The 57671-nt window shown below is 45.4% G+C and carries 43 protein-coding genes and 1 tRNA gene (1 of these 44 running past the window's edge); 22 read left to right on the plus strand and 22 right to left on the minus strand.

Annotation, left to right across the window (positions count from 1 at the left end):
• The first annotated feature begins 115 nt into the window (after window positions 1-115).
• From MMG82_RS01180 to MMG82_RS01225, 10 genes are all read left to right on the plus strand, one after another.
• Window positions 116-331, plus strand: coding sequence for a DUF2835 domain-containing protein (locus tag MMG82_RS01180; protein ID WP_037419300.1), 216 nt, complete (start codon window positions 116-118; stop codon window positions 329-331).
• Window positions 332-669: 338 nt separating this feature from the next.
• Window positions 670-2712, plus strand: coding sequence for a DUF1302 domain-containing protein (locus MMG82_RS01185; protein ID WP_037419303.1), 2043 nt, complete (start codon window positions 670-672; stop codon window positions 2710-2712).
• 12 nt (window positions 2713-2724) lie between these two features.
• Window positions 2725-4089 carry a DUF1329 domain-containing protein gene (locus MMG82_RS01190; protein ID WP_037419306.1) on the plus strand — a complete coding sequence of 455 codons (1365 nt, stop codon included), beginning with the start codon at window positions 2725-2727 and terminating at the stop codon, window positions 4087-4089.
• Window positions 4090-4143: 54 nt separating this feature from the next.
• A complete protein-coding gene (locus MMG82_RS01195) occupies window positions 4144-5154 on the plus strand; it encodes a YCF48-related protein (RefSeq protein ID WP_055648419.1) in 1011 nt (336 codons plus the stop codon).
• Window positions 5155-5185: 31 nt separating this feature from the next.
• Window positions 5186-7504 (plus strand): MMPL family transporter, encoded by a 2319-nt coding sequence (locus MMG82_RS01200; protein ID WP_047533990.1) that lies wholly within the window; start codon window positions 5186-5188, stop codon window positions 7502-7504.
• Between the two features lie 265 nt (window positions 7505-7769).
• The gene (locus MMG82_RS01205; protein WP_037419313.1) at window positions 7770-12614 is read left to right on the plus strand and encodes an NAD-glutamate dehydrogenase; all 4845 of its coding nucleotides are present in this window, start codon (window positions 7770-7772) and stop codon (window positions 12612-12614) included.
• 62 nt (window positions 12615-12676) lie between these two features.
• A complete protein-coding gene (pyrD, locus tag MMG82_RS01210; protein ID WP_047533991.1) occupies window positions 12677-13696 on the plus strand; it encodes a quinone-dependent dihydroorotate dehydrogenase in 1020 nt (339 codons plus the stop codon).
• A gap of 200 nt (window positions 13697-13896) precedes the next feature.
• Window positions 13897-14430: a cell division protein ZapC gene (locus MMG82_RS01215; RefSeq protein ID WP_037419319.1), complete on the plus strand. Its 534-nt coding sequence runs from the start codon at window positions 13897-13899 to the stop codon at window positions 14428-14430.
• A gap of 214 nt (window positions 14431-14644) precedes the next feature.
• Window positions 14645-15493, plus strand: coding sequence for a rhombotarget lipoprotein (rhlP, locus tag MMG82_RS01220; RefSeq protein WP_047533992.1), 849 nt, complete (start codon window positions 14645-14647; stop codon window positions 15491-15493).
• A gap of 310 nt (window positions 15494-15803) precedes the next feature.
• Window positions 15804-17960, plus strand: a complete 2157-nt coding sequence (locus MMG82_RS01225) for an AAA family ATPase (RefSeq protein WP_047533994.1) — start codon at window positions 15804-15806, stop codon at window positions 17958-17960.
• A 369-nt stretch (window positions 17961-18329) separates the two neighbouring features.
• Here MMG82_RS01225 and MMG82_RS01230 read toward each other — a convergent pair whose 3' ends face one another.
• The 5 genes from MMG82_RS01230 to MMG82_RS01250 form a co-directional block, all read right to left on the minus strand.
• Window positions 18330-18539, minus strand: coding sequence for a hypothetical protein (locus MMG82_RS01230; RefSeq protein WP_047537660.1), 210 nt, complete (start codon window positions 18537-18539; stop codon window positions 18330-18332).
• Window positions 18540-18743: 204 nt separating this feature from the next.
• A complete protein-coding gene (locus tag MMG82_RS01235) occupies window positions 18744-19127 on the minus strand; it encodes a VOC family protein (RefSeq protein ID WP_144345533.1) in 384 nt (127 codons plus the stop codon).
• 119 nt (window positions 19128-19246) lie between these two features.
• Complete coding sequence (locus tag MMG82_RS01240) at window positions 19247-21376, minus strand: alpha-amylase family protein (protein WP_172591119.1); 2130 nt, start codon at window positions 21374-21376, stop codon at window positions 19247-19249.
• A gap of 77 nt (window positions 21377-21453) precedes the next feature.
• Window positions 21454-23436 carry a glycoside hydrolase family 13 protein gene (locus MMG82_RS01245; RefSeq protein WP_172591120.1) on the minus strand — a complete coding sequence of 661 codons (1983 nt, stop codon included), beginning with the start codon at window positions 23434-23436 and terminating at the stop codon, window positions 21454-21456.
• A 132-nt stretch (window positions 23437-23568) separates the two neighbouring features.
• Entirely contained in the window at window positions 23569-26391 is a 2823-nt protein-coding gene (locus MMG82_RS01250; protein ID WP_172591121.1) for a TonB-dependent receptor, read from the minus strand.
• A gap of 497 nt (window positions 26392-26888) precedes the next feature.
• Between MMG82_RS01250 and MMG82_RS01255 the strand changes: the two genes are divergently transcribed.
• From MMG82_RS01255 to MMG82_RS01270, 4 genes are all read left to right on the plus strand, one after another.
• The gene (locus MMG82_RS01255; RefSeq protein ID WP_241406295.1) at window positions 26889-28511 is read left to right on the plus strand and encodes an alpha-glucosidase; all 1623 of its coding nucleotides are present in this window, start codon (window positions 26889-26891) and stop codon (window positions 28509-28511) included.
• Window positions 28512-28650: 139 nt separating this feature from the next.
• Window positions 28651-29919, plus strand: coding sequence for a sugar MFS transporter (locus MMG82_RS01260; protein ID WP_037418202.1), 1269 nt, complete (start codon window positions 28651-28653; stop codon window positions 29917-29919).
• A gap of 152 nt (window positions 29920-30071) precedes the next feature.
• Complete coding sequence (locus tag MMG82_RS01265; protein WP_172591123.1) at window positions 30072-31286, plus strand: RsmB/NOP family class I SAM-dependent RNA methyltransferase; 1215 nt, start codon at window positions 30072-30074, stop codon at window positions 31284-31286.
• A 334-nt stretch (window positions 31287-31620) separates the two neighbouring features.
• Window positions 31621-33876 (plus strand): EAL domain-containing protein, encoded by a 2256-nt coding sequence (locus MMG82_RS01270; protein WP_241406413.1) that lies wholly within the window; start codon window positions 31621-31623, stop codon window positions 33874-33876.
• Window positions 33877-33932: 56 nt separating this feature from the next.
• On the opposite strand, the gene MMG82_RS01275 is transcribed toward MMG82_RS01270, so the two are convergent.
• Both MMG82_RS01275 and asnS read right to left on the minus strand, forming a co-directional pair.
• Complete coding sequence (locus tag MMG82_RS01275; protein ID WP_055647133.1) at window positions 33933-34943, minus strand: D-alanine--D-alanine ligase; 1011 nt, start codon at window positions 34941-34943, stop codon at window positions 33933-33935.
• A gap of 240 nt (window positions 34944-35183) precedes the next feature.
• On the minus strand, window positions 35184-36584 hold the full coding sequence (gene asnS / locus MMG82_RS01280) for an asparagine--tRNA ligase (protein ID WP_037418214.1): 1401 nt from the start codon (window positions 36582-36584) through the stop codon (window positions 35184-35186).
• Between the two features lie 195 nt (window positions 36585-36779).
• Between asnS and MMG82_RS01285 the strand changes: the two genes are divergently transcribed.
• Complete coding sequence (locus MMG82_RS01285) at window positions 36780-37115, plus strand: hypothetical protein (RefSeq protein ID WP_241406296.1); 336 nt, start codon at window positions 36780-36782, stop codon at window positions 37113-37115.
• A 24-nt stretch (window positions 37116-37139) separates the two neighbouring features.
• Here MMG82_RS01285 and MMG82_RS01290 read toward each other — a convergent pair whose 3' ends face one another.
• Window positions 37140-37727 (minus strand): CoA pyrophosphatase, encoded by a 588-nt coding sequence (locus tag MMG82_RS01290; RefSeq protein WP_203431839.1) that lies wholly within the window; start codon window positions 37725-37727, stop codon window positions 37140-37142.
• Window positions 37728-37750: 23 nt separating this feature from the next.
• Entirely contained in the window at window positions 37751-39154 is a 1404-nt protein-coding gene (gene pabB / locus MMG82_RS01295; RefSeq protein ID WP_241406297.1) for an aminodeoxychorismate synthase component I, read from the minus strand.
• Between the two features lie 121 nt (window positions 39155-39275).
• Between pabB and MMG82_RS01300 the strand changes: the two genes are divergently transcribed.
• The 4 genes from MMG82_RS01300 (at window position 39276) to MMG82_RS01315 (ending at window position 44770) form a co-directional block, all read left to right on the plus strand.
• Entirely contained in the window at window positions 39276-40826 is a 1551-nt protein-coding gene (locus MMG82_RS01300) for a fumarate hydratase (RefSeq protein ID WP_203431837.1), read from the plus strand.
• A gap of 274 nt (window positions 40827-41100) precedes the next feature.
• Window positions 41101-43152, plus strand: coding sequence for a S9 family peptidase (locus MMG82_RS01305; protein WP_203431836.1), 2052 nt, complete (start codon window positions 41101-41103; stop codon window positions 43150-43152).
• Window positions 43153-43320: 168 nt separating this feature from the next.
• Window positions 43321-43779: a GNAT family N-acetyltransferase gene (locus MMG82_RS01310; RefSeq protein WP_241406298.1), complete on the plus strand. Its 459-nt coding sequence runs from the start codon at window positions 43321-43323 to the stop codon at window positions 43777-43779.
• Between the two features lie 55 nt (window positions 43780-43834).
• Window positions 43835-44770, plus strand: coding sequence for a M14 family metallocarboxypeptidase (locus tag MMG82_RS01315; protein WP_241406299.1), 936 nt, complete (start codon window positions 43835-43837; stop codon window positions 44768-44770).
• Window positions 44771-44926: 156 nt separating this feature from the next.
• Here the strand turns inward: MMG82_RS01315 and adhE are convergent, their stop codons facing one another.
• A complete protein-coding gene (adhE, locus tag MMG82_RS01320; protein WP_241406300.1) occupies window positions 44927-47527 on the minus strand; it encodes a bifunctional acetaldehyde-CoA/alcohol dehydrogenase in 2601 nt (866 codons plus the stop codon).
• 316 nt (window positions 47528-47843) lie between these two features.
• Here adhE and MMG82_RS01325 point away from each other — a divergent pair, with 316 nt between their 5' ends.
• From MMG82_RS01325 to MMG82_RS01335, 3 genes are all read left to right on the plus strand, one after another.
• Complete coding sequence (locus MMG82_RS01325; RefSeq protein ID WP_011072194.1) at window positions 47844-48476, plus strand: YchE family NAAT transporter; 633 nt, start codon at window positions 47844-47846, stop codon at window positions 48474-48476.
• A gap of 256 nt (window positions 48477-48732) precedes the next feature.
• Window positions 48733-50727 carry a nitrate- and nitrite sensing domain-containing protein gene (locus tag MMG82_RS01330; protein ID WP_037418232.1) on the plus strand — a complete coding sequence of 665 codons (1995 nt, stop codon included), beginning with the start codon at window positions 48733-48735 and terminating at the stop codon, window positions 50725-50727.
• 203 nt (window positions 50728-50930) lie between these two features.
• Window positions 50931-51018: transfer RNA gene (locus MMG82_RS01335), tRNA-Ser, on the plus strand.
• Between the two features lie 25 nt (window positions 51019-51043).
• On the opposite strand, the gene MMG82_RS01340 is transcribed toward MMG82_RS01335, so the two are convergent.
• The 12 genes from MMG82_RS01340 to MMG82_RS01395 form a co-directional block, all read right to left on the minus strand.
• Window positions 51044-52336, minus strand: coding sequence for a tyrosine-type recombinase/integrase (locus tag MMG82_RS01340; protein ID WP_241406301.1), 1293 nt, complete (start codon window positions 52334-52336; stop codon window positions 51044-51046).
• Window positions 52336-52545 carry an excisionase family protein gene (gene xisR, locus MMG82_RS01345; protein WP_240131190.1) on the minus strand — a complete coding sequence of 70 codons (210 nt, stop codon included), beginning with the start codon at window positions 52543-52545 and terminating at the stop codon, window positions 52336-52338. The genes MMG82_RS01340 and xisR overlap by 1 nt, the downstream gene beginning before the upstream one ends.
• Window positions 52542-52790 carry a hypothetical protein gene (locus tag MMG82_RS01350; protein WP_241406302.1) on the minus strand — a complete coding sequence of 83 codons (249 nt, stop codon included), beginning with the start codon at window positions 52788-52790 and terminating at the stop codon, window positions 52542-52544. The genes xisR and MMG82_RS01350 overlap by 4 nt, the downstream gene beginning before the upstream one ends.
• Window positions 52787-54451: a DEAD/DEAH box helicase gene (locus MMG82_RS01355; protein ID WP_241406303.1), complete on the minus strand. Its 1665-nt coding sequence runs from the start codon at window positions 54449-54451 to the stop codon at window positions 52787-52789. Before MMG82_RS01355 ends, MMG82_RS01350 begins: the two co-directional genes overlap by 4 nt.
• Window positions 54448-54807: a hypothetical protein gene (locus tag MMG82_RS01360; protein WP_241406304.1), complete on the minus strand. Its 360-nt coding sequence runs from the start codon at window positions 54805-54807 to the stop codon at window positions 54448-54450. Before MMG82_RS01360 ends, MMG82_RS01355 begins: the two co-directional genes overlap by 4 nt.
• The gene (locus MMG82_RS01365; protein WP_241406305.1) at window positions 54804-55274 is read right to left on the minus strand and encodes a hypothetical protein; all 471 of its coding nucleotides are present in this window, start codon (window positions 55272-55274) and stop codon (window positions 54804-54806) included. The genes MMG82_RS01360 and MMG82_RS01365 overlap by 4 nt, the downstream gene beginning before the upstream one ends.
• 109 nt (window positions 55275-55383) lie before the next feature.
• Window positions 55384-56025 carry a phage N-6-adenine-methyltransferase gene (locus MMG82_RS01370; RefSeq protein ID WP_241406306.1) on the minus strand — a complete coding sequence of 214 codons (642 nt, stop codon included), beginning with the start codon at window positions 56023-56025 and terminating at the stop codon, window positions 55384-55386.
• A gap of 66 nt (window positions 56026-56091) precedes the next feature.
• Window positions 56092-56403, minus strand: coding sequence for a hypothetical protein (locus tag MMG82_RS01375; protein WP_241406307.1), 312 nt, complete (start codon window positions 56401-56403; stop codon window positions 56092-56094).
• Window positions 56400-56927 (minus strand): hypothetical protein, encoded by a 528-nt coding sequence (locus tag MMG82_RS01380; protein WP_241406308.1) that lies wholly within the window; start codon window positions 56925-56927, stop codon window positions 56400-56402. The genes MMG82_RS01375 and MMG82_RS01380 overlap by 4 nt, the downstream gene beginning before the upstream one ends.
• Window positions 56924-57124, minus strand: a complete 201-nt coding sequence (locus tag MMG82_RS01385; RefSeq protein WP_241406309.1) for a hypothetical protein — start codon at window positions 57122-57124, stop codon at window positions 56924-56926. The genes MMG82_RS01380 and MMG82_RS01385 overlap by 4 nt, the downstream gene beginning before the upstream one ends.
• Entirely contained in the window at window positions 57121-57510 is a 390-nt protein-coding gene (locus MMG82_RS01390) for a hypothetical protein (protein ID WP_241406310.1), read from the minus strand. Before MMG82_RS01390 ends, MMG82_RS01385 begins: the two co-directional genes overlap by 4 nt.
• On the minus strand, window positions 57507-57671 hold the end of the coding sequence (locus tag MMG82_RS01395) for a zinc-finger-containing protein (protein ID WP_241406311.1). 312 nt of this gene lie beyond the right edge of the window; only the last 165 of its 477 coding nucleotides appear in the window; its start codon lies off the right edge, out of view; its stop codon occupies window positions 57507-57509. Before MMG82_RS01395 ends, MMG82_RS01390 begins: the two co-directional genes overlap by 4 nt.

Raw genomic sequence — 57671 nt, forward strand, 5'->3', positions numbered from 1 at the left:
AAAATAATCATTTATAGCATTGATTTAGTTTATTAAATTTAGGTTTTTCGACACTCGTTACCCCGAGTTCAGGTTAATTAGAGGAGGAGGGCAGCATTTTGCTGCCCTTATCAATATGGAATTGTATTTTAAGTTAACCCTTAGCTATCAAGATTTTTTACCTTACTATCAAGGGCTGGCCGATAAAGTTGAAGTGCGTGAACGTCAAGGGCGGATCCTTTGGATTAGCGGGCGACATTTTAGGCGTTTTTTAACTGAAAATGGTATTCATGGGCAGTTTAAACTCGTGCTCGACGATAAAGGTCAATTTGTGTCATTGGAGCGGTTGTAGAAACAAATTGTTGATTTTGCCTTAGAGTAATTACTTTAAACGGTCGACTAATTACAATTAATAAAACATGACAATTTCTTTGTGATTATGTTAATGAAATTTATGATTTTTTATCTTGTTTTGCCTCAGTATTCCAATCTTCTGCTTTACTAATTTAAATCCCATCTTTGTACTCGATGACATAAATGTGTCTACGTGCTTAATTCTTTAGAAAATTTTCTCTAACTGTGCCTTGCTCATAGGGATTAATTGCTGTAACAATGATGTTACCTGTGAGCTAACAAGATGTTGGTTGTAATTCCTAAAACAAAGAATCCAGCAGGGTACGGAGAGCTAAAATGAAAATTGTTAAAAAAAGTTTTAACAAGTCGGCGCTTGCTTTGGGGGTGGCGTCGGCATTGAGTTTGTTGATGATATCGAATGTTAATGCGGTTGCGTTCGATTGGGGGGAGGTACAAGGCTCGTTTGACTCAACGTGGACGGCGGGTGCCAGTTGGCGTGTCGGTGAGCGCGATTGGGATGGACAAATTGGTAAAGTTAACCAGCCACAATTTGATTGGTCGAATTATACTGCGTTTGGCAATACTAAATACACATCTGCTGAGATTTGGGCACAGCCAGGCTCCTATTCAAGCAATAACGATTTAAGTAATTTGCTTTATTCTCAGGGTGATACTACTTCTGAGATCGTTAAAGGATTACATGAGCTGTCCCTGAAGTATGAGAACTATGGTCTGTTTGCTCGTGGCATGTATTTTTACGATCGTAAATTAAACGATGGTAACTATGACTTCAATGATCCGATAACAGGCAAAGAATTCGATCCTTGTGAGGATAATCGTGCTTCAGAAGTGCAATGTAAGGACATCCGTCTGTTAGATGCCTTTGTTTATGCGAATTTTGATTTAAATGACGGTGCCAACCCACTCTCTATCCGTTTAGGTAACCAAGTGGTTTCTTGGGGGGAAAGTACTCTTATCGCCCATGGTATTGGTGAGATTAACCCTGTTGATTTGAACATCCTTAATGCTCCCGGTGCAGAACTGAAAGAAGCCTTTAGACCTCAGGGGATGGTGTGGGCTTCTCTTGGGATCACAGAAAACTTATCGGTAGAAGCTTTCTATCAATATGATTGGGAACCTATTTGGGTGCCAACGCCCGGTTCAATTTTTGCGACTAACGATTTTGCTGGCTTTGGTGGCTACAATCAAAACGCACAGTTAGGTTTTAACGCCAACCCTGATATCAACTTAGACTTTGTGATGCAGGAATATCAACGTCTAGCAGGGATGATTGCCAGTGGTCAGACAATTCCAACGCAACAGCTCGTCGCGATGGCATTAGCTTATCCTACTAAAGTCACTTTAGTGCAAGATGAACAAGAGCCAAGTAATGATGGCCAATATGGTGTCAAATTGGGGTATTACGCGCCTGAATTGGGCGATACCGAGTTTGGTTTCTATTTTATGAACTACCATAGCCGCCGTCCGCTGATCAGCGGTACAGCCGCCGATTTTAGCACTGGTGCACTGCTATCTGACTTAGCGGTTCTGGGGCAAAATGCGGGTGATATCAACCGCGAATTACTGCTCAGCTTAAAGAGTTTCTCTAAAGCGCAAATTGTGTACCCTGAAGACATCAAGCTTTATGGCTTCAGTTTTAACACTTCACTAGGCGATACTTCAGTCGGTGCTGAAATTGCCCACCGCCAAGATGAACCACTGCAAATTGATGACGTAGAACTACTGTTCGCAGGTATGCCTCAGCAGTTAGCAAATGCCGGTATTCGCCCCGATTTCGACGGTATTTCACAAATTGATGGAGTAAAGCCTGGTGATACCGTTGACGGCTTTATCCGCTTAGATACGACTCAGGCGCAAGTCACTTTCACTCACCTATTTGGTCCTACATTGGGCCTAGATAACCTGACGATGTTAGCTGAAGTTGGCGGGGTGTGGATCCATGATATGCCTGGGTTTGATGAATTGCGCTTAAATGGTCCGGGAACGGCGCGTTCTGGCGGTAATCCTGATATGCCAGGCATTATTCAAGCGTTGCATAACGGCCCTGAAACAAACCCATTCCCAACCGATTTCGCATGGGGATATCGCCTTGTAGCTAAAGCTGAGTTCAACAACTTGTTTGCGGGTGTAAACATGTCTCCAAGGATGATTTTCTCGCACGATGTTGATGGTATTACACCAGATCCTATGTTCCTCTTCACTGAGGGACGCAAGTCAGTCGCTTTGGGTCTGAACTTTGAATACCAAAACCGTTGGGGGGCCGATCTGTCCTACAACAACTTCTTTGGTGGTGTAGGTACAACCAACGCGATGGCAGATCGTGATTATATTTCATTCAATATCAAGTATTCGATCTAAAGGACTATAACAATGAAGAAACTGTCGATATTGGCAAGTGCGGTCATTATGGCACTTGTAGCACCAGCAGCGATGGCTAAAGTATCCGAAGTCGAGGCCGCAAAACTGGGTAACGAATTAACCCCATTAGGTGCTGAAAAGGCTGGAAATGCTGATGGTTCTATCCCCGCATGGGATGGTGGTATTACTAAGCCAGTAGCGGGTTACACTAAGGGGATGCATCATCCTGATCCTTTTCCTGAAGATAAGATTGAATTTACCATTACCAATGCAAACAAAGCGCAATATAAAGATTTTTTGACCCCAGGTCAGATGAAATTATTTGAGCTTTATCCTGATACTTACAAGATGAATGTGTACAAGACTCGTCGTAGTGCTTCCGTACCGCAATTTGTTTACGATGCGACCAAAGCCAATGCGACCCGTGCCGAATTGGTGGCGCAAGGTAATGGTATTTCGGGTGCATCGATTGGTATTCCATTCCCTATTCCGGCTAACGGTTTAGAAGCGATTTGGAACCATATTCTACGCTTCCGTGGTGTGGATGTTGAAACCTCACGTAGCCAAGCGGCACCGACAGCTGATGGTAGTTTCACCTTAGTGGAAACTGCCGAGGAAATCCGTTTCGAATATTCTCGTCCTGAGATTACTTTAGATCAGTTAAAAGCGAGCAACACCTTGTTTTATTTTAAACAAGTAGTGACTCAACCTGCACGTTTAGCGGGTACTGCGCTGCTAGTTAAAGAAACCATGGATCAAGAAGCTTTACCGCGCCAGGCATGGACCTATAACACAGGTCAGCGCCGCGTGCGTAAAGCACCAAACGTTGCCTTTGATACACCGGGTACCGTATCCGATGGTCTGCGCACCACTGACGATTTCGACATGTTTAACGGCTCACCCGTGCGCTACAACTGGGAGCTTGTGGGCAAGAAAGAAATCTATATTCCTTACAACGACTACAAATTGCATTCAGATAAGCTGAAATATGATCAGATTTTAAAACCCGGTCATATCAATCCTGAGTTCGTCCGTTGGGAAAAACACCGCGTGTGGGAAGTTAAGGCGACACTGAAAGACGGTATGCGCCATATCTATAAAACCCGCGTGATGTATCTTGATGAAGACTCTTGGCAGGTATCGATTGCCGATCTGTATGACAACCGTAATGAACTTTATCGTGTGGCGGTTGCCCATGGTTTGAACTATTACGAAGTACCTACCCAGTGGGATACCTTAGAAGTGTTCCATGATTTGCAGTCCCGTCGTTACTTAGCTATGGGCTTAGACAACCAGAGCGGTATGTATAATTTCGATGCCAAACTGAGTGAAGCGAACTTCACCCCAGATGCGCTGCGTCGTGAAGGTATTCGTTAATCAGCCACGGTAAAAGGGGCGCTAAGCGCCCCTCATTAGTTTAAGGAAGTTTGTATGTCGTTTCGCATCCTTCAATGTGTCGCTGCGATAAGTGTTGGTTGTTTATTTTCTTCCCCGTTGTTTTCTGCTGTGCCAGAGCGTTTTCCACAAATCCAGCCGTTGGCCGCATCTTCTTTAGTGCTCGATATTGCACACGCTGGACAGCATTTGGTTGCCGTGGGTGAGCGTGGTCATGTGTTAGTGTTCAATGACAAATGGCAACAAGTCCCGACGCCAACTTCGGTTCAGTTAACAAAGGTTTTCTTTTTAACTGAAAAACTCGGTTGGGCTGTCGGTCACGATGCCACCATTTTGCACACTCAAGATGGCGGCCAAACTTGGTCGTTACAAATGCAGTCGACTGAAATTGAAAAGCCTTTCCTTGATGTGTTGTTTTTAAATGAACAAGAGGGCATAGCGATTGGTGCCTACGGGCTTTTCTATCGCACCCGTGATGGTGGCGCAAATTGGGCTGAGGAATTCCATGAAGAGTTACTGGCCGAAGAAGATGTGTCCTATTTAGCTGAGTTAAAAAATAGCGACCAAGACGCTTATCTGACCGAGCGCGCTTCATTATTGCCACATTTTAATCGGATGATTGAGCTTAATGATGGCCGCTTATTATTAGTCGGAGAGCTTGGTTTAGTGGCGGTGTCGGCTGATAAAGGCCAAACCTTTACCCGCACAGGGTTTGATTACGATGGCTCTATGTTCAATGCTATCCAATTGCAGGATTCAGTCTACGTAATGGGGCTTAGGGGGCATGTTTTTAAGGCGGATTTGAGTCTTGGCCAATGGGATGAGATTGAGATGCCAGTTAAATCATCCATCAACGGCGCCATGGTTAGCTCGGACACTAGCCTTTATCTAGTGGGAAATGCTGGCGTGGTTATCCAGTTAAATAAGGATGATAGTTCGAGTATTGTCACTCGTCGCCAAGGGGAAAACTTAGTTTCAATTGCCAAAGATAACCAAGGGAATGTGTGGTTATCGGGTAGCCAAGGGCTACTCACTCTGAAGCCATAAATTATAAAACAACAATAACAGGGCCGATAAGATGTTAGAAAAACTGGTCAACGGATTTGAGTCATTTTTATTCCGCAACCGCGCTTGGGTGGTGAGCATTTTTATTTTGCTGACGTTTTTTTTGGGCTACCAGGCAAGCCAATTAAAAATGGATGCGGCATTCATTAAAAATATTCCGCTCAATCATAGCTATATGCAAACCTACCTCAAACACCAAAAAGATTTTGGTGGCGCCAATAGTATTATGGTGGCGGTGGAAGACACCAGCGGCAATATTTTTAACCCTAACTTTTTTGATACCCTTAAAAATGTCCATGATCAGCTATTTTTTATTCCCGGTGTTGACCGCTCGCAGGTGAAGTCCTTGTTTTCACCTTCGACTCGTTTTACTGAGGTTGTCGAAGATGGTTTTGCTGGCGGCCCTGTGATCCCCGCCGATTTTACGACCACTGAAGCGGGTTTGAATACGGTGCGCGATAACATCGAAAAAGCAGGCATTGTAGGACGTTTGATTGCCAATGATTACAGTGCTGCTATGGTGTCGGCCCAGTTGATGGACTTTGATCCACAAACGGGTAAACCCTTAGATACCATCGCCTTTGCCGCTCAGCTGGAGAAGGAGCTTCGCGGTAAGTATGAAACCGACAAGGTGAAAATCCATATCATTGGTTTTGCCAAGATGGCGGGGGACGTGGCCGATGGCGCCAAAGGCGTATTGCTGTTTTTTGTGATAGCCATTTTCGTTACGGCTGTAATGGTTTATCTGTTTTCTAAATCGATTATTCTGACAATATTCCCTCTCGTCTGTAGCTTAACTGCGGTGATCTGGCAGCTCGGTTTATTAACGGTAATTGGTTTCGGTCTCGATCCGATGTCGATTCTGGTGCCATTTCTGGTGTTTGCGATTGGTGTTAGTCACGGTGTACAGATTATTAACGCGGTAAGACGTCGGGTAATGGATGGACAAACGACCAAGGCGGCCTCGGCTTCGGCGTTTCGTAGCTTACTCGTCCCCGGTGGCGTAGCATTACTGTCTGATACAGTGGGTTTTATTACGTTACTCTCCATTGATATTGGTATTATTAGAGAGCTAGCGATTTCGGCATCCTTAGGTGTCGGTGTGATTATTTTCACTAACCTTATCCTGTTACCGCTAGTGATTTCCTTTACTGAGCTCAAAGTTGCGCCACAAGGTGCCGGGCCATCATCGGATGAAGTGCGTGCCGAGGCGATTTGGCGCTACCTAGCAAAATTTGCTACGCCTAAATATGCGATGGTAGTGATAGTGGCAACGATAGCCTTGTATTTTTTGGGGCTGCAACAGGCAAACCAGATGAAAATTGGTGATCTACAAGGCGGCGCGCCTGCTCTGCACCAAGATTCACGTTATAACCTAGATACTTTCTTTATTACCGACCACTTCTCTATCACCACGGATGTAATGACTGTGATAGTTGAAGCTACTCCAGAAGCCTGTACCTATCACGATGTATTGACCCAGATTGATGAGTTTGAGTGGTTGGTACGTAATACTCCTGGCGTTGAGTCAACCGTTAGCTTGGCATCCGTGGCGAAAAAGGTAAACGCAGGTTTTAACGAAGGCAATCCAAGATGGGAAGTGTTGCCGCGTACAACGGCGAGTTTAGTGCAGGCGATTGGTCAAATTCCTACGACGTCAGGCTTGTTAAATGGTGATTGCTCGGTGATGCCAGTGTATTTATTTATGCAGGATCATAAAGCAGAAACCATTGAGACTGTGGTTGCCAAGGTGAAAGCGGTCGCGGCCAAAATGAATAATGATAAGCTGCAATTTAAGCTAGCCTCTGGCCCAGTGGGAGTGATGGCCGCAACCAATGAAGCCGTTGCTGAAGCCCAATTACCTATGATGATCTATGTGTATGGCGCAGTATTTGTACTTTGCCTTATCAGCTTTAAGTCATTTAAGGCAACGGTAGCGGTGATTATTCCACTTTATGTGGTCTCGACACTGGCGCAAGCGTTGATGACTCAGCTCAATATTGGCTTAGCTGTTAGTACCTTACCCGTTATCGCCCTTGGTGTCGGCATCGGGGTCGACTATGGTATCTATATCCTGTCGACCATGTCGTCCAAGTTGTCGAATGGGATGCCAGTTCAACAAGCCTACTATGAAGCCTTAGTCGAGCGGGGCAGTGCAGTGATATTCACCGGCTTAACCTTGGCGATTGGGGTAAGCACTTGGTTTTTCTCGGCGCTAAAGTTCCAAATGGATATGGGGATCCTGCTTACTTTCATGTTTGTGGTAAATATGTTGGGGGCAATAATTATCTTGCCAGCGTTGTCGGCAGTGTTTTGGCGACAAGCTAAGTAGTATCAATGAATGGGGAGTTTAACTCCCCATTTTCTTTTGCATAGATAGTCTGTTTTTACGATTGTTTGGTCATTTTGTGTGCTTTAATCGCGTGGCGACTGGATTTCAAGAGGATGTACCACTAAAATTTTCCTCGAAATACAGAGGATTTAGTAATAAACTTCGCGCGACGATCTAGATCACACTCGCTTTTCTCAGATTGTTAAGCCGAAGCATCCAAATAATGAAAAAAAGCGCTGCCATAGACGCTTAAGGAAACAGCAACATGGCCTTGAAAGATGCAATGCCTTCAGTACTACTTGAAAATGTAGTCAGTTTAATTCACGCTAAAGTCCCTAATTCACAAGCCAAGCAAGTTGAACAGTTCGCGACCTGCCTTTATGCCCACATGTCGAAAGACGACCTCAATGCGCGTAATGACAGCGATCTGTACGGTGCCGTTCTCAGTTTATGGAATGCACTGAATAAAACCCCGAAAGGGGAAACTCACCTCAGAGTATTCAACCCAAGTCAGTCTAAACACGGCTGGCAATCGACCCATTCGATCATTGAAGTCATCCAACCTGATATGCCATTCTTGGTTGATTCTGTTGGTATGGCATTGAATCGCATGGGTATTACGGCCCATATGATGTTACACACTCCGCTGGCGATTGAGCGTTCAGCGCAAGAAGTCACTAAAGTAACCTACTTGAAGCAAAGCCCTGACAGCACTGAGCAGGTGGCGGTTTTCCTGATTGAAATCGATCGTCAAAACAGTAGCGCGGATATCAAAGCCCTTGAGCGTGAAATCCAATCAGTGCTTGGCGATGTCGCCGCATCAGTTAATGACTGGGAAGCCATGTCAGCTAAGCTGAGTGAGACTATTAAAGACCTGCCTAAGCGTCCATTCCCCGGTGAGAAGCAAGAGTTAGAAGAAGCGATTAACTTCCTAACTTATCTTAATAATCATCATTTTACCTTACTGGGCTACCGTCAATACGATTTAAAACGTGTTGAAGGGGATGTTGAGTTGGTGCCGAATATGGCCTCGAGTTTAGGCTTAATGAACAAGCACCATAAGGCTCAACCAGAGCAAGGTTTGTTACTATCAAGTTTTTCTGATAGTGCGCGTAAAGAAGCCTTAGATCACAGTTTGTTGATCCTGACGAAGAGCAGCGCCAAGAGCCGTGTGCACCGTCCAGCCTATGTTGACTATATCGGTATCAAACGCTTCGACAAAAAAGGCAATGTGGTTGGTGAAGACAGATTCATCGGTTTATACGCTTCAAACGTGTATAACCGCAGCCCACGTGAGATCCCGCTGCTGAACGAAAAAGTTCAACGTGTATTAGATCGCTCAGGTTTAACGCCACGTTCTCACGATTATAAAGCCCTACTGAACATTCTCGAAAACTTACCGCGCGATGAGCTAATTCAAGCCAATGTGGAAGATTTAGCACACACAGCGCACGGTGTGCTCGAGATGCAAGACAGGGATAAACTGAAACTCTTTGTTCGTAAAGATGGTTTCGGGCGTTTTTTATCCTGTTTAGTGTATGTTTCTAAAGATCGTTACAACACTAAACTTCGCCAAGATACCCAGCGTATTCTGGCCCAGCATTTCAACAGTAAAGAAGATGTAGAGTTTACGACGTATTTCTCCGAGTCGACCCTAGCCCGTACTCACTACATTGTCAAAGTTGATAACAATAATATGGATGTAGATGTGGCTGCAATAGAGAACAATTTAATTGAAGCGGCACGTTCTTGGGAAGATAAGTTAAATACTGCGCTAAATAACGCCTTAGGTGAAGAAGCCGGTACTCATCTGATGAAGCGTTACGCTAACGCCTTCGAACAAAGCTATAAAGAAGATGTATTGCCAAGCTCGGCCGTTGTGGATATGCAACAGCTTGAAGCGCTAGATGACGAACACAAGTTAGGCATGTTGTTCTATCAACCGCAGGAAGCTGCGCTGAACGACAACAAAGTGCGTTTAAAACTGTTCCATAAAGATGAACCAATCCATCTTTCTGACGTACTGCCAATGCTGGAAAACTTTGGTCTGCGCGTGATCAACGAGCGCCCTTATGAAGTGACGACCTCAGACGGTTCAACCTTCTGGATCTTAGACTTCTTAATGACGGTCAAAGTCGCCAATACTGACAATATCGCCGATAGCCAAGACAGATTCCAAACGGCACTGTCTCAAGTGTGGCAAAAGAAATTAGAAGACGACGGTTTTAACCGTATCATTCTGGCGTCAGGTTTAACGGGCCGTGAAGTATCCGTACTGCGTGCTTACGCTAAATACATGCGTCAAATCGATGCGACATTCAGCCAAGCCTATATTGAAGAAACCTTCGGTCGTTATCCACAAATCGCTGATTTGTTGGTAAAAATGTTTATCCGTAAGTTCAATCCAAAACTGAAAACCCGCACATTGGGCAAGTTTATGGAGCAGATCAACCTACGTTTAGACGAAGTATCGAGCTTAGATGATGACCGTATTATCCGTCGTTACCTCGATCTGATTAACGCTACGCTGCGGACAAACTTCTATCAATTAGATGCTAAGGGTGAACCGAAGAGCTATATCTCCTTCAAGTTTATGCCTTCGATGATCCCTGAAATGCCACGCCCACTACCGAAATTCGAAATTTTCGTTTATTCGCCACGGGTTGAAGGTGTGCATTTACGTGGTGGTAAAGTGGCTCGTGGTGGTTTGCGTTGGTCTGACCGTCGTGAAGACTTCCGTACCGAAGTGCTTGGCTTAGTGAAAGCACAGCAAGTGAAAAACACCGTTATTGTCCCTGTAGGGGCAAAAGGTGGTTTCGTTTGTAAGCAGCTGCCAACTGAAGGGGGCCGTGAGGCGTTCTTCACTGAAGGCCAAGAGTGCTACCGCATCTTTATTCGTGCACTGCTCGATATTACTGACAACATCGTTAACGGTGAAATCGTACATCCAGTAGATGTGGTGCGTCATGATGAGGATGATCCATATCTCGTTGTGGCTGCGGATAAAGGCACTGCGACCTTCTCTGATATCGCTAACGCCATTTCCCAAGAATACAATTTCTGGTTAGGTGATGCGTTCGCATCGGGTGGTAGTAACGGTTACGACCATAAGAAAATGGGTATCACGGCTAAAGGTGGCTGGGAATCTGTTAAGCGCCATTTCCGCGAAGTGGGTATCGATTGCCAAACTACCGACTTTACCTGTTTAGGTATCGGCGATATGGCGGGTGACGTATTTGGTAACGGTATGTTGTTGTCTAAGCACACAAAACTTGTGGCTGCATTCAACCATATGCATATCTTTATCGATCCAAATCCAGATGCTGCCGCCAGTTATGAAGAGCGTGCCCGTTTGTTCGCACTGCCACGTTCAAGCTGGGAAGACTACAACAGCAAACTGATCTCTAAAGGTGGCGGCATCTTCCTGCGTTCATCTAAGTCGATTCCATTATCTGCTGAAATGAAGCAAATGCTGGAAACTGAAAAGGCGTCGATGACACCAACCGAGTTGATGAAAGAGCTGCTGAAAATGCCAGTCGATCTGATTTGGAACGGTGGCATCGGTACTTACGTTAAGTCTTCCCGCGAAACCAATGCTGAAGTCGGCGACCGCGCTAACGATGCACTGCGCGTCAATGGTCGTGAACTGCGCGCCAAGATCGTGGGCGAGGGTGGTAACTTAGGTTGTACCCAATTAGGTCGTATTGAGTACGCGGCCAACGGCGGTCGTATCAACACTGACTTCGTGGATAACGTAGGTGGTGTAGATTGTTCTGACAACGAAGTAAACATCAAGATTCTGTTAAACGCGTTAGTGGCTGAGGGTGAATTGACACTCAAGCAACGTAACCGTTTACTGGAAGAGATGACCGAAGAAGTGGGTCAAATTGTTCTACAAGACTGTAAAGACCAAACTCGCACGATTTCGGTGACTCAAGTCCGTGGTGCAGAACAACTAAAAGAGCAAATTCGCTTTATCCAGTATCTGGAGAAAGAAGGCAAGTTAGACCGTGCGTTAGAATTCTTACCTTCGGAAGAAGAACTGGCAGAACGTCTAGCTAATGGCCGTGCATTAACGCGTCCAGAGCTATCAGTGCTGGTGGCTTACGCTAAGATGGTGCTGAAAGAGCAGTTACTCACCCCTGAAATCACTGAAGATACATTGTTGAGCCAATTGTTGATTGCATACTTCCCGAAAAAACTTCAGGAACTGTACAGTCATAAAATGGTTACGCACCCATTGCGCGGTGAAATCATTGCTACATCGCTGGCCAACGAGTTGGTCAACGACATGGGGCTGAACTTTGTTCAACGTATGCAAGATGAGACAGGTGCCTCAGTTGCCGATGCGGCGATTTGTTACACTATGGCTCGCGAAGTCTTTGGTTTAGCTGAACTAACTAAATCAATCACTGACTTAAACGGTATTGTACCTGCTGTGGTTCAAGGTGAAATGTTGCACCAGTTACGTCGTAATATGCGTCGTGCATGCCGCTGGTTCCTGCGTCACCGTAACCGTAGTTGGAGCATTGAGCAAACTGTTGCCTTCTTCAAACCTGTATTTGAACAACTCAAAGCGAATGTTCATTCATACTTAGTCGAAGAAGAAGCGGCAGGTATCCAAGCTGAGATCAATGCTCTGATTAAAGAGAATGTGCCTCAGGATGTTGCCTCTACCGTTGCTAATATGAGCACACTGTTCTCTACACTTGATATTGCGCAAATTGCGCAGACAGAAGAGAAGACAGTTGCGCTTGTTGCCGAGACTTATTTCAAACTCGGTGCCCGTGTTGAGCTGCACTGGTTCCTAGAACAGATCAGTGCGCAACCAGTTACTAACCATTGGCAAGCACTGGCCCGTGCAGCCTTTAGGGAAGAGCTGGATTGGCAGCAACGTGCGTTAACGTCAGTGGTTTTAAGAACGTGCAGTGCAACCTGTAACGCACAGAGCGTGATTTCCCAGTGGATTGATACTAATCAAGCCTTACTGGAAAGATGGTTCCATATGCTAGCTGACTTTAAAACGTCGCAAAGCCATGAGTTTGCTAAGTTCTCTGTCGCCCTACGTGAACTTAACCTTCTGATCCTTCACTGCGAAGGGCAAAAGTAAACTTTTATAACAATCAGAAGCCCTGGCGATCGCCGGGGCTTTTTTTAGGTCGAGGAAAGTACATGTTTTATAAAATCGCACAGAAAGTCATGTTTCAGATGGATCCTGAGCGAGCGCATAATTTAGCCATTGGTAGCCTGAGAATGACAGGTAATAGCCCTCTGAATGCTTTTTATGCTCAGCATATTGCTCCTGCGCCAGTGAGTTTTATGGGGCTGACGTTTCCAAATCCTGTGGGTTTAGCCGCAGGTATGGATAAAGATGGTGAGTCGATCGATGCTTTTCATGCGATGGGATTTGGTCATGTGGAAGTGGGAACTGTTACTCCAAGACCACAGCCCGGTAATGATCTACCCCGTTTATTTAGATTAAAACCCGCCAAGGCGATTATCAATCGCATGGGCTTTAATAACAAAGGTGTCGATAATCTGGTCAAAAATTTGATCGCAAAGAAAACCGATATCATGGTTGGGGTCAATATAGGTAAAAATAAAGACACGCCAGTAGAGCAGGGGAAAGACGATTATTTGATCTGCATGGATAAAGTTTATCCTTATGCCGCCTATATTGCGGTGAATATTTCATCACCCAATACGCCGGGATTACGATCGTTGCAATATGGCGATCTATTAGATGAATTATTAAGCGCATTAAAAACCAAGCAACTTGAGCTAGCTGAGAAACATAAAAAATATGTACCAATAGCCCTTAAAATTGCTCCCGATTTAACCACAGAAGAAATTGAAAATATTGCTCAAGCATTAATTAAAAATCAGTTTGATGGTGCAATTGCGACCAATACAACCTTAACTCGTGACGGTGTTAGCGGGCTTACCAATGCTAATGAAAGCGGTGGTTTAAGCGGTAAACCTTTAACAGAACTGTCAACAAAAGTGATTAAACAATTGGCGACTTCTTTACAGGGAAAACTTCCAATTATTGGTGTGGGAGGGATTAATAGTGCTGAAGATGCCTTAGCAAAATTTGATGCCGGTGCGACAATGGTTCAGATTTACTCTGGTTTTATTTATCAAGGTCCAAAGTTAATTAAAGAGATAGTTGAAGCTTATCGCTTAAAATAATGATCTTTACATCTCACTAAGGATCTAAAACAAGATCTTTTATCATAACCGCGATCTAAAACGATCATCAGATCGCGGTTATGATCTCTAAATAGATCTTCTAAGTAATTGTTAATTAATTTGTATTTTATTATTTTTATTTTGATATTGCATAAAATATCTACTATGATGTGGCAGTGTTCAAATAGTAGGTAAACGTTATGTTATTATTGCCACAAAAGGATTGGCACTGGAAATATAACGATTCGTATGGTGTATTAGGCGTTTCGTTAGGTTCCGAGATAGAATTTCTGACGGCTTATAAAGCGAAATCATTAATTCCTGATGCCTTATCAAGCATGGAATTTAATATCGCGCACGCCAAATTCTATATGAGCTTACTCGACAAGTTGCCAAAAAACTTATCCCTAACCGATGCCGCAATAGTGCAAATTGCCCTTAATGCGACAGCGGCCCATTTTATGCTGACTCCCCAAATGCCTAAATCTTGGTTTTTTGATACCAGCGATGTATGCGTTTACAGTGATGTAGGTAAAGTCTTTGAGCTTAAATGCCAAAAACAACGTGCATTAGTGTTAGTCGTCGAAAACACCTTACAATCGGCGCTAGTGATGTTGCTATCGCCTGAATGTGTGTTATCCGGTGCTAAAACTATGGTGCAGTTCGAAACTATTAAAGTAATGCATAATCGTTTACACCCACTTCGCGCACAGCGGCATGTGGTTGCAGCATAATCATTATGATTAGTTTGTGATGTTATTTATGTCGTTATCAAAGCCAAAGCCGCATTTCGATGCGGCTTGCTTGTTTCTAAGCCTCTAAAAAGCCAAACAAAAGCGCGATATGTGAAGTTAACGGCTTGTTTTTACAGCAGTGACTCGCTAAGGTAGCGGCAATATGCACGGGTTGCATGGGCCTGTGTGCAGTAAGGATACGGTAGGGAAACAGATGAAAACAAAATTCATAGCGCTTGTAGGCGCGCTGGCATCGATTAGCATCTTGCTTAGTGGTTGCAGTGCTTTTTTTAACGGTAACACCACCGAAAAAAACGTGGTTTCCAGCAGTCTGGTTGAATATCTCTATCCCGACGATAAACAGCGTGAGGCGCAGCAGCCCAGTATTCCCGTGTTACGTCTTCCCATCACGGTCGGCATCGCCTTTTTACCTTCCTCCCATTGGCAATCTGAAGCCCTCGATAGCAGCTCACAAATCGCCTTGCTGGATAAAGTGAAACAGTCTTTTGTGAAATACGACTTTATTGACCGTATCGAATTAATTCCCAGCACTTACCTTAAAAATGGCAAAGGTTTTAGCACCTTGCAGCAGGTTGCCCGCTTACACGATGTCGATGTGATGGCACTGGTGTCTTACGATCAACTGTTACAAAGCAGCGAGAATAAGGCTTCACTGCTGTATTGGACCATAGTCGGCATGTATATGGTGCCCGGCAATGAAAACGCGATTCAAACCTTTGTCGACACTGCGGTATTTGATATGCGTAGCCAAAAAATGTTGTTTAGGGCGCCTGGTATTAACCAACTTACCGACACGTCAACCGCAGTGAGCGTCACCAATGTGTTACGTGAAAAATCCGCCGAAGGCTTTGATCTAGCGGTAAACGATATGATCACTAATTTAGACGCCGAATTAGCCCGCTTTAAAACCCGTGTGAAAGAAGAACATATTGCGACCATAGAACATAAACAAGGTTATAGCGGCGGTGGCAGTTTATCCCTATTAATCCTTTCGCTACTGGGCATATTTGCACTTCGCCGTATAACCATATGCCGAGAATAGTTGAGTTGATTGGTTTGAGCCTATTTAGTCAGATAGGTAAGGTGGGATAGGGACGGTTAGTTAGGATGATAGTTATGCCGTTAAGAGCACTGCTTTATTGATGGCAATCTTAGCTAACCATGACGCGGTTAATTCTGCGAAAAGCTTTTTCCCTTTTTAATTTACACCTAATTAATTTACCGCATTACTGAGCCGTTATTTGACATACTTTTTCTCAATCTAAAAGTGGATATGATATTTGTGGCACATCAATGGTTGTTTCAAATCAACATAACTAATAAGTTCAATTTCCAGTTGGTATAGGCAGAATATGATTACACAAATAAACCTTGGTGATGTAGCAAGTTATCGAAACACAACAACTCTCAATACAGATAAAAAAGTAAACATCATTTATGGCTTAAATGGTACTGGAAAAAGTACATTCTCAAACTACTTTTATGCGCCCGATGATCCTAAATATAAAGACTGTTCTTACAGAAACGATGGGTGTAAGGTTCTTGTTTATAATCAGAAGTTTATTCAAGATAACTTTTATTCCAAAGATTCTATTAATGGTATTTTTAGCCTATCCAAGGAGAACAAAGAAGCTAAGGAAAAGGTAGAGCAGCTTGGTAAAGATATTGACCAACTGAGTGAAAAAAGCAAGTGCTACCAAGCTGACATTGACAAAGAAATTGGTGCTTTGAAGAAAGCGAAAGATACGGCAGAAAAAAAGGCCTGGGAAATAAAGACGAACTACTCTGGTGGTGATCGCGTTCTGAAATTTTGCCTTGAACGGTTAATGGGGGACAAAACCGTTCTGTTCGATCATCTTGTTTCTGTCCCTTTGCCAACCGTTAAACCAGTTAAAACGATTGAACAGCTTAAAGAGGAAGTTATTGCAATTGATGGTGATAAGGCCAATACTTACAACGTCTTACCAAAGATTTCATTGTCAGAGCTTTTACCAGAGGAATTAGAACTACTCAAAGAAATAGTGATTGGTAATGAAGATAGCCCAATCGCAAAACTGATTAATCAGTTGAAAAACTCTGACTGGGTTAGTGATGGTTTGCAGTACCTTGATGATATTGAAGATGAAACGTGTCCGTTTTGCCAGTCTAAGACGATTACGCCTGAGTTAATCGCGCAGATCAAAGACTACTTTGATGAGACGTATGAAGAAAGTAAGCAGAATATAGGCAAAATACTTACCAAATACCAAAAGATAGTTGATTCTCTTACTGATTTAGAAATCTACAAGACATCGCCTTTTTCTATCGAGTTCCTTGCAGAAATGACAGAGTCTTATGCGTCAATTGCTGGAACATTAAAATCCAATTTACTCAAAGTTCAGAAAAAAGAGCAAACGCCAAGCCTGAAAGTTGAGTTGGAAGAACTTAGTGAGCACGTTGCCTCTTTTAATAAACATGTGGATGCTGTTAATGCCAGCATCGGCATTCACAACCAAAAAATTGCTAATTCAACGCAAGAATTGAAACGTATTAAAGACGAGTTTTGGAAAATCGTTCGTTGGGAATACGATCAGACCATCAAAGGGTATGAATCAAGCAAAAAAGACAGTAATGACAAAATAATCAAGTGGAAAGCAGATAAGGAAAATGTCGATACTGAGATAGTTCAACTCGAAGCTGAACGAACCGAGCAACAAAAACAAACAGTTAACATTGACGATTCGATTAAAAATATCAATAAAGGCCTTGTTGATATTGGGATTACTGATTTTCATATTGAGAAGCACGAAAAAGCCCTATATCGACTTGTAAGAACTGGAACAGAGGAACCAATCTTTTTGTCGTTGTCCGAGGGTGAAAAGATGATTATTAGCTTTTTGTACTTCCGAGAATTGTTTAAAGGTAAACAAACGGCTGATGAGGCACACGTAAAAAAAATTGCGGTAATTGACGATCCAGTTTCAAGCTTGTCTCATATCTTTGTTTACAATATCGGGCAGCTCATAAAGAACGATTTCTTCAATGCTGACGGCGTGGAGCAAGTTTTTGTCCTCACGCACAGTCTTTACTTCTTTTATGAACTTGTTGATTCAAATCACAACCGCAGAGCAAAAAACCAATCGCTGTATCGATTATCTAAAAATACGAAAGGCACAACGATTGAAACGATGAAGTATGAAGAAGTACAGAATGACTATCAATCATACTGGTCAGTGATTAATGACAAGGATCAACCTGCTGCTTTGATTGCAAACTGTATGAGAAACGTAGTTGAATACTTCTTTAACTTTGTGCAGAAATCAGATTTGAGCAACGTAATGCAAAAACAAGAGCTTCAAGAAGTGAAGTATCAGGCTTTCATTCGATATATAAACCGAGAATCACACTCACTTGGTCAGAATATTATTGATTTTAAAGAGTTTGATTATGAGGCGTTTAGAGAAGGTTTAAGGTTATTATTCGAAATCACGGGTTATCCTGAACACTATCAGAAAATGTCTCAGATATAGATACGTTAAATAGTGATCTGAATCATCGGAATTAGGCAGTAAATTAGGTGATTTTTCATAAGTGAAGTTACTCATGAATTGCTAAGTTAGCAAAAAAAACTAAATTGAAATTGTCCTCAAACTGTTCTGTATTTCTTTAAAAACAACAGATTACGCCGCTGCTAAACAGGTGAGCCATGATGATTAGCGAGACGACCGTCCGCCCCACGGACGGGGCGGTCGAGCATCCAAGGATGGACTCGCTGCGTGTCGATGAGCAAACATCATGGTTCGCCTCTCAGTCGGGCCCGAATTTAATTCACTTATCTGTTCTAATCCTGCCCTTCATTCAACGCATTTCTGGCTTTGAGTATTTTTACTAATTAAAAATCATATTCTTACAAAATAGGGGAGTGCGATAAGGGCGATGCCGATGGCGATAAGCAGCGCGAGATTGGTGACAAAATAAGGGTAAATCATCAGGGTGAGGCCGACGGCCAGAGGGATGGGGGCAGCTTGGCGCTTGCCGTAGGTGAAAAAGCCAAGACCAAAGAGGCCAAAGACTAAACTCCATAACAATAAAGCTGGATTATCAAACACCTCGAGTTCCTCTGTGATTAGTGTTTAGCGCCGACCTGTTACTGTGCCATTTTGGTCAAACGATGAGCTAGTGCTGCGCCGCTGAATTGAGTCTACTGCTAAAACTCCCTTGGCATAATTAAGCTTTATTCATCTTAATCGTTGTGTGAATCCGCTATTTTAGTGCGCTGTTTTATTTACATTTTAATACAGCGAGGATTCAGGTTATAGCTCATATAACTCTAGGGGTAAGCCGTCGGGATCGCTAAAAAAGGTGAACTTTTTGCCTGTGTATTCGTCAATGCGGACGGGTTCGACGGCGATATGATGTGCTGTGAGATGCTCGATCGCTGTTTCAATCGATGCGACGCGAAAGGCGAGATGCCTAAGGCCGCATGCTTCGGGATAGCTAGAGCGTTTGGGAGGATTGTCGAAGGAAAACAACTCGATTTGACTCTTATCCGGTAGTTGTAAATCGAGTTTGTAGGACTGGCGCGCCTCACGATAATGCTCTGCAAGCACACTAAGGCCAAGAATAGTCACATAAAAGTGTTTGGACTTTTGATAGTCACTGCAAATAATCGCTGCATGGTGAATGCCGAGTAACATGGCTTGCCTCTGTGCTGTTTAACTGATGTTTACGCTAGTGTGTGTTAAAAAATCCAGATTCACAACGGTGTGTGACTCTGGTGCTAACCTAAGATTTATTATCTTACTTTGCTATCTGGCTAATGGGCGAGTTCAAATATCGCGGAGGACAGAGGTGCAAGTTGCAACTGAACTTGACCTTCACCTTGTTCGACAACCAACTGCGCAGCATGATCTTCCAGTAAATCCTTAAGTGAATAGGTCGCATCGGTTAATTGCCATTGCGCAATCAGAGATTGGGGCAGTTTAAGTGAAAATAACTTGGCTTGGGTTTGACTAAAGTTACTGACAATAATCAGCTTTTGACCTTTGCTATCGGCGGAATTAGCCTCAAAGCGGACAAAAGCGAAGGTTGTGTCATCATAACCCGTTGCGCTGCCATTGATTGTCTTATTGTTGGCCTTATTGCTAGGCTTTGCGGCCGATACCGCGCTACGGTTGGCTGCATCTAGCGAGTAATATTGCCCCAAGAGCGCGGGCGCATTTTTCCCCGTGCTGAGGTTCAATAGTTTTTGATAGTAGGTGCGCAGCGCGATTTCTGCTGGAGTCGATTGGCCGCCATCAAATTTACCTTGATTCATCCAGCGCTGATGGGCGGGGACGCCCGCATAATCAAAAATACTGGTACGCGAAGTATGGCCAAAGCCTAGGTTTTGCGTCGCCGCTTCACCTACTTCTTGACCGAAATAAATTAAGGTGGGTGAGGTACTTAAGGTTGCTGACACCACCATGGCGGGTAGGGCGTAGCGGGGATCGACCGCATCTGTTGAGGCATTACCACTTAAACGACCTAAAAAGGCGGCATTGGCGATGCGCTGCTCGTCGTGGTTTTCTAAAAAATGCAGCATATGCGGGGCGATATCTTGCACTTTGGCCTGATCTGCGGCGATCTGCGCGGTACTTTTTTGTCCTGCCATAATAGCTTTGAGGGTGTCGTAAAGATCCACTTTGTCGTAGAGGTAATCCATTTTGCCGAGCTGAATATAGTCGCGATACAGCGCGGGGTTATAGACCTCCGCTAAGATAAAGGCTTCGGGATGGCTATGTTTTATATGACTATTTAAATAGCTCCAAAATTCGACTGGCACCATTTCGGCCATATCGTAACGAAATCCATCGACTCCCATCGCTAACCAATACTGGGCAATTTGATTGAACTTAATCCAAGAGTTGGGTAATTCATGGCTATGTTGCTGCCAAAAAGCATAGTGCTGCTCGGCGCCGAGAGTAGCATAACCTGGCGGCAGTGCGGGGAAATCATGACTGCCATCGGGGCGGACACCGTAATTGATTTTAACGGTTTCATACCAGTCGTTCATATCCGGCTTGGCAAGGCGTGAGCCGTTGCCCGTCCATTTGGCGGGGATTTCCTTAAATTGACCATCACTTAGGGGATGCGATTCGCCGCCTAACGGTTTGAGGCTATCAGGCAAATCGGGCACTTGAAAGCCAGAGGATTGCTTTTTATCAGTCACATAGTAAAAGTTATTATGCTTTGCATATGCAAGGGTTTGATTATCGTCTTCACCAAAATCGCGCACGTCATCTGGCTTAGTGATGGAATGATAATTACGCGCCACATGGTTGGGGACTATATCGATAATTACCTTTAAGCCTTGCTTGTGGGTGCGCTCGATAAGTGCTTGAAATTCCTGTAAACGCTTAGCGGGATCGACAGCTAAATCGGGGTTTACGTTGTAATAATCTTTAACCGCATAGGGCGAGCCAGCGCGGCCCTTAACCACATCGGGATCATCGTGACTAACACCAATCGCACTGTAATCGCCAATTAGAGCGTGGTGTGGTACACCCGTATACCACACATGGGTAACGCCTAAGTCTTTGATACTTTTGAGCGCTGTGTCATCAATATCATTAAATTTACCCACACCGTTTTCGCTAATCGTGCCCCAAGGTTTATTGGTGGTGTTTTTATTGCCATAGAGTCGGGTAAAAATTTGATAAACAACGGGTTTAAACTTGTTTGCTTGCTCAGCATTATGATCGGCTGGCAGGATTTCACCTTCGTCGGCATTTAGATTGGCAGGCACAGTTTTAGCCGCCACTGCATCTAACGCCGTTACTTGAGTGCTGATTGCTGGTGTGGTCATGGTGCAAAAGGTGCTAATGCTGCTGAGTGCCAGTATGCTAAATCCCTGTTGCCAGCGATAAGCGCGACGTTTGCTGCTGTTAGATAATATAAAATTCAACCTAGGTTCCTTTACTGACTTGGCGGCCAAACTGTGGTTTGGCCGCGCTGTTAGCTAAGTTTGCTATTGAGTATGGGTTATTGATGATTGAGTTCAAGCAGCATAACGCCAGCATTGGGCAGAACAAGTGATTGATTCAGCTTGAACTTATCCTCCGAGAAGACAGAAATAGCAGAGCTATTGCCTGCCAATACCTTGTTAAATCGGCTTAAATCGAGCGTTTGTGCTTGGTCATTCTTGTTGTAAATCACCATCACTTTATCTGCATCGGCTTGGTAGCAGGCATTGCCCGCGAGGGCATGTTTTGCAGCACACCGAAATTGCACATAAATGCCGTTTTGCGGCACAAAGTGCAGTAAATCGCCCGTTTGCAGCACGGCTGAATGCTTACGGTAATTGAGTAGGGTGAGCACAAACGCAAGTGCTTGCTGCTGTTTTGCATTTAGCCCTTTACCGCTAAAACCGTTGACTTTGCTATTGGTAAAGCCACCCGGAAAATCACTACGCACTACACCGTCGTGGCGATCTTTGGTCGGGCTGGTCATCAATACTTCGGTACCGTAAAACAGCTGTGGAATGCGTTTGGCCGTTAACACATAGGTGAGGGCCATTTGATACAGCGGCAGGTTTTCTTTAAGCAGACTATAAATCCGATTTGTGTCGTGGTTACCTTCAAAGAGGACTAACTGGCTTGGGTTCGCATATACCACATCGTTAGCTAACATCTCGTAAAGCTTGATAAAACCAGTATCCCAGCCTTCTGGCTCGTTCAGGCTTTCAAGCAGCTTTTCATAAAGTGGAAAATCCATCAGGCTCGGCAAATCTGAGGTATAGCCATCGGCATTGATTTTGCCTTTTTGCCAATAGGAGACGGTAATGGGATTGGCGGTCCATTCTTCTCCGACAATATTAAAATGCGGGTATTCCGCCATTAAGGCTTTTGACCATCGGGCTAAAAAGGCTTTATCGGCGTAGGAGTAAGTGTCTTCACGAATGCCCGAAAGCCCCGCGTATTCCACCCACCAAATGCTGTTTTGAATAAGGTAAGTCGCAAGCTTTGGATTGCGTTGATTAAGATCGGGCATCGAATCTACAAACCAACCGTCGACAAAATCCCGTTTATCCTGCATGTCGGCGTAGGGATCTTGCACTGTGGTGCGTCTATGACTGGTAAAGTTCGGGCTAGTAGAACTGGCCGCAGGAGCCGTTTGGGTGTCAGTGACATTGGTTTGCTGTGGGTAATTGAGCCAGTCACTGCTCGGTAAATCCTTTAGCCACCAATGATTTGAGCCAATATGGTTAAGCACGACGTCTTTAATTACTCCAAGGCCACGTTGTTTGGCCTCCGTGACTAACCTTTGGTAATCCTGATTGTTGCCAAAACGCGGGTCGACCCGATAAAGATTAGTAATGGCGTAACCATGATAGGAGTACTGGGCTTGGTTATTTTCAAGCAGTGGGTTGATCCACAGCTGAGTGACGCCCAGTTTGGCTAAGTAATCTAAGTGCCGGCGAATACCTTCGATATCGCCGCCATGGCGACCATCGGAATTTTCTGGCGCCGCATGCTCGAGCATATCGGCTTGATTATCATTGCTTGGGTTGCCATTGGCGAATCGGTCTGGGGTGATAAGGTAAATCACATCTTTATTGCTAAAACCTTGGCGCTCTCGGCTGCCATCTGCCCGCGCAGCTAAAGTGTAGGGCAGTTGGAAGAGCTGCTTGTCGCCAGTGAGAATGCGGATATCAAAGGTCTGCGGTTTAGCTTGGCGCAAATCTAAATTGATGAACAAATAATGGGGATTATCCGTCTGTTCAATCCCTTCAAACACCACATCTTGGCCAGCTATCTCAACCTTAAGCTGCGTTGCATCCGAGGGTAGGGCGCTGCTGTGTAGCATTAATTGCAACTTAGGATTATGCATGCCCGCCCACCAAGAGAGCGGCTCAAGATGCAAAGATGCTGTACTGCTGACGGGGCTATGGCTGGTCTGTGCTAGAACACATAAGGGAGAAGAGGCGGTTAACACAAGGGCGAAGAGTAGACTGTGACGTATCATACTATGGGCCTTTTATCGGGTGAGGTTTTAAGAGTGACTTTTGAAATGAATGTCGGCGTGTCATCTCACTTTTGTTATACATAAAAAATGAAAAGCCTGCTTCAGTGTGAAGCAGGCTTTTTTTACTCTGTCTTACAGAGAGTAGGTTAAACCAAGGAAATATTGTCTACCGAAGTATTGAATCGTCCCGGTTTGATGTTCTTCACCAAAATAGGTTTTGCTTGGTTCATCAGTGAGGTTATTGATTTGGAATAGGAATTTAAGGCCGTTATCCAGCGCGTAAGAGGCCTGATAATCCACAACTGTTTCCGCATCGAAGAATGCCAATTGAGATTCAACAGCAACTTGTTCTGAAACATAGCCACTACGATATCTCATGCTGACTCGGGTATCGAAGCCATCCAGGGTGTAGAATAATGTGGTGTTTAACACATCTTCTGAAAGTCCTGGCAATGGAATGGTCAGGTTTGAACCACTTAAATCGGTGGTAAATTCCACTTCACTATCGGAGTAAGAGTAGCTACCCGTGAAGCCTAAGCCATCCAATGGTGATGGTAGGAAATCAAACACTTGGGTATAGCCTAACTCGATACCACGGATATAGCCGCCTTTATCGTTGTTGATGGCTGTTTGATATTGACCTTCATTTTTTACAACTGGGAATTCAACACCATTATCGATAATGGTATCAGGTACGATAAATCCATTCGCTTCAAAATCAAACGGTTGAATAGTGAAGTTGTTGATGAAAGATTTAATATCTTTATAGAACAAGGCTACAACGACCGCACCTTCAGATTCTTCAAAGTAGTGCTCGTAGGACAAGTCATATTGATCCGCATAGAAAGGATCTAATAACGGACTGGTGTTACCCCACGCATTGTACTTTTTATATCCTGGTGTTGCTGAATCGTCGTACCAAGAACCCATACCAGACTTTAACTTATCGATAGGTGGACGTGACATTACAGATGCCGCAGCAAAACGCAGTTGATCGTTTTCTGTCAGGTGGAAGGTTAAGTTTAATGATGGCAGGTAATCAGTATAAGTTTTGCCGACCTTGTTACGGATATAATCTGTGCTGACAACACCCAGTTCATCGGTAATGGCCTCACCTAAACCATAACCTACTTGCTGTAAGCCGGTACTGCTTTGATCGGTATTAACAACACGAACACCTACGTTACCAGTTACCTTAATATCAGCGATATCAAAGTCCAAGTTAGCTTGCACGTAGCCTGCCAATACATCTTCATTGACCGCGCCGCTTTGGATCATGGTCCAGTTATTTGACCAGTTAGCTGTTGGAGTAAAGGGTGATTGACCCGTTGCGGCTAACTGCGCATTGACCAGCTCGACAGCTTTGTTAAAGTCAATAGCGAGGAAACTTGGGTAACCTGAGAGTTCTCCTCCAAAATCAACCACTTTTGCCATATCGCCGTTGAGGCTAAGCACCGGTTGGTTGCTTGGGTTTTTACCAAATTCAAAGCCGTAGCCTGCTTGTGAGCGTTGAGCGTTAAACTCACGCTCAGCATAGCGCACACCAAAATCAACAGAAGACACAACGCCCATGTCTAAGACATAGTTAAAGTCGAGTTTGTAGGCAACCAGATCGTTTTGCTGATTATAAGGCCACATTCCCACTTCTTTTAAGCCCAAAGAGGCTGTATTGGTATAGTCGTTGGCAAAACTAATATCGGCAGGACTTAAACCATTAAGTTGGTATGTTATCGATTCTGCTGAGCGTACTTCATTACCAATGTCATCATACAACACGGCGCGGGTGCCGCCGTTAACGAATTCACCGTCGGCTTTTGAATAGCTCACATCAGCTGCAACTGTCAGTGCGCCGCCGTTGTTCCATTCAACATTAAAAGAGCCAGAGGTCAGCTCTGAGTATTTGGAGTCATTATCGTTGATCACGAAAACCGCAAAGTTATCCGTGCCGTCGGTAGAGACGGTACCACCTGTCATAGAACCATTTTCGACAACGGCATCACTGATAGTGCCATTTTTCAATGATTTAACACGGAAACCACGGGCAAAGTTTTCTGAGGTAAATTTAGAGTGGAACAGATCACCTTTCAGGCTCAGATTATCGGTCGGTTGCCAATGGATAGCAGCCATATAGCCATCACGGGTATCGTCGCCGCCTTTTTGTTGTAGTTCAAAACCTTCGCTAATTGCTTCCTTGATACTGTCAGCGTTAACGTCTTTTTTATCATCATTAAAACGTAAACCAATGAACTGACTCGCAACGTAAGGCTGATACAGGTGGGCATAACCCACTGCAACCCCTAAGGTGTCTTCGAGGAATTTACCTTGATAAGCAAGGCTTAACCGATTGCCGTATTGCTCTGCATCAGAGATTTCATCAGCACGATCGTTAAAACTGCCACGGGTGTTGATATTGAATGATTGGTCTTTGTCACTTTTAAGCGGGTCGGCGGTTTTTAATTCAACTGTACCAGCAACACCGCCTTCGATCAGCGAGGCTTTTGGAGATTTATAAACAGCCGCTTGACTGATTAATTCGGATGGATATTGGTCAAACTCAATGGCACGTTTACCGCCAGTGGTGACTTGTTCATGACCATTTAGAGTAGCAAACACGAAATCGCCATCGAGACCACGGATGTTCAGACCACTGGCTTGACCGCCAGTACGAACGGCGGTGACGCCTGGTAAACGGGTTAACGCATCGGCGATAGATTGGTCGGGCAGAGCGCCGAGATCATCGGCAGAGATAGATTCAGCGACGGTATCGCCAAAACGTTTATCATTGAGCGATTTGATTACACTGGTTCTGAAGCCTTTAACTTGGATTACTTCAATTTCTGCATCTTTTTTAGCTTTTACATCTTTATCTGTTACCGCATCTGCTGCGTAGGAGTGCATACTGGCGCCTGCAGCAACGAGTGCTAAGGTCAGCAAGCTGGGTTTAAATCGCATCATTTCTATCTTCCCCTTGAAGTCGCTTTTAACCGCTTATGTAGAGCGTTTTATCGTTATTACCGCATTGTATTTACGGCATTTTTTGGTATTTCGGCGCTTAATTGACTGCATAAGTGCTGCGTTTATGACCAAAATGTTATGCAACGGTGAAGATACTACTCCCGGTAATCTTGACGTAACAATATTGTGCATACGTATTCAATAGGCTGAAGACAGGATAAAAGTCGGATTTTGTATAAAAAATGTATTAGCTAAATCATAAATCGATATGCGTAACTCTATGTTAATAAAAATTAAATTCTTACCCGATTGAAGCTTAGTATCTCTTGTCTCCTTTGCATACGTATGCAGGTGTATTGAACCTTATTTCCTTCTTCACGTATGCTCGCTGTCACAAATACAAGCCGTAGCGCCTTTACTCCGCAGTAACATTGCTGTAACTGCCTGTTAGTGAGTTTTTGGGTTAGCTCGCTGAAGAATAAGGATAAAGGGGCATTATGAGTGAGTTAACCTGGTGGCGTGGCGCCGTAATTTATCAAGTCTATCCACGCAGCCTTTTAGATACCAATGGTGATGGCGTAGGCGATCTTCGCGGGATCATCACTAAGTTGGATTATATTGCCAGCCTGAATGTGGATGCCATTTGGATTTCACCCTTCTTCAAATCCCCCATGGCTGACTTTGGTTACGATATCAGTGATTATCGCGAGGTCGATCCCTTATTCGGTTCGATGCAGGATTTCGATGAGCTGATTGAAAAAGCCCATCAACGCGGTATTAAAGTCATTATCGACCAAGTGTTAAGCCATACCTCGGATCAACATGCGTGGTTTATCGAGAGTCGTGAGAACCGTACCAATCCTAAGGCCGATTGGTATGTGTGGGCGGATCCGAAGGAAGATGGTACCGCACCCAATAATTGGTTAGCGATCTTTGGTGGTTGCGCTTGGGAGTGGGAACCGCGCAGGCAACAATATTATCTGCACAACTTTTTGCGCAGCCAACCCGACATAAACTTCCACAATCCTGAAGTTCGTCAAGCCGTGTTAGATAATGTGGAGTTTTGGCTGAAGAAGGGTGTCGATGGTTTCCGCTTAGATGCCATTACCTTCTGTTATCACGATGAGCAGCTTCGAGATAATCCGGCAAAACCCAAGGATAAACGCCAAGGGCGGGGATTTAGTGAAGATAATCCCTATGCCTATCAGTACCATTATTACAATAACGATCGCCCACAAACGATTCAGTTTATTGAAGAATTACGCCAACTTATCAATCGTTATCCAGGCGCTGTGACCTTAGGTGAAGTTTCTGCTGAAGACTCACTCGCTGTAATGGCTGCCTATACCAAGGGCGAAGATCGGTTACACATGGCTTACAGTTTTGAGTTGCTGACCGATGACTACAGTGCCACTTATATTCGCCAAACGGTAGAAGCGCTGGAAGGCAGTATTGGCGATGGCTGGCCCTGCTGGGCAATAGGTAACCATGATGTGCAGCGGGTAGCGAGCCGTTGGGGGCGCGGTAAGCAAATACCCGATATGGTGAAAATGCTTAATGCGATGCTTTGTTCGCTGCGTGGCAGTGTCTGTAGTTATCAAGGGGAAGAGCTTGGCTTAACCGAAGCACCAATTGAATTTCACGAGTTACAAGACCCTTTCGGCAAAACCTTCTGGCCGATGTTTAAGGGGCGAGATGGTTGCCGTACTCCCATGCCATGGGAGCAACATGCAGATTTTGCAGGCTTTAGCCAAGTAACCCCTTGGTTACCAGTGACGAGCAAGCATCGAGCTCTGGCAGTTGATGTACAAGAAGCAGACCCCGCATCTATGTTACATGGTTATCGTCAGTTCCTTGCATGGCGCAAAGGTTATCCTATTTTGATTGAAGGGGAGATTGAGTTTCTCGATGCGCCAGAGCCGTTATTGGTGTTTGTGCGTAAACTTGGGGAACAGAAGCTATTGGTTTGCTTCAACCTATTAGACACTGAGACTCAGTTGTTGCTAGCAGGGCTTAAGTTACAGCAAGAATTAACCGGACATGGTTTAAAAACCGCACACTTGCAGGGTGATAACTTGATATTTTCAGCCTATGCCAGCTTCTATGCACTATTGGTCTAGTTGGTTGTATAAGTTAGCGGTCTTCCTGCTATGGCCTCAAACAAGCAGTGACAACTCGATTGTTACTGCTTGTTGTTTTACGCAAACGCCTAAGGGACATACCCTTTAGATAATAAAAACATGATTAGAGAGCACAACTATGGCGTCATCTATTAACACCAGCAGCCACACGACCAGCGTCAGCGGATCGGATAATGGCAACTACCGTTTTGCGCTAGTATCACTGACTTCACTGTTTTTTATGTGGGGATTTATCACTTGTTTAAACGATATTCTGATCCCCCACCTAAAAGCTGTTTTTTCACTCAATTACACCCAAGCGATGTTGATCCAGTTTTGTTTCTTTGGGGCTTATTTCTTGGTGTCTATTCCCGCAGGTCAACTTGTTAAACGACTTGGCTACCAAAAAGGGATTGTCACAGGCTTAGTGATTGCCAGTATCGGCTGTGGCTTGTTTTACCCTGCCGCATCCCTTGCAACCTACGGTTTATTTCTCGGCGCACTTTTTGTGCTTGCCTCAGGCATCACCATTTTACAGGTGGCAGCCAACCCCTATGTCAACGCCCTTGGTAGCGCAGAAACTGCATCGAGTCGTTTAAACCTGACACAAGCTTTTAACTCACTTGGCACCACAGTTGCGCCGTTTTTTGGGTCTATTTTGATTTTATCGGTGGCGGCAACGGCGTCTTCTGAATTAGCGCAAGCCAATGCCGAGGCGGAAGTCGTTAAACTGCCTTACTTGTTGCTCGCCGCAGCTCTTGCCGTACTTGCCATCATTTTTGCTAAGTTAGATTTGCCAGTGATCCGTGAACATACTGAAACAACTGGTGGGGTTCAAACCCATTTAGGTAAAACCAGCGCACTACAAAGCACGCATTTAGTGCTGGGCGCAGTGGGGATTTTTGTCTATGTGGGCGCAGAGGTTTCTATCGGTAGCTTCTTAGTCAACTTCCTTGGTGAATCACACATAGTCGGTATGCCAGAAGAACAAGCGGCCCATTACATCGCCTATTACTGGGGCGGCGCCATGGTTGGACGTTTTATCGGCTCGGCTGTGATGCAAAAAATCCCCGCAGGCACAGTGCTTGCCTTCAATGCCTTTATGGCGGCATTGTTAGTGTTGGTGGCCATGACAACTAGTGGTAGCATTGCCATGTGGGCGATTTTGGGCGTGGGATTATTTAACTCAATCATGTTTCCGACCATTTTCAGCTTAGCACTGCGAGATTTAGGTCCCCATACTTCCCAGGGCAGCGGTATCCTCTGTTTGGCCATTGTGGGCGGTGCGATTGTGCCATTATTGCAGGGCGTGTTAGCCGATAACTTAGGCATCCAACTGGCATTTATTCTGCCTGTGGTGTGCTACGGTTTTATTCTATTCTATGGTGCTCGGGGCTCTAAAATGTAAGAGCATTTGAGTGTTTTATGAAAGCGATCCCTGTGGATCGCTTTTTTATTAGGCTTTTGCAGTGCTTAATAGCAACTGAGCATCTGTTTACTTGCGTATTCGTGCCTGACCTCCTATGATCCCTCGGTTTTATTACTCACGGTGACCTGTAAATGTTGAATTCTCCGCTTTCTGCCAGCTCGAATGAATTAGTGATCAATATCTTAGCTATGGTGCTAAGCGAAGGAAAACCCTTAGACCGGGCTTATTCTCAGCATTTTTCAGGATTAAAGTTAGTACCCGCCGAGCAGGCGCGGATCGCGACTGTAACGGGCGATATTCTACGCCGCTTAAATCTTTACTGTTTCTTAGCCGATATCAAGCCGGAAGAAATGGCGCGTTTAGGCTCAAAGCTACTTAATGTGTGGCACTTATTTCACGCGTTGGAACTGCCTAAAATGCAGTACTCACTGCCAGTGGATACTGATGATTTAGCCGCGCGTATTGAACAGGCTAAAACTAACCCCGTACTTTGGGACGGTTGCCCGGAATGGTTAGATACCATGGGACGGGAGCAGTTGGGGGCTTCGTGGGAAAAAGAGCGCGCGGCCTTAAGCACGCCACCTAAACGTTTCCTGCGGGTTAATGGTTTAAAAGTCACCCGTGATGAATTAACGCAAAAATTAGCGGCCGAATTTGTCTCGACTCAAGCGGTCGAAAGCGTTGACTCTGCCCTTGAAGTGACATCGGATTCTGCACTGTTTCGTACAAATAGCTTTAAAGATGGCTTATTTGAGCAGCAAGATGCGGGCTCACAACGGGTAGCCGCAGCGCTCGATGCCAAACCGGGTATGCGAGTGATTGATGCCTGCGCCGGTGCTGGCGGAAAAACCTTGCATATTGCTGCACAAATGCAAGGTAAAGGGCGTTTGTTAGCGATGGATGTGGAGCAATGGAAACTCGACAATCTGAAAGAGCGCGCCCGTCGTAATGGTGCCCACAATATCGAAACACGGTTAATTGTCGGCTCTAAAACCATTAAACGCTTAAAACTTAGCGCCGATCGCGTCCTGCTCGATGTGCCCTGTTCTGGCCTTGGGGTATTAAAGCGTAATCCCGACGCCAAATGGCGTGATACCGATGAACGTTTACCTGTGTTGATGGAACTGCAAAAGCATATTCTCAGCAGTTACAGTCGCATGGTGAAGGTCGGTGGCATTGTGGTGTACGCGACTTGCTCGATTTTCCCCTGCGAAAACCGCGGTCAAGTGGATGCCTTTTTAGCTGAAAATCCCAATTTCCGTTTACTCGAGGATGAAACGATCAGTCCAGCCGATACTGGTTTTGATGGTTTTTATCTCGCAAAGCTTGAACGCATTCAAGAATAAACCGCAGTATATTCGTCTAATTTCCTAGAGGGTTGACGCTTCGAGATTACATGAAGTGTGCCCTTGCTAGAGCATGCTCGCGAAATGCGCTGTGATGTATGGTTGTTCTTATGGGAGGTCGAGTGGTTTTAAAAGACTTTTAGTGTAGGGACTTGCAACCCAACTGCGGCAAAAATAATCCTTTAACGTCAATATTCCTTAGACTAAAGCAACCTTTGGTTACACATCGAAAGGTTGCTTTAGCTTGTTTATACTCCTAAAATTCACTTCTAATTTACAAAGGTTAATCACCTTAGTAATGTCGTTACCTTACACGCTAACTGACAAGGGTACTATGGACGAAGGAATGCAGGTTGTAGGTGCGGTTGGTAAGTTAAGTGCCCCGTTTAATCAAAACGTTAGCCTCGAGTGTTACAACGGTATTCTTTCAATGCTGCTCAATGGTGCGCCATTGGCAGAAATTCTCCATGCCTTAGTGTTAAAAATTGAAGATCAACGCCTTGGCACCCACGCCTCGGTCTTATTGCTCAGTGAGGACGGTAAAAGAGTGCTCATGGGGGCCGCGCCCCATTTACCTGATAGTTATAATCAAGCTATCCATGGCGTCGAAATTGGCCCTGAGGCCGGTTCCTGTGGTACCGCGGCCTATACGGGGGAAAGGGTGATTGTTGAGGATATCGAACATCATCCTTATTGGGCCTTGTATAAATCCTATGCACTTGTTCATGGATTAAGAGCTTGTTGGTCTGAACCTATTAAAGATTCTCAAGGTAAGGTGCTTGGCACCTTTGCAATGTATTACAAAGTCATTAAATCCCCAACAGCTGCGGATTTAACCTTAATCGCTGAGGCAGCAAGATTAGCGAGTTTAGCGATAGAACGTAGTCGATCGCTGGAGTTTCAGCGTCTTGCAGTGAAAATATTTGATCGTTTACCCCTAGCACTGGTGATCACTAATGAAAAGCATTCGGTACTTTATGCCAACGATGCTTTTAAACTGATGGTTTGGCCACAGCCTGACCCTATTTTAGATTTTAATCCTGAGCTGTTTTTCTCTCCCTCTGAGCCCCATGAAATTGCTTCTCTCTTTAACCATCTCTCTGAGGGGAAGATGTGGCAGGGTGAACTGGTCGGTCTACGGAATAATGGTGAAACCTTTTATCTCGATTTAACCGTAACGGTTTTTCGTGAACCCCATAGTACAGATAATGGGTTTGCGTGGTTATTTTCTGACGTCAGTGAGCGTAAAAAAGCGGCTCAGTTAATCAAATATCAAGCGAATAATGATTCCCTGACGGGACTTGCTAACCGTAATGCCTTGTTTAGACAAATCCAAGAGCTTATTTGTGCCGATAGCCTAACGCCTGGCTTTAGCTTTATGTTGATGGATTTGGATAACTTTAAACAAGTAAACGATACCTACGGTCACGACAAAGGCGATGTCCTCTTAGTGCAGATGGTGGAACAGGTTAAAACTTGTTTGAACGAGCAGGCGGTGTTTGCACGCTTAGGTGGTGATGAGTTCGCCATCCTACTGCCAGGGGTTGTGACTCAAAGAGAACTGTCGCAACTCGCTGACAAGATCAATAAGCAGGTTTATCGACGTTATGAATTATCCCTCGATAAAGGCGTTTATAGCTCAGTGAGTATTGGTATTGCGCGATTCCCTGAAGATGCCCTCGATTTAGAGCAACTGTTAAACTGCGCTGACCAAGCGATGTATATCTCTAAGGCGAATGGCCGTAATAGATATCATTTTTTTACCGAACAAATGCAACAAAATGCAGAGCGTATTGCTAATTTACACACGCTACTTAAGCAAGCATTAGAGCAAAAAGCTTTCGAGTTGTACTTTCAACCGATAGTCGATGCGACAACGGGGCTAATTGTGCGTGCTGAGGTGCTACTGCGCTGGCAGCATGAAGGACAGTTTATTTCCCCCGATGAGTTTATCCCCATTGCTGAAAACAGTGGTTTAATTGTCAATATTGGCCGTTGTGTACGCCAAGCGGTGATGCAAACTATTATTGAAATGCAAGCGCTCGGTTGGCCGATGAGTTTAGCGATTAACGTGTCGACCTTTGAATTTTGGTCTCATGAGTTGCAGGATGAGTTTTGTGATTCGTTCGCCGATATTATTGAAGGTTTAGGGATAGAGGATTTTCCCTATGAGTTGATCACCTTGGAGATCACCGAATCCCTGTTAATGAAAAAACATACTCATTTAATTCAAGTGCTTAATGAGTTACGCGGTCGAGGTATTAGCATTTCCCTCGATGATTTTGGCACGGGTTATTCTTCGTTGTCTTATTTAGCGAATTTCCCTATTGATCAAATTAAGATCGACAAGAGCTTTATTGACAGGCTCGCGGAAGGTGAGCGACATCTTGCTTTGATTGAAGCGATAGTACGCTTAAGTCATGCACTTAATCTGCGAGTCACGGCGGAAGGGGTTGAAACTCAAGAACAGCTTAAGGTAATGATGGATAACCATATTCAAGAAATTCAGGGTTATCTATTTTATAAACCCATGCCCAAGGCCGCGTTTTTTGAATTACTGGCGAAACAAGCGGCCATGTCGCCGCGTTGATCATCATCTCAGACAATAAGAGCGCCATTGGCGCTCTTATTGTTTGATTAAGGTGGTTACTTTACCGCTAACTGACTGTTAATCACTAAACTTAAGTATTGGGTGAAATCATGCCCATGATTTTGCAGCATCTTAGGGAACATCGAAATGGGCGTCGAACCTGGGAAGGTATTGATTTCGTTCAGCAGGATTTCATTGTCCGCGGTTAAGAAAAAGTCGATACGGGACAGGTGACGTAACTTCATGCCTTTAAAGGCTTTAATCGCATAGGCTCGGATCTGATCGCTGATTTCAGTCGGTACATTTTGCGCGACGACATCGGTTCGCGCCTTACTGTTTTTCGCGTACTTTTCATCGAAGGTGTAGAAGGTATTGCTATCGCAGATGATTTCGCCGGGTAGGGTGGCGATCACTTCACCTTGATATTCGTAAACTGCGACTTCAAGTTCACGGGCTTTAATGGTTTTTTCAACAATCACGTAGGGGGCATAACCAAAGGCATCTTTGAGTACTTCGCTCACTTTGCTAGCCTCATCCACCTTATAGCAACCGACCGATGAGCCTTGAGACGCAGCCTTGACGAAAATTGACCCCCAATTTTCAAGTGCCGCTTGGGTTTGAGCAATGGCTTCATCATCGTATTGATTTAAAAAGATATAAGGTGTGTTGGGAATGCCTAAGGCGCTGAACCACATTTTGGCGGTGATCTTGTTAAAGCAGTTACTGCTCGCTTCGGATTCGCAACCAAAGTAGGGCAGTTGGATAAGATTAAAGTAAGACTGAATGTCGCCTGTCTCACCTGGATAACCGTGAATACAAGGGATCACATAATCCACGGGCCAAGGGGCTTTGCTCTCGTCACGAAAGCGGATCTCACGGTTATTGGTCAGCTCGCAGTCATCGCCTGCGGCGGTTTGGTATTGGCCAAATTTATCCAGTACTACACGTAGTACATTGAACTGTTCTGATTTTGCTAACGAGGTTTCAAAATAATTAGCCGACAGTAGGGAAATATCGTGTTCCGCACTTCCACCGCCGCACAGCAAAAGTAAATTGATCTTTGACATTATGATTCCTCGATTGAGCAAAATGCTGTTGAGTTGCTTCGTGCAACTACGCCACTAACATGCAACTGGGCTAAAAAATAACGACACTGTATTAGCCGCTGCCATCTTAGATTTCTTCGCCCCTAAAGCGCAAGGACTCTGGCTAAGCTGTTTGATTGAGTGATGAATTTTAGCGCAGTTTGACAGCAATAAAAAACGCGCTGTTAGCGCGTTTTAAGGACAACTTTCTAAGAAACGATATTAGAAGTTCGCGGTACGTGGTGCACGTGGGAATGGGATCACGTCACGGATGTTCGATACGCCAGTGACGTAAGACACTAAACGCTCAAAGCCTAGACCAAAACCTGCGTGTGGCACTGTGCCATAACGACGAAGATCGCGGTACCACCAGTAATCCTCTTTGTTCAGATCCATTTCCTCTAAACGCATATCCAGCACATCTAAACGCTCTTCACGTTGTGAACCACCGATGATTTCACCGATGCCAGGGGCTAACACGTCCATCGCGGCAACGGTTTTACCGTCTTCGTTAAGGCGCATGTAGAAGGCTTTGATATCTTTTGGATAGTTCTTCACAACCACTGGGGCTTTAAAGTGCTCTTCGGCCAGATAACGCTCGTGCTCAGAGGATAAGTCGATACCCCAAGACACTGGGAATTCGAACTCACGGCCACATTTTTGCAGAATATCTACTGCATCGGTGTAGTCCACTTGGGCGAAATCGCTCGAGACGAAGGATTGCAGACGCTCAATTACGGTTTTATCCACGTGTTGGGCGAAGAATTGCAAATCGTCCATACGCTCAGCTAATACTGCGTTGAAGGCGTATTTCAGCATGCCTTCAGCGAGACTGGCGATATCGCTTAAGGTGGCAAAGGCCACTTCGGGCTCAACCATCCAGAATTCCGCTAAGTGACGGCTAGTGTTTGAGTTTTCAGCACGGAAAGTCGGGCCAAAGGTATAGATTTTTGACAGGGCGCAGGCGTAGGTTTCGCCGTTTAATTGGCCCGATACGGTTAAGAAAGCCTCTTTACCGAAGAAATCTTTGTCGTAGTCTACTTTGCCATCACTGGTGCGTGGCAGGTTTTCCATATCCAGTGTGGATACACGGAACATTTCACCCGCGCCTTCACAGTCAGATGCGGTGATCAGCGGTGTAGATACCCACACGAAGCCATTTTCGTGGTAGAAACGGTGAATGGCTTGAGATAAACAGTTACGTACGCGAGCAACGGCACCAATGATGTTGGTACGTGGGCGTAAGTGCGCCAATTCACGTAAATGCTCAATAGAATGACGTTTAGCCGCCATTGGGTAAGTGTCTGGATCTTCAACCCAGCCAGTCACTTCAACTTGAGTCACTTGCAGCTCATAGGCTTGGCCCGCGCCTGGCGATTCAACAATCTCACCGGTTACGATCACCGAGCAGCCAGCAGTTAGCTTTAACACTTCGTTGTCGTAATTTTCTAAGCTATTTGGCACGACACCTTGAATAGGATTGAAGCAGGAGCCGTCATAGACTGCCAAAAAAGAGATGCCAGCTTTAGAGTCACGACGAGTTCTTACCCATCCACGTACGGTGACCGTAGAACCGACTGCGTGCTCACCTTTAAATACAGAAGCGACTGATGCAATACTCATTGTTGCTTAGTTCTCCAACGAAACGTTTTATATGAAAATTTTGGAGGTTTATATTACCTTGCTGGTGGCTTTTCTCAAGCTGAAAAAGGTATCCTGAGGTGAATATTACCGCTATTAAGCAATATATACCCAATCAACCACAATCCGACATCTTTAGGTTGTTTGGTTATCGTGTGTTAAACGTTCGGAGGCGATATGAGAAAAGTTAAAATATTCCAGCTCATCCTCGCGACATTATCTATTTTGGGTTGGGCATTGGCGGTGTACGCGCTGATGGTGTTTGGCGAGGCTCGCCCCGAACGAGAGGTCGGGTCCTACTTGAGTCGCGGTGAAACCTTCAGGCACTATTGGGACCCAAGCGAAACCGAATTACTGCAATATATCATCTGGGGCTGTGGTGCGATCAGTCTGATAAGTCTGGCGTTTAACTACTATGTTGCCCACCACAGTAAACTGGGTTATTGGTTTAATATTCCCTTGCTGCTGTTAACGTCGTTAGTGGCGGGCTTATATGTACATTTTGTGATTTAAATTATCCAAAAGAGCAATGCGACTTTACAGCATCTCCTCGGGCAGACTCACATGCCGACAGAGGTGATCGATGATCGCCGCTGTCGCTCCCCAGATAAAACGCTGTTGATACGGGATAAAGTGTACGCTGTAATAACGGCCTTTGCGTAAGAATGCGTTACGATGCCGATGGCTTGGTTCGATAAAAAAACTTAAAGGCACTGTAAAACAATCGGCAACCTCGCCTGGATCGAGCCTTAAGGTAAAATCTTGCTTGATGATCCCGACCACTGGGGTAATTTCAAACCCAGTAAAGGTATTGTGGGCAGGGAAAGTACCTATCACATCCACATTTTCTCGGCAAAGACCAATTTCCTCTTCGGCTTCTCGTAATGCCGCCATAATCGCACTTGGATCACTGGGTTCAATCTTTCCTCCCGGAAAACTGATTTGCCCTGGGTGCGCCCGAAGATGCATGGGTCTTTGGGTTAAAATCAGATTGAGCTCGCCTTGGATTTCCTGCAAGGGAATTAACACCGCCGCTTTTCGCAGTCCTTGGTGAGGGAGCGCCGCCGGATCTTGCTTAGCTAATGGGTGTAGATTGAATCTGAGTCTAAATTCCGCTTGTTCCATAGGTTTCCCACCATTCCTGTCGATTATTGAGGGCTATCTAACAAGGGTAAGATTCGACTGACTTTATCGAAGCTTTCTTGATATTCGGCATCGACATTGGAGTCGGCGACGATCCCTCCGCCAGCCCAACAATAGAGCTTGCCGCGCTCGGCAACAATAGTGCGGATGGTAATGCTCGTATCCATTTGCCCATCTTGGCTGATATAGCCTATTGAACCACAATACAGACTGCGGCGTGAGGGTTCCAGTTCTTCAATAATTTCCATGGCGCGAATTTTAGGGGCGCCAGTAATTGAACCGCCGGGAAAGGCTGCCCGCAGTAAGTCACTGGCGTGGTATTGTGGATCGAGTTTAGCGGTGACGGTACTCACTAAATGGTGCACAGCCGGAAAACTTTCTATGGCAAATAAGTGCGGTACTTGCACTGACCCGGGCGCCGCTACTTTGCCGATATCATTACGTAGCAAATCCACAATCATCACGTTTTCGGCGCGATCTTTAGGGGAATTGGCGAGTGTTTGTGCCACCTGTTTATCCCGATCTGGATCGGCATGACGTGGCAAGGTGCCTTTAATCGGTTTGGTTTGAATATCATCCCCGCGCAGCTGAATAAAACGCTCAGGCGAAATCGATAAAATCGCGTTGGCCTCAAGCCGCATAAAGGCAGAGAAGGGCGCCTGATTGGCACTGCGCAGTTTGCAGTAGGCGAGCCATTCATCGCCTTGATACTCAGCTTCAAATCGCTGAGTTAAATTAATTTGATAGCAATCACCGCTTTGTAGATATGCTTGTACTTGATTAAATTTTGAGGTGTACTGGGCTTTGGTGAGTTGCGCCGACCAAGGGCTTGTGAGACTAAACTCAGCCTGTTTTGTGGTGTTGGCTATTTTTGCTTCAATTATGTTCAATTGAGTATCGAGCGCTGCATCGCCTAAATAGTGCACCATAAACCAGCTTTGCTGCTGATAGTCAAAAATCAATGCCCAGTCGTAAAAGCCAATATTCATCTCGCCGAGGTGAATATCCTTAGCCGCTGTGCTGGGTAACTGTTCAATTCGGCGGCCTAAATCATAACTAAAACTGCCCATAGCGCCGCCACTAAAGGGCAAATTGCAGCTAAAGGATTGTGGATACCAATGGCGCAATAGTTGATTGACCAGCGTAAAGGGATCATCAGTTGCACTCATTTGGGTGGGTATGGTTAATTCGGGCAACTGAATTAGGATATCGGTCAGTTCACCATGGGTGATCAGGGTGGCAATAGGATTTGCGCAAATAATATCGAATTTAGCGTCCTGATGGGGCGCATTGGCGGAGTCGAGCACGATGGCCCAAGGCTCGGCTGCAAAGTGTTCGAAGATTGCTGCTGTGCTGAATGTCCAGTCAAGTTGGCGTACTGCCAGCGGTAATGCCGCCCTATTTGCCATCTATTAACCCTATCTAAAAATGTGATGTAGCCCAAAAAGATGGGAAAGAGTATCATATTGGCCCAGAAAGAATTACACAAAAAACAAGTAAGGCCCTAAAGGCTGCTGGAGCGCACCTACTATGTCATCTCACCATGAAACGTCTGAAAATGTAGTGATTAAACAAGCCGACTTCATTGAAAGTGTGGCGGATGCCCTGCAATACATCTCCTATTACCATCCCAAAGATTTTGTCGATGCCATGAGCGAAGCTTATGAGCGTGAGCAAAGTGCGGCGGCGAAGGATGCGATTGCCCAAATTTTGATTAACTCGCGTATGTCTGCCGAAGGCAAACGTCCATTGTGCCAAGACACGGGTATCGTGACCACCTTCGTTAAGATTGGTATGGGGGTTAAGTGGGACAAAACCGATATGACCGTGCAACAAATGGTCGATGAAGGTGTTCGTCGCGCTTATACCAACCCAGATAATCCACTGCGAGCATCGATTGTGGCCGATCCTGCCGGTAGCCGTAAAAACACTAAAGACAACACCCCATCTGTGGTGCATATCGATATGGTGCCTGGTAACCATGTTGAAGTCGCTATCGCCGCCAAAGGCGGCGGCAGTGAAAACAAAGCCAAGATGGTGATGTTAAACCCATCTGACGATATCGCCGCTTGGGTTGAAAAAACGCTGCCAACGATGGGCGCGGGCTGGTGTCCTCCAGGTATGCTCGGCATCGGTATTGGCGGCACCGCTGAAAAAGCGGCAGTGCTGGCCAAAGAAGCCTTGATGGAAAGCGTGGATATCCATGAGTTAATGGCGCGCGGCGCACAAACTACCGAAGAAAAACTGCGTTTAGACATTTTCGAGCGTGCTAACAACTTAGGTATTGGTGCTCAAGGTCTTGGCGGGTTAACCACAGTGTTAGACGTGAAAATCAAATCTGCGCCGACTCATGCAGCATCAAAACCTGTGGTGATGATCCCGAACTGCGCGGCAACGCGCCACGTTCACTTCCATTTAGATGGAACTGGTCCTGCTGATCTTACTCCACCATCGCTGAGCGACTGGCCAGAAATCACCCGTGAAGTGGGCAGCGATGTGCGCCGTGTTAACTTAGACACTGTCACACAAGCGGATATCGAGCAGTGGAAGAGCGGTGAAACCATTCTGTTAAGCGGTAAAATGCTGACCGGACGTGACGCTGCCCATAAGCGTATCCAAAGCCTGATTGAAAGCGGCGAAGGTTTACCAGAAGGCGTCGACTTTACTGGTAAGTTTATCTACTACGTTGGCCCAGTTGACCCCGTCGGTAATGAAGTTGTAGGTCCTGCTGGCCCAACAACCGCGACCCGTATGGATAAGTTCACCGATCTGATGCTAGAAAAAACTGGCCTGATGGGCATGATTGGTAAGGCTGAGCGTGGTCCTGCGACCGTTGAATCTATCAAGAAACACAAAGCTGTTTACCTGATGGCCGTTGGCGGCGCGGCTTACTTAGTGTCAAAAGCCATTAAGAAATCCCGCGTGGTGGCTTTTGCCGATTTAGGTATGGAAGCGATTTACGAGTTCGACGTTGAAGATATGCCTGTGACTGTAGCGGTTGACTCAAACGGCGTGAATGCCCATGAAACGGGGCCAGCGATTTGGAAAGTCAATATCGCTAACGCTAAAGCTAAAGCCTAAGTAAATAGCCTAAACAAATAGCCTTCTTGCAAAAGTGTCGCTTTTTTAAGCGGGATTTGAGCAAGATAGCGAGGCGAGTGGTACTCAATCAGACTATTCTTGATTGACTGACAATTTGTCACAAAAAAATCCGCTCAAGTACGCCTTTTGGCTTGCTTGAGCGTTTTTGTTTCGTTAGTGTGGCAAACTTATCTTCATAGAGACGATTGATGTTCGTTTTGACCGTTCATTCGGTACAACTACCGAATGTGTTTAACAAAAGATGGATATAACAATGAAAATAGCTCCTCTCCTATTGGCGCTTGGCGCGGCAGGTTTGGCCTGCTCTGCCCATGCGGCCGATCCTAAGCCTTTTACTGTGCAACAGCTGGTTAAACTCAACAAATTGCATTCAGCCGTGGTATCTCACGACGGTACAAAACTGGTCTACGGCCTGAAAACCGTTAATGACAAGGGAGAGGCAAGCTCGGATTTATATCTTCTCGATCTGACGCAAGTAGATGCGAAACCGCTGCAGCTCACTTCTGCCGCCGGTACTGAGCACGATGTCAGCTTCGCAAACGATGACAAATCGATTTATTTCCTCGCCAGCCGCAGCGGGTCAAGCCAACTGTTCCAACTGCCATTAACCGGTGGTGAAGCGCAGCAAGTTTCTGATCTGCCATTGGATATTGATGGTTACAAACTCTCTAACGATGGCAAGCAAATCGTGCTTAGTATGCGCGTCTTTCCAGAGTGTAAAGACTTAGCGTGCTCAAAAGACAAATTTAAGGCCGAAGAAGAGCGTAAATCGACGGGCCGTGAATACAAGCAGTTGATGGTACGTCACTGGGATACTTGGGAAGACCATGCCCGTAATCACTTATTTGTTGGCGCCCTCAACGGTGAAAAGCTGACTAAAGTGGTGGATATCACTCAAGGCTTAGACACCGAAACGCCGCCTAAACCATTCTCAGGCATGGAAGAAGTGACTTTCACCCCAGATGGCCAATATGTGGTGTACAGCGCTAAGGCGCCAAGTAAAGATCAAGCTTGGACCACCAATTACGATTTGTGGCAGGTGAGTGTGAATGGCGGCAAAGCCACTAACTTAACCGCCGATAACATCGCTTGGGACGCGCAGCCAACATTCTCAAGCGATGGTCGTTATATGGCGTACCTCGCGATGACTAAACCTGGCTTTGAGGCCGATCGTTACCGCATCATGTTGCGTGATACCAGCACCGGACAGTCGAAGGAAGTGGCACCGCTGTGGGATAGAAGCCCAAGCTCGCTGATGTTTGCACCGGACAACCGCACTCTGTATGTGACGGCGCAGGACATTGGCCAAGTGTCTATTTTTAAAGTGAATACTCAATTTGGTGATGTGCAGTCTGTCTATAGTGACGGCAGTAATAGCCTGATTGCGATCGCCGATGATCAACTGATCTTCGACAGCAAAACCTTAGTTGAGCCGGGCGATCTGTATCGCATCAACACCGACGGCCAAGGCCTGAAACGTCTAACCGAAGTCAACAAAGACAAACTGGCCGAAATTAAATTCGGTGAATTCCAACAATTTAGCTTTAAGGGTTGGAACAACGAAGATGTTTACGGCTACTGGATCAAACCTGCCAACTACCAAGAAGGCAAAAAGTATCCGATTGCATACCTAGTCCACGGCGGTCCGCAAGGTTCATTTGGCAACGGTTTCAGTGGTCGTTGGAATGCCCAGTTATGGGCGGGCGCGGGTTACGGCGTTGTGATGGTGGATTTCCACGGTTCAACCGGTTACGGCCAAGCCTTTACCGATTCTATTAGCCAAGATTGGGGCGGTAAGCCATTAGAAGACTTGCAAAAAGGTCTGGCTGCGGTAAGCCAACAACAAAAATGGCTCGATCCACAAAATGCCTGTGCCTTAGGTGGCTCTTACGGCGGCTACATGATGAACTGGATCCAAGGTAACTGGAACGATGGCTTTAAGTGCCTCGTTAACCACGCGGGTCTGTTCGATATGCGCTCCATGTACTATGTGACCGAAGAAGTCTGGTTCCCAGAGCATGAGTTTGGCGGCACTTATCAGGATAACAAAGCCTTATATGAGCAGTTCAACCCCGTTAACTATGTCGAAAACTGGAAAACCCCGATGCTGGTTATCCATGGCGAGAAGGATTTCCGTGTGCCTTATGGTCAAGGATTAGCAGCATTTAGCTTTATGCAACGTAAGGGGATTCCATCTGAATTGCTGATTTTCCCTGATGAAAATCACTGGATCTTAAAGCCAGAAAACCTAGAACAATGGTACGCGAATGTGTTCCGTTGGATGGACAGCTGGACGAAAAAGTAACCGAGGATGATGGACTTAAATCCACTGTGTACTAAGTCCCATTAACTTGTTGCCAAAGCCAGAACCCTGTTCTGGCTTTTTAATAATCGTATTATTTATATCCAGCTAATCTCACCGTTGAACGAATGGGATTAAATACTGGCTACTGTTATCTATCAAGGAATAAAGATGCTGATCAGAGCGGCGAGTACAACAGATATTGAAGCGATAAGCGCGTTAATTACTCAGCTTACACAGGTTTATATCGCTCCCACGTGCACTAATATGGGCGCTGAAACCTTAGTCAACGCCATGTCGGTTGAGTCGGTGGCTCATTATTTTGCCTTAGGTTATCAATATCATGTTGCAATGAATGAGACTGGCGAACTTGTCGGTGTGGTGGGTATGAAGGATAACAGTCATCTTTATCATCTATTTGTGGCGGATATTGCCAAGGGGCAAGGCCTGTCGCGTCAGCTGTGGGAGCATGCTAAAGCTGAGTGTCTGGCCAAGGGGAATCTCGGCACGTTTACCGTGAACTCGGCGGTGAATGCGCTGCCTGTCTATCAGCGCTTTGGCTTTATTGCGCAAGGTGATATTCGTGAGCGCGGTGGGATCCGCGATATTCCAATGCAACTCGTGCTTTGAGCTATAACAACCTTTAACCATAAGACCAAAACATAAAATCAGAAGAAGAGAACCTATGGCGAATGTAAGTTTTTACCCAATCGGGACAGTCGGTGAAAAATGGGGCGATGCCGAAAAGGCCGCATGGTTTGCTAGTACGCAAATTAAGCGTTCTTACCAAGATAATGTTGTCGCGCCACTAAAAGCGATGGAGTCACAACTGGCCGAATTAGGGCTGAATGTGGTGCAATATGGCGCTTTATCGATTGATCCAGCGCGTTATCCCTTGTTTGCGGTTAAATCTGCTACGTTCGATCCGAACAAGAAAACCGTTTTAGTCACAGGTGGCGTACACGGCTACGAAACCAGTGGTGTGCATGGCGCCTTGGCTTTTTTGGCTAACAACGCGGCTCACTATGCTGAGCGCGTAAACTTAGTGGTGGCAGTGTGTGTAAGCCCTTGGGGTTATGAGACCATTAATCGCTGGAACCCGAAAGCTATCGATCCAAACCGCTCGTTTTATGCCAATAGCCCAGCAGAAGAGTCGGCAGCATTGATGGCACTGGTGGCAAGTGTCCCACAAGGTTTTGATGTGCATGTGGATTTACATGAAACCACTGACTCGGATGAAGATGAATTTCGTCCAGCCTTGGCCGCGCGTGACGGCAAAGACTTTATCCCCGGCACCATTCCTGATGGTTTTTATGCTGTAGGCGATACCGAAAATCCGCAGGATGCTTTTCAAAAGGCGATTATCGATGGCGTGAGCAAAGTGACTCACATCGCGCCTGCCGATGACAAGGGCGAGATTATCGGCTCAACGGTAGTGCAACACGGGGTGATCAATTACCCATTGAAAGCGCTAGGTTTATGCAGCAGTGTGACGGGCTGTATTTATAACACCACCACAGAAGTGTATCCCGACAGCCCATCGGCCACGCCTGCTGAGTGCAATTTAGCTCAAGTTGCGGCGATTACCAGTGCCATCGACTATGTGTTAGCACTGAATTAATTGAGTTTGTTACTTATTTGATATCAAGCTCGCAAGTCAATCGTAACGTTGTGTACTGCGTCATCAATTGATTTTGCTTAAGTTAAAACGATAAAAGCCCTCAAACGAGGGCTTTTGCATTTAACGATTTTTCTTGCCTAGACATTATATTAAGCACTATTGCTCGGTGAAGGGGCGGCCATAGTAGCTGTCGAGTAGTAGCTGTTTTAGCTCGCTAATTAGCGGATAGCGAGGGTTGGCACCAGTACATTGGTCATCGAAGGCATCCTCGGCAAGCATATCTACTTTGGCGAGGAAGTCGGCTTCGTTAACTCCGGCTTCTTGGATTGACGCAGGAATGCCCAGCGTCTTCTTGAGCTGCTCGATTTTCTCCAGCAATTTTTCAACTTTTTGCGCATCTGAGTTGCCACCTAGGGCTAAATGATCGGCAATGGCCGCGTAACGACACAGAGCTTTTGGTCTGTCGTATTGGCTGAATGCAGCTTGCTTAGTCGGTAAGTCCGTCGCATTAAAGCGGATAACGTTACTGATCAGCAGCGCGTTCGCCAGCCCGTGGGCTAAGTGAAACTCGGCGCCCAGCTTGTGAGCCATAGAGTGGCAGATCCCAAGGAAGGCGTTGGCAAAGGCGATACCGGCTATGGTGGCGCCATTATGCACTTTTTCACGGGCAATGGGGGATGCGGCGCCAAGCTGATAAGCATCAGGCAGATATTTGCACAGCAGGTCAAGAGCTTGCAGGGCTTGACCATCGCTGTACTCGTTCGCCATCACGCTGACATAGGCTTCGAGCGCGTGGGTGATCGCATCGATTCCGCCGAAAGCGGTTAAGGATTTCGGCATATCCATCACCAGATTCGGGTCAACAATCGCCATATTAGGGGTGAGTTGATAGTCGGCAATGGGATATTTTTTGCCGGTTTGTTCATCGGTGACCACGGCAAAAGGTGTGACTTCAGAGCCAGTACCGGAAGTGGTCGGTATCGCCACCATAGTGGCTTTGACGCCCATTTTAGGGAATTTATAGATACGTTTACGGATATCCATAAAACGCAGTGCTAAATCGGCAAAGTCGACATCGGGATGCTCGTACATCACCCAAATAATCTTGGCTGCATCCATGGGGGAGCCACCGCCTAAGGCAATAATCACATCGGGTTTAAAGCTATTGGCCACTTTGGCACCTTGGCGCACTGTGGCTAGTGTGGGGTCGGCTTCCACTTCGTAAAAGACTTCGGTTTCAAGACCTTGGGCTTTTAAAATCTTTAAGGTTTCGTCGCAATAACCTTGGTTAAACAGGAATCTGTCGGTCACAATGAGGGCGCGCTTTTTATCACTCAATTCTTCAAGCGCAATAGGTAAGCTGCCGCGGCGGAAGTAGATAGACGAAGGAAGCTTGTGCCACAGCATGTTTTCAGCCCTCTTAGCGACGGTTTTTTTATTGATTAAATGGCTTGGGCCGACGTTTTCAGAAATCGAGTTTCCACCCCAAGAGCCACAACCTAAGGTGAGTGAGGGGGCGAGTTTAAAGTTGTACAGGTCGCCAATTCCGCCTTGTGAGGCTGGAGTGTTGATTAGAATTCGCGCGGTTTTCATTCTAAAACCAAAGGTTTTTACCCGCTCGGTTTGGGTATCTTGGTCGGTATATAAGCCTGATGTGTGGCCAATCCCGCCTAAGGCGACCAAGGCTTCAGCCTTATCGACGGCGTCATTAAAATCGGCTGCGCGGTACATGCCAAGTAAAGGAGAGAGTTTTTCGTGGGCAAAGGCTTCGGCCTCAGTGATATCGGTGACTTCACCAATTAAGACCTTAGTGGTGTGAGGGACATCAATGCCCGCCATTTGCGCTATGGTTGCGGCGCTTTGGCCGACGATGTCGGCATTTAAGCCGCCATTTTTAAGGATGACTTGTTGCATTGCAGCGGTTTGCGCCGCATTTAAGAGATAACCACCATGGGTGGCAAAGCGCTCTTTGACTTGCTCGTAGATGCTATCGACCACGATCACCGCTTGCTCTGAGGCACACACCACACCGTTATCGAAGGTTTTAGACATCAGAATCGAGCTAACCGCACGTTTTATATCGGCGGTTTCATCAATCACAATTGGGGTATTACCTGCGCCGACACCAATGGCAGGTTTGCCTGAAGAGTAGGCAGCTTTCACCATACCTGGGCCGCCCGTAGCGAGGATAAGATTCACTTTAGGATGGGTCATCAATTGATTCGAAAGTGCCACACTGGGCTCATCAATCCAACCGATAATGTCCTTGGGCGCGCCGGCGGCAATGGCGGCATCTAATACCAGTTTAGCCGCAGTGGTGGTCGAGACTTTTGCCCTTGGGTGAGGCGAGAAAATAATCGCATTACGGGTTTTAAGGCTGATCAACGCTTTGAAAATGGCGGTGGAGGTGGGATTGGTGGTGGGGACAATCCCACAGATAATACCCACGGGCTCGGCGATAGTGATGGTGCCGAAGGTGGGGTCCTCGGACAAAATTCCGCAGGTTTTTTCATCCTTGTACTTGTTATAAATGTACTCTGAGGCAAAGTGGTTTTTAATCACTTTGTCTTCAATCACCCCCATTCGGGTTTCGGCGGCGGCCATTTTCGCAAGTGATATGCGTGCATCGGCGGCGGCGAGTGCGGCGGAGCGGAAAATCGCATCGACTTGGGCTTGACTGTAACTGGCATATTCGGCTTGCGCTTTGGCGACGCGCTCGACCATGAGATCCAGTTCTTGGGCGTTGGTTACTGTCATGATTAAGACTCCTAAAAAGATTTAGGGAATGCACGATTCGCTAACTCTTCTTTATGGTGAAAAATTACACCTAAAGCCTAAGGTAAAGTGTGATCTTGCGGTCAATTTAGGGTTTTTATGTAATAAAAATACGTCAATTGCGATCTTATGTGTCTTTTGTGTCTAAAATAAGCCGAGTACAGTAAACAGATATTACTCAAACTTGTGATTTAACCTCAAAAATCTCATTTTTCAGTCATCTGTGCTTAAGCTACTATACTTGCCCTTAAGTTTAGTTTGATGAAATTGGCGTGACACGCTCAATAAGGATAGTCACTTGGAGTTAACACTTTACGTTAAATTTTTTCTTGGCCTGGTTGCCATTATCAACCCTATTGGTTTGTTGCCAGTGTTTGTGAGCTTAACCAGCCATCAAACTGAAGCCGAGCGTAACCATACGGGTAAAGTGGCTAACTTTGCGGTGGTGGTGATCCTGTTGGTGACCATAGTCGCGGGACAACATATTTTGAATATGTTTAGCATTTCACTTTCGGCTTTCAGGATCGCTGGTGGCACGCTGATCGCGATTATTGCGATGTCGATGTTGCAGGGTAAATTGGGCGAAGTAAAACGTAACCAAGAGGAAGACCGCGAATCTTCGGCTATGGAGTCCGTGGCGGTTGTGCCGTTAGCCTTGCCGTTAATGGCTGGTCCAGGGGCGATTAGCTCGGTGATTGTGTTTGCCGCTGAGCATAATTCATTATCCAATTTTATTGCGATGTTTATTACCGTGATTATTTTTGGTTTAGTGAGTTTTGGCCTGTTTCGAATGGCATCTATTATCTATAAAATTTTAGGTAAAACAGGAATTAACGTGATTACCCGTCTTATGGGATTATTAATGCTCTCGATTGGTATCGAAGTCATTGCCGCTGGGATTAAAGGCTTATTCCCACAACTTTTTAGCTAAAAATCGGAATGCGGGAGGCCATTTCCTCCCGCTGTTGCGGTTGCAGTTTTCATTTGTTTTTATCACACGAAATTTTCTCCCTTGGCCTTATTTATAGCCTTATCTCGAAAAGCCGTTGTAGCCTTGTATTGTCGCAACCATTTGTTTTTATAATAATTAGTATTTTCTAAATTAGCGTTATTCTATCGTTATCATTAACATCCTGTGCTATATAATAGGTTAACAATTTAGCCCTAAGTCGATTAAGGATATCCCTATGAAATGGCAATGGATTGGCAACCTCAGCTTAAAGCAAAAATTACTCATGGTTGTATTGCCCCCTTTATTCGCGTGTTTTTTATATGGCGCGCTATTTCTCATCGAAAAGTATGAATATCGTCAAGAGCTGAAAGTCGTCGTGCAGCTAAGCGAATTGGCGGTGACAAACAGTAACTTTGTCCATGAGTTGCAAAAAGAACGGGGCATGAGTGCCGGATTTATTGCTTCAGCGGGCAAGGCATTCGCGGGCAAAATACCCAGTCAAAGGCAATTGACTGATACTCAGCTCAAATATTTCCAATCTTTTATTGAAAACCACAATTTGCCCGCAGTGTTTACGCCGAAACTGCGCGATCTAAATACTCAACTCAGTAAATTAGCTTCAATTCGCTCGCAGGTTGATAACCTGTCAATCAGTGTTGCCGATGAAGTAGCCTATTATACGGCGCTCAACCGAGAGCTACTTGCGATTGTTGATGAGACTGCTAAAACGGGTGCTAATCAAGAAATTGCCATCAAAGCGGCTGCATTTAGTGCCTTCCTACAAATGAAAGAACGGGCAGGGATTGAGAGGGCAGTATTAAGTTCGACATTTGGACAAGCAGGGTTTAAGCCTAAGGTTTACGCAAAGTTTATTACCCTAGTTTCTGAGCAAAATAGCTATTTAGAGCGTTTTATTGCATTGGCAACACCTAATTTGGTTGATGCCATTAACCGCATTCAAAATTCTAATGAAGTTAAAGACGTTGAATCGCTAAGACAAATTGCATTTGACCAAGATAACCAGAAAATTCAACAACAAAATCCAGAAGACTGGTTTGCTAAATCTTCAGCTCGGATTGACAGCTTGCGGGATTTTGAGCAGCAAGTTTCAGCTGATCTTTTGAATATCACCCATGAACGTCTTGCATCTGCCAATCAACAAATGTTTTTTGTGTTGGCGACGTTAAGCTTGGTGCTGATCATTGTTCTTTTGCTCAGTTTATCGGTGATCCGATACTTACATACGAGTGTGCATCATCTTTATTCCACGGTTACACAAGCACGAAAACACTACGACCTCAGTGTTCGGTTAAACCACAGCAGCCAAGATGAATTTGGTGAACTTGCCTTAGCTTTCAACGAGATGATGAGTGATTTTGAAAACGTTATCTTACAAGTGCGTGCCAGTGCTAGCAAACTACAGCAGGCGGTTGAACAAATGGATGTTTGCACCCATGCCATGGAGCAAGATGTGATGGCAGGCCACAGTGAGGCTGAGCAAGTGGCATCGGCGATGACAGAAATGAGTGCGACCGTTGCCGAAATTGCGAGTAATGCTGTACAGGCATCAGAAGCATCAAATTCGGCTAACCAAGAGGCCAAAACCGGTAACCTTGAAGTTGGCAGAACCAGCAAAGCAATAAAAGCACTAGCGGATGATATTAATGGTGCTTCACAGGCCATCAATGAACTCGATAGAGAAATTCACGGTATTGTGGTGGTATTAGATGTAATTAACAGCATTGCAGAACAAACTAATCTGTTAGCACTTAACGCCGCAATTGAGGCCGCCAGAGCTGGTGAGATGGGTAGGGGATTTGCCGTGGTAGCCGATGAGGTCAGAAGCTTAGCGCAGCGTTCGCAGACATCGACGTCTGACATTAAGAATATGACTGACAGATTAAAGTCCAGCGCTAATTTAGCGGTAAAAGCCATGGATCGCGGATTAGCACAGGCCAATACCAGCGTCCAAGAAGCGGAGCAAGCAGGTATTGAACTTAAGCGTATTGTTGAACAAGTCGATATCATTAACCGCATGAATGAACAAATTGCGACAGCCACCCATGAACAATCCGCAGTGTCTGAAGATGTAAATCGTAATGCGTTAAAGATCAGCGATATTTACTTAAACACTCAACGTATCTCCGATGAGCTAAGGGAATTGACTAAAGCATTGACCTATGACTCCGAACTCATGTCTAAAGAAGTCCATAAATTTACTGTAAAATAGTGCGTTGGTTAATTTTAGCGCCTTGAACGAGGGCGGTTTGTCTAGCAATTGTGCAACCGCCTGAAATCGATTCTTTTTTACTTGACCATACAAAGGCTTTTGCGTACAGTACCGCTCCGTTAACGATGAAAGCTTACACGTTAAGCATTATTCAATTCGATTAACCGTGTTCATTGACACGTAAAAGCTAATGATAACAATCTGGTGAGATGTCCGAGTGGCCGAAGGAGCACGCCTGGAAAGTGTGTATACGGAAACGTATCGAGGGTTCGACTCCCTCTCTCACCGCCACATTTAAGCAAAGGGAATCAGTATTTTACTGATTCCCTTTGTTGTTTCTGGGCAAAATCTGGGCAAAATCTGCGTTTTCCTGTCCGTTTATGTCCGCATTAAAGCCCATCATTTCAGATATGCGACTTGCCATACGTTGCGAGTCTTTCGGTATCCACTTGCCATAGTGCTTCTTGATCATGGTGGTGTCACTATGACCAAGTTGGCGCGCTACCCATTCAAGCGGTACGTAGTTTGAAAGTAACTGACTAGCAAAAGTGTGGCGGCATTGGTTGGGCCCACGGTGTCGCAACTTGGCGCGCTTGAGTATGCTCGTAAACCAACGGCGCACTGAATTGTCATACCACGGTTCATTGCTTTTTCCGTTCAAGAAAACCAAACGGATGCTTTCTTGCCGACTGGTAATATTATCCCGTTGCTGCACAGTATATTCTGCGGTTTGCAGCATGTAGGTTAGTGCCATTTGTCGTTGTAGCCAGACTTTAGCAGGCTCTAACAACTCAATTACCCGAATACGTCCGCGCTCCTTTGGTACTTTGTACTGATTTAGCACCTTTGCGCGCTGCACTTTTATCGTCCACGTTTCGGTATCAATATCCTCCCACGCCAGCGCGATAATCTCTGATAGTGATAGACCAGACCAACACCAAAACATGATCATGTTTATATCGCCTTGGCGAACTGTGTTGATGCTTTCTATTCGTGCCAGTTCTTCGCGAGTGAAAGGGTCGGCGGTTTCCTCTAAGTTGTCACGCTCGACGTTTTTTACTCGGTCAAGCGGATTAGTTTTAATGGCGCCTTCGTGGAACGCTTCCGACCATACGCCGCGCACAATAGTAAAAATATCGTTAACGGTTTTAGGTGAAAGCCCACCGCGCAGCAGTTCCGCTTGGAATAGCTCAAACTCTGACTTGCTTATATCGGCAAGTTTGCGTGAACCCCATTTATTGATCACATGCTGCGCTTTGGTTTTGTAATTTTTAAAAGTGCTTTTGGCTTTGGTAGCCTCCTGTACTGATAACCATTGGTTTACTGCGTCAACTACGGCCAACTTAGTTTTTATCATTCCAGCTAACTTGGCTGCTTTTGCCGATTCAGGGAAGTGAGCCAGATAATCAAAACGGTTTTCAGCTATCTCAGTTAAGATAGTGTTGCGCTTGTTTTCAGCATACTTGATAACAGACTTAGTGATCTTCGAGTAGCCAGTTAACGGCTCTCTACAGCGCTCGCCGTTTAGCATAAACACGATGCGTACTGTGTTGTAGTTGATTTCGACGCCAACAGGGAGTTTTTCAACTCCCTTTGGTAAAGTGCTCATTATGCTACTCCTTCCATCCAGCGTTCTATCTCATTGACGTTATAAACGACGCGATTAACGGGGTCGTAACGCCATTGCCGACCTTCTAACCATACGCCACGCTCACGGTATTTGCGCGCGGCCTCGGATGTTATGCCAAATACAGTTGGCAGTAAATTTCCACGCACCCATTTTGCTGGGGTTGTTTCAACGCTTTGCTTTGCCATCATGCACCTGCCTTATTGCTGCGTTCGTCAGCTGTGATTACTCGAGTGCTATCATCAATAACCAACACCTTGCAGGTTTTAGTGATAGCGAATACCGAAAACCAAGCCGACATAAAACCTATTCCCCAAATGAAGGCGAAAATTAGCGGCGGCGTATCGATGCTAAAGCTGAACGACGCCACCACAATTAGCGCGATAAGTAGCGATACAACAAAGCAGGTAAGCACTGCTGTTAGTGTGGTTTTCATGCTGCCTCCTGATTAATTTTCTTGCTAAGAAACTGTTCAGCCAAAGCTTGAATGCGGCTTTTATCGCTAAACTTGGTTTCGAGTTGCTTGCCAGGGTCGATGATCCCTGTGGATTGGAATTGCTTAACACCGAGCACTTCAACCATTGGTGGGTCTGAACCTTCATTGGTATTCAGATAAATAGCGGTGATCTGTTCTTGCTGGCCCTCACGGTTAAGACGGCCAATAATTTGCTCATGCACTTTAGGCGACCAATCAAGCTCACCAAATACGACGGTTGAGCAGCGGAATTGCAAACCGTCGAGCCCTGCGCCACTGCGTAGCGACATGATGAATAGATTGGTTTCACCTGAGACAAAGCGTTGCACAGAGTCGTTTTTCTGCTTTTCGCTTTCAGATCCGGTATACATCGCGGGTTTTAAATCGGCGAGTTCATCTAGCCAAATTTCGTAAACGTCACGATGCCATCCCATTAGCAGCACAGGGATATCGTTTTCGAGTAGGATGCGGATATAACGGGCCACGCCTAGCGCCTTCGATACGCCAGTTGTATGGCGCATCATTAAATCAAGTTCTCGGCCTGCTTGACCGCGGCTAAAGTAGTCGCCAGTAGTGGCTTTAATTGCCAACTGTTTAGCGAGTTCTTCAACTGACTTAAGGGCTTTTTGGTCTGCTTCGATATGTTCAACGATGGTATTAATCGGCGGCATTTGCTGACCAACATCGCGCTTAGTACGGCGCAGCATTAGGTTTTGCTCTCGCAAATATGATCCCAAAGCATCAGGGTCTTTTACACGACGGTCATCGACGCACCACTCACGCAGAAAATCGTAATAACTACCAAGCGCCAGATCGTCTAGATACTGCATGATGTTCCATATTTCAGCGCCATAGTTGTAAATTGGTGTTGCTGATAAACCTAGTTTATAAATTGCGGCATTAGCTAACACTTTGGCTGCTTGGCCTTTTCCGCTATCAGTACCTCGACGTAGCTCTTGTATTTCATCAAAAGCAACTGCCTTGAAGAATCCATCCCCAAAAGTGTCAATCCAGCCAAGTAGCTGGCTGTACTTGAATAAATACACATCGGCAGAAGGGAGATTATAAGGCTTAGTGCCTTTTATTTTGTGGACAGTTAAGTGAGTAAAGCTTTCAATCTTTTCTTGCCACTGAGCCTGCAAATGCGTTTGCATAACTACTGCTGCTGGTAATGACTGAGGATTTAAAAACAAACCCGCAGCAGTGTAAGTTTTACCTAAACCAACATCATCGCCCAGTAACAACGCTTTACGGGCCAAAACCAAGTCGATGGCTTGCCCTTGATATTGGCGTACCTTCTGACCAGCTTTTAATCCGTTCAGTACCGATGGAACGTATTCAGGCCGCAAGATATCTTCCATGCGAGATTGTTCGGCTTCATAACCTTTGCGCCCAGACTCAAGTGTGTTGATTTGATCACGAGTCATATCCATTGGGTAGCGCTGTAAAAACCAAGATAGATCAGCACAATGCTGTTTATCATTTGGAAATTCGAACGTGCCAATTTGATGCTTGGGCACTCTTGGGAATAACTGCTTTAATCTGATAGCAACATGAGGCGGTATATTCTGTAACTGCCACTTGTTATTAATAAGCGTAAGTTGGCCGTAAGTGCGGATCATAACCATGCTTCTCCAAGTGAAATGACTGCTGCTGGTTTATTTTCAATCAATGCGGGAAGATTCATTGCTGTGCCAGTCAACAGCACTACAGCGGCGACTTCATCATGCTTTGCATAGCGACATAGCTGGCGATAGATGGACATGCGCTGAGCTTTGATTTTTAGCTCAATAGCAATTAATCCAGTGTCGGTATGCACAACAAAATCAACAATGTCCCTTTCTGACAATCGATACTCACGCTCAAATTTAAAGTTGCTATCATCTAGCTTTGCTTCAATGTCTGCCTGAGCTTGTTTTTCAACTACGGCGTTAATTCGGCACTTAGATATAAATGAAATAACATTTTCCAAGCTCATGCCGCACCTCGTAATCCTTGCTTGCTAAAGTGGTGGTTGAGGTGCGCAATGCACTGCTCAACCATATCGTTGTAATTTGGTAGCTCGACGCAGCGCATGCAGTTATGCTCGCGGTCGTAGCCTGTTGGCACACCATGGTCAAGCCACCACTGGCGCGCAAGCTGGTAGGCTTCGCGCGCTTCGTGGTTGTCGATGCGGAATGTGCGGCTATCCATTTTGATTAGCTTTTGACGGGCCAAGTCTCGCAATCTGAATAGCAGCTGAGATTTGCAGATCACGTTAGTTAACTGTTCTCGGTTAAATAACATCATTGATGAAGCGTATAAAAACTCACTATCACACTTTGCACCACTAACCGCGTATTCACGTCCTGCATTGCCTGCGTAGCAATCGAGTACGCCTGTTGTTACCGTGCGTAACTGCATTTGCCAAATGCGCTGCATGAGTTCTTCGTCTGTAATCTTCATATCAACCCCTTATCCTCAAGCACTGGGTAAATCATTAAGATAAATAGCGTTACTACAATGCCGATCATCGCCCACGTTCCGCGCGATTCTTCGCTGTCATCAGGTTCGTTCATGCTGCCTCCTGTTTATTAGCCGCTGCTGCAACCATGTCGAGCATCACTTGGCCGTCGCGTAGCAGGTCGTCGCGGTTGACGTAACTCATGCGCTCGCCGCGCCATGTCTTGTCGAATACAGCAATCGCACAGGCAAAACCTGCGCTTGATGCCTCTTGCTTTTTGTCTGCTGGCACAAACCACTCGGGCAGGTCAAAGCTGATACGTCCACGGATGAAGCACACATGATCCGCATCTTCTGGCCACCATACTTCTGAGGTCGCAGACTTAATCAAGTAAACAAACTTGGCGCCTTTGTCGCGTTCCTCGATGGACTTGGCGATAATGTTGCGCATGCCTGTAATGGCTTGATTATCTTCATAACTACTGCGGGAATAAGGCGGGTTTGCAAAGCCTTTACCGCCTGCTAAATCCTTGGTCCAGTCTTGGACTAGGGCGTTATCTTCAACCGTGTAATAGCGTGGGCATTTGGCGTTATCGCCATCGCTGAATAGGTCGAGGATGAAGGGGCCAAACTTGGCGAATATGCCCCAGTAAAGCGCGTCTGGCGTGCGCCATTGGTCGCCGACTTCTTTGAGGAAGTGAACCGTTTTACTTTTCAGCGCGCGCAACGATTCTGCATAGGTGCTTATGCTCATAGGTTTATCTCTTTAGGAAATGGTTAAGAGGATTTAACTGTTATTTTTTATCAGTTAAGCGAGCGGCTATTTATTGGGATCTGCGAGCAGTGCTTCTAGCTCAGCTATCCGCGCGTTTGCTTGATTGAGTTTTGCGATATGCTTTTCCCAGTCAATTTCTTTGATTGCTTCGACGATGGCGGCGCGTTCTTCGAGGGTATCTGCTCCGCGACTCACGTTGCCGTGTTTGATGCCGTGTAGCTGTGCGGCGTTGCCTGAACTAATACCTTTTACAAAGTAGTCAAACAGCGCCGCGCTTATTGGCTCATCAATTTTTGTTAAGCTAAGCAGTAGCTTGAAGCGTTCGGCCGATTCACCGCCTTGGATAAGGTGGTTCATGCTGCACCAACTTTTTGTTCAACGGTAACTATTGTGTCGTTATGCCAGCCACCATGGGGAACCATGAGTATTTCAATCTGTTTAAACCCAGCGGTTTTACCTATCCCTCCGCTATTCCAACCACATGAAATAACTTTCCCATTTGGTTTGACTATCCTTGCAATCTCTTTTTTTATATCTCCCCAAAAACTACTTTGAGTTGTTTTCCTTGTAACAGTCATTCCTAATGACTTGTAATGCTCGCTTACTTGTCTTGGTGAATAAGGAGGATCAAACAGAACAGTATCTATGCTTGAGTCACTAAATTTACGTAAAAATTCAACAGCATCAAGGTTGTAATCAGTATCAAATTCAGGATTTAAATCATTAGTTACGGTAGCAAATCGGTTATTATTAGCGAATGGATCTACACTTAATCCAGCTATATGTCTTTCTATAAGATTTCGTATAGGTTTGATATTAAATGTGTTTTTACTTGGCATGGCCCATGTTCTATTTATCACAACATTTTCAATATAGTTCATGATTGTTTACTCCCCGCGCGTTCCTCTAACTTGTGCATGTAGCGAATGACTTTGGTATGGCATGAGCTGCAAACGGTGTCGGCAATAAACTCGCCTGACTTAGTGATGTTGCATTCATGCTTATCGGTTTCGATGCTGAATTTCTCGCCGCGCTTAACTTGTTTGGCGCATATATCGCAGGTGAATTGGAAGTTCATGCTGCACCGCCTTGGTCATCATGAAAGCAACGCATGAGATTTTTTTCAGCGGAGAGTATTTTCTCATACAGAGAAATGAAGCTATCCGTATCCCATGCTTCACGCATGTTTTCAGTCGCGGTAACTAATAGCTTTGCCGCGTCTCTAATATCGCGCATATCATCAGCGCTAATAAGGACTGGGCAAACTAAGCTATCAAGATAGTTATTACCGCTTGCATCCCATAGCCAGTTTTCTTCATCATTGAAATGCCAAAATCGCTTATTACGCATTTCATCTAACTGTTGCTGTAAAAACTTGTTGTGTTGATATGACTCAGCGAGTACCAGTCTAAGCTGATCAATATCAGTAATGTGCAAAGCTGGGAGTTCAGTGTTTTTGCTCATGCTTCCCCCTGACAAATTTTAATGATCCGCTCGCACTGGGCAGTGTCTGACCAACCGATGTGACACTTTTGGCGTTCAATGCCGAGTTGTTCTGCTAGCCAGATATACCCTTGCTTTCTATTCATGCCGCGCGATTGCCAGTGCCGGTTAAATGCGGCTTT

The sequence above is a fragment of the Shewanella sp. MM_2022_3 genome, assembly GCF_022557375.1.
Lineage (GTDB): Bacteria > Pseudomonadota > Gammaproteobacteria > Enterobacterales > Shewanellaceae > Shewanella > Shewanella xiamenensis.

Bases quoted from the DNA above. Each gene is read 5' to 3' on its own strand.
- MMG82_RS01180 (WP_037419300.1), top strand. From the start codon at position 116: ATGGAATTGTATTTTAAGTTAACCCTTAGCTATCAAGATTTTTTACCT.
- MMG82_RS01185 (WP_037419303.1), top strand. From the start codon at position 670: ATGAAAATTGTTAAAAAAAGTTTTAACAAGTCGGCGCTTGCTTTGGGG.
- MMG82_RS01190 (WP_037419306.1), top strand. From the start codon at position 2,725: ATGAAGAAACTGTCGATATTGGCAAGTGCGGTCATTATGGCACTTGTA.
- MMG82_RS01195 (WP_055648419.1), top strand. From the start codon at position 4,144: ATGTCGTTTCGCATCCTTCAATGTGTCGCTGCGATAAGTGTTGGTTGT.
- MMG82_RS01200 (WP_047533990.1), top strand. From the start codon at position 5,186: ATGTTAGAAAAACTGGTCAACGGATTTGAGTCATTTTTATTCCGCAAC.
- MMG82_RS01205 (WP_037419313.1), top strand. From the start codon at position 7,770: ATGGCCTTGAAAGATGCAATGCCTTCAGTACTACTTGAAAATGTAGTC.
- pyrD (WP_047533991.1), top strand. From the start codon at position 12,677: ATGTTTTATAAAATCGCACAGAAAGTCATGTTTCAGATGGATCCTGAG.
- MMG82_RS01215 (WP_037419319.1), top strand. From the start codon at position 13,897: ATGTTATTATTGCCACAAAAGGATTGGCACTGGAAATATAACGATTCG.
- rhlP (WP_047533992.1), top strand. From the start codon at position 14,645: ATGAAAACAAAATTCATAGCGCTTGTAGGCGCGCTGGCATCGATTAGC.
- MMG82_RS01225 (WP_047533994.1), top strand. From the start codon at position 15,804: ATGATTACACAAATAAACCTTGGTGATGTAGCAAGTTATCGAAACACA.
- MMG82_RS01235 (WP_144345533.1), bottom strand. From the start codon at position 19,127: ATGTTACTCGGCATTCACCATGCAGCGATTATTTGCAGTGACTATCAA.
- MMG82_RS01245 (WP_172591120.1), bottom strand. From the start codon at position 23,436: ATGATACGTCACAGTCTACTCTTCGCCCTTGTGTTAACCGCCTCTTCT.
- MMG82_RS01250 (WP_172591121.1), bottom strand. From the start codon at position 26,391: ATGATGCGATTTAAACCCAGCTTGCTGACCTTAGCACTCGTTGCTGCA.
- MMG82_RS01255 (WP_241406295.1), top strand. From the start codon at position 26,889: ATGAGTGAGTTAACCTGGTGGCGTGGCGCCGTAATTTATCAAGTCTAT.
- MMG82_RS01260 (WP_037418202.1), top strand. From the start codon at position 28,651: ATGGCGTCATCTATTAACACCAGCAGCCACACGACCAGCGTCAGCGGA.
- MMG82_RS01265 (WP_172591123.1), top strand. From the start codon at position 30,072: ATGTTGAATTCTCCGCTTTCTGCCAGCTCGAATGAATTAGTGATCAAT.
- MMG82_RS01270 (WP_241406413.1), top strand. From the start codon at position 31,621: ATGGACGAAGGAATGCAGGTTGTAGGTGCGGTTGGTAAGTTAAGTGCC.
- MMG82_RS01275 (WP_055647133.1), bottom strand. From the start codon at position 34,943: ATGTCAAAGATCAATTTACTTTTGCTGTGCGGCGGTGGAAGTGCGGAA.
- asnS (WP_037418214.1), bottom strand. From the start codon at position 36,584: ATGAGTATTGCATCAGTCGCTTCTGTATTTAAAGGTGAGCACGCAGTC.
- MMG82_RS01285 (WP_241406296.1), top strand. From the start codon at position 36,780: ATGAGAAAAGTTAAAATATTCCAGCTCATCCTCGCGACATTATCTATT.
- MMG82_RS01290 (WP_203431839.1), bottom strand. From the start codon at position 37,727: ATGGAACAAGCGGAATTTAGACTCAGATTCAATCTACACCCATTAGCT.
- pabB (WP_241406297.1), bottom strand. From the start codon at position 39,154: ATGGCAAATAGGGCGGCATTACCGCTGGCAGTACGCCAACTTGACTGG.
- MMG82_RS01300 (WP_203431837.1), top strand. From the start codon at position 39,276: ATGTCATCTCACCATGAAACGTCTGAAAATGTAGTGATTAAACAAGCC.
- MMG82_RS01305 (WP_203431836.1), top strand. From the start codon at position 41,101: ATGAAAATAGCTCCTCTCCTATTGGCGCTTGGCGCGGCAGGTTTGGCC.
- MMG82_RS01310 (WP_241406298.1), top strand. From the start codon at position 43,321: ATGCTGATCAGAGCGGCGAGTACAACAGATATTGAAGCGATAAGCGCG.
- MMG82_RS01315 (WP_241406299.1), top strand. From the start codon at position 43,835: ATGGCGAATGTAAGTTTTTACCCAATCGGGACAGTCGGTGAAAAATGG.
- adhE (WP_241406300.1), bottom strand. From the start codon at position 47,527: ATGACAGTAACCAACGCCCAAGAACTGGATCTCATGGTCGAGCGCGTC.
- MMG82_RS01330 (WP_037418232.1), top strand. From the start codon at position 48,733: ATGAAATGGCAATGGATTGGCAACCTCAGCTTAAAGCAAAAATTACTC.
- MMG82_RS01340 (WP_241406301.1), bottom strand. From the start codon at position 52,336: ATGAGCACTTTACCAAAGGGAGTTGAAAAACTCCCTGTTGGCGTCGAA.
- xisR (WP_240131190.1), bottom strand. From the start codon at position 52,545: ATGATGGCAAAGCAAAGCGTTGAAACAACCCCAGCAAAATGGGTGCGT.
- MMG82_RS01350 (WP_241406302.1), bottom strand. From the start codon at position 52,790: ATGAAAACCACACTAACAGCAGTGCTTACCTGCTTTGTTGTATCGCTA.
- MMG82_RS01355 (WP_241406303.1), bottom strand. From the start codon at position 54,451: ATGATCCGCACTTACGGCCAACTTACGCTTATTAATAACAAGTGGCAG.
- MMG82_RS01360 (WP_241406304.1), bottom strand. From the start codon at position 54,807: ATGAGCTTGGAAAATGTTATTTCATTTATATCTAAGTGCCGAATTAAC.
- MMG82_RS01365 (WP_241406305.1), bottom strand. From the start codon at position 55,274: ATGAAGATTACAGACGAAGAACTCATGCAGCGCATTTGGCAAATGCAG.
- MMG82_RS01370 (WP_241406306.1), bottom strand. From the start codon at position 56,025: ATGAGCATAAGCACCTATGCAGAATCGTTGCGCGCGCTGAAAAGTAAA.
- MMG82_RS01375 (WP_241406307.1), bottom strand. From the start codon at position 56,403: ATGAACCACCTTATCCAAGGCGGTGAATCGGCCGAACGCTTCAAGCTA.
- MMG82_RS01380 (WP_241406308.1), bottom strand. From the start codon at position 56,927: ATGAACTATATTGAAAATGTTGTGATAAATAGAACATGGGCCATGCCA.
- MMG82_RS01385 (WP_241406309.1), bottom strand. From the start codon at position 57,124: ATGAACTTCCAATTCACCTGCGATATATGCGCCAAACAAGTTAAGCGC.
- MMG82_RS01390 (WP_241406310.1), bottom strand. From the start codon at position 57,510: ATGAGCAAAAACACTGAACTCCCAGCTTTGCACATTACTGATATTGAT.